The organism is Brevibacillus choshinensis (assembly GCF_001420695.1).
In the GTDB taxonomy this organism is placed as follows: Bacteria; Bacillota; Bacilli; order Brevibacillales; family Brevibacillaceae; genus Brevibacillus; species Brevibacillus choshinensis.
The window spans coordinates 1,514,829-1,572,499 of record NZ_LJJB01000013.1; the positions used below are offsets into that span (position 1 = coordinate 1,514,829).

Consider the following 57,671-nt stretch of genomic DNA (forward strand, 5'->3'; position numbering starts at 1 on the left):
CTAGGTGACAACGAATCAGGTGAGTTGCACCCGTTGCGTAAAACGAAGGTGCCATACTTTCACAAATGTTCATTCGCTTGGGACAGCGTGAGTAAAATGGACATCCTGTATGCTTTTCATATGGGCTTGGTGGATCCCCTTCTAACGCTATTTTTTCCCGTTTCCCTTGGTCAACATCGAACCGAGGAACTGCAGAGAGCAATGCTTGCGTATACGGATGAACAGGGTTTTCAAAGATTTCATTAGAGTTTCCGATTTCCACAATACGTCCAAGGTACATTACCGCGACACGGTCCGAGATGTACTTTACTACAGACAAGTCATGAGAGATAAAAATCAAGGAAAGTTGAAACTCTTTTTTCAAATCCTCCAGGAGGTTCAAAATGTGTGCTTGGACTGAGACGTCAAGCGCACTTACCGGCTCATCGGCAATCAGCAGCTTTGGTTTCACTGAAATCGCGCGGGCGATACAGAGCCTTTGCCTTTGGCCACCGCTAAACGCTTTCGGATACCTGCTTGCATCGTTTGCATTTAATCCGACGCGCACTAGCAAATAGTCTATATATTCGTTCAATTCCTTGTCATTTTGGCAAATCTGATGGAAACGGATTGTCTCAGCAAGCATTTCCTTGACAGTCATTCGCGGATTCAGGGAGGAGTATGGATCTTGAAACACCATTTGCATATTCTTTCGCATATGCCGCATTTTTCTTTGCTCATACGAGGTAATGTCTTCGCCTAGAAACCGAATCGTTCCTCCAGTCGGCTCATACAGTCTCATAATTGCACGACTTAAGGTGCTTTTCCCACAGCCGCTCTCTCCAACCAATCCCAACGTTTCTCCCTCTTGTAAAGAAAAAGATACATCGTCAACTGCATATAGGGATGAACCTTTCCGCTTAAATAAACGGTCAATCCAGGTTCTTTGCTTGTGATATTCCTTGTGCAGTCCGTTCACTTCCAAGATTGTCGTCATTATTGTCTGCACACCCTTTCATGATGAAAGCAAGCCGACCAATGGCCTGGTACAACTTCCCTCAACAGTGTATGTTCATTGCTGCTGCATTCATCTGTCGCAAACGAACAGCGTTCCCTGAATGGGCAGCCCTGCAGAGGTTCTTTCAGCATCGGTAGTGATCCTGGGATTCCCTCAAGCTTCTCTTCCGATTCGATACGGGGTACAGAATGAATCAAACCGAGGGTATATGCATGGCGTGGTGAGCGAAATAAATCCGCCGTCGTTGCCGTCTCCATAACTTTTCCTGCGTAGAGTACAACAACTCGATCACAGAACTCAGCTACAACACCGAGATTGTGTGTGACGATGAGGATACCCATACCCCATTTATTTTGTATTTCCTTCATTAACTTTAATACCTGATCCTGAACCGTTACATCCAGCGCTGTCGTTGGCTCGTCAGCTAACAAGAGTTTGGGATTGCAGGAAATCGCGAGAGCAATCATTACCCGCTGACGCATGCCACCGCTCATCTGATGCGGATATTCGTTGACACGCATCTCAGGCGACGGAATCCCTACTATCCGCAGTAGTTCGATAGCGCGCTCCCAGGCCTCTCGTTTCGAAATCTTTTGGTGGGTTTGCAACGTCTCCACGATTTGATCTCCAACGCGATACACCGGATCTAGGGAGCTCATTGGGTCCTGCATCACCATTCCAATTTCTTTACCGCGAATCCGTTGCATCTGTTTTGGTGAAAGATCCAGCAAATTTTGGGATTCAAAACGAATGGCCCCTTTTACAACCTTTCCCTGTGGTGAAGGTAGAAGATTTAACACAGAACGACATGTAACGCTTTTTCCACTACCGCTCTCCCCCACTAATCCTACTGTTTCCCCGTGATTCACATGGAAGGTAACGTTATTAACGGCATAAACCTTCTTCTGCTTGGTTTCGAGAACGACCTCCAACTGGTCTACTTCGAGTAATGGATTCATCGTTGATCGCCTCCTGTCTTTGTCGTGTGATCCTAGCTGGCGGAAAGGAGTAACATGGCAAGGACAACAGGCATGACCTGAGTCATTTCATGCGCTTGATAGCGGATGGTACGTCCATCGAGCAACTCCACATTGGGCATATAGCTGACCATCTGTGCAGACATGGTCGTTTTAAACTCAACTTCAAGCGTATACGAGGTCTCTATTGGCAGTGGTTTGATGTTCTTTGAATGCTGCAAAGCTTCTTTTGCCTTCTCTTTGATCATTTTTCGGGTCACGCTGGGGTGGAGGCAGCGCCCTGTGTTTGTTCCTTTGCCTTCTTTCACCGCTACAGTAAAAACACCAGGGATGTCCACCTCAACTTCAGCTGCTGTTTGTGTATCTCCGGTGACGAGTACAACGGGAACACCAAACGCTGCGGCAAGGCTTGCATTTAAACCCGCTTCGCCAACCTCTTTCCCATTCAAAAATAACCGTTGGATCTTTCCGCTTAACGTATGATTTAAGATACCGTTTGTTGTTCCAGCCTTTCCATGGTAGCCGATAAAGAAGGCTGCATCGAAGTTTTCGTCGATGCCTTCCATCATTAAAAAGGGTTTCTTAAATCCACTGATCAATTGAGCTTGCGGGTTCAATTCATCCAGAATTACGTTTTTCATCGTATCGTGTGAGTCGTTTACAAGAATTTCAGTAGCCCCTGCCTCCAACGCCCCCTCAATTGCCGCGTTTACATCTTGGGTTAGTAGTCTTCGGCAATACTCATAATTCTTTTTCCCCACATCCACGTCTGTATCGTCAATGACTCCTGATATTCCTTCCATATCTACTGATATAAATACTTTCATGAAAGTAAGCCTCCTCTTTTGTTTAATGATTTTCAATTTTTTCTGCTAAACCATCCCCCAACAAACTAAAACCAATACCAGTAAGTACGATCCCGACCCCTGGGAAAGCTGATATCCACCACGCATTAATAATGTAGTTGCGTCCTTCGGCAATCATTGATCCCCATTCGGCTGCAGGAGGTTGAACACCCAGCCCCATAAAACTGAGGGAAGCACCAAGCAGGATACACAGGACGACGTCAGACATCGCGTAGACTAACGCTGCGGATACAACGTTAGGCAAAATATGGCGCAGGATAATCCGGCCATGACCATAGCCGATACTGCGCGCTGCCAAAATATATTCCTGCTGTTTCACAACCAATACCTCGGCGCGGACAATACGCGCGTACGCGCTCCAGCCGACGATGAAAATAGCGATATACATATTCATGAGTCCTGGACCAAGAATCGAGATAATCGCAATGATCAAAACCATAAAAGGAAAACTGATAACGATATCTACAAGACGCATCATAAGCGTATTCAACCAACCTCCGAAATAGCCGGAGAGCAATCCGACTGCAGTTCCGAAAATGAGCGGAACAATGACGGCAATTAAACCAATTTGCAAATCGACGCGACCCGCGTATAACATCCTTGTAAATATGTCTCTGCCGAAGTTGTCCGTACCAAATATATGAGCGGTACTAGGTTTCTGGAGAACTCTGGTCAAATCATTCGTATTGGGATCGTATGGCGTGATCCACGGGGCGAATACAGAAAACAGAACGACGATGAGTACAAGAGTTAGCCCCCAATAGATTTTGCCGTTCATCGATAGACGATTGAAGAATCGTGGACGGATTGCCCGGACAAGGTGTTTCGTATGCTGCAACTGTGCCATTTTCTGTCCTCCTATTCCAAGTCGACTCTCGGATCAAGTAAGCTGTAGCACAAGTCGGTCAGCAAATTGACCACAATAACGAGAACCGCGAATACTAGCACCAATCCTTGAATAACCGGGTAATCTCGCGCCAGGATAGAATTAATCAACAACTGCCCCATTCCAGGTACTGAGAAAACCGTTTCGATAACGACGCTTCCTCCGAGCAGCCAACCAATATTTACGCCAATTATGGTAATCGTGCCGTTAATGGCATTTCGTAGAACGTGCCTAATCATGATTCGGCTTTCACGCAAACCTCTGGCTCGGGCTGCTTCAATGTATTCGGAGGTGAGCACGCTAATCATTTTGCTTCGTAGTGGCCGAATTAGGACCGGTGCAAGCGAAAGAGAGATAGTCAGTGCCGGTAAGAACAGATGGTACATATGACCGAAAAAGTTTTTCCCATATCCGGAAACGGGGAACAGCTTCAGATTAATACTAAAAAACAACATCAACAGTATGCCGATCCAGAAGGAGGGCAAGGCTAAACCAACAATTGATACCGTTCGAAAACCATTGTCAACGAGTGAGTCTTTCTTGACTGATGACCATAACGCAACCGGAATGCTGATCACCAAACTGAGAACCGTAGCGTAAATGATAAGAAAAAAACTTACGCCTAAACGCTCTCCAATGAGCGTGTTCACGGATGCTTTCATCAATATAGATGAACCCAAATCACCATGAAACAGGTTCTTGAGAAAAATCCAGTATTGGTCAAGGAGCGGTTTATCCAGACCCATTTGTGCTGTTAGCTGTTTCACGTTTTCCGGAGTTGCTCGGGGTCCCAGCATGATGGTCGCTGGGTCCCCGGGAATAAGATGAATAATCAGAAACGACACGATCGAAATTCCTAATAGGACAGGAAGAAGTTGGATAGCACGCTGTAGAACGAAACTTGTGTGTCTGATGCCAATCACCCTCTTTATTTATTCAACCAGACATCTTCAAGACGATAGTTCCCAGTTGTCATTACCTTAAAGCCCTTTACATTTTTAGATGTCGCATAAGAGCTAGGCTGTTCGAACAAGAAGATAAAAGGTGCATCGTCTTTGACTATCTTTTGGATTTCAGCATACATTTCCTTCCGTTTGCCTTCGTCCAGTTCACCCCTTGCTTTCACAGCCAACTCATCCACTTTGGGGTTTTTGTATCCAGTGAAGAACGATTTCGTCCCGCTGTCTGAAACTACTTCATAGGTAGTCAGTTCATCTGGGTCAATAACGTCACTTGTGACATATCCAGCAGCGATCTCATATTTCATTGCATTCAAATTTTCTTCTTTCGTACCCGGTTCAAGCTGGGCAATCTCAATATCTATACCGATTGCCATCAGTTCCTGTTTGAGAATCACGGCCAGCTGTCGATAAATTTCATTACCAGAGTTAATCGTCAATGTTGTCTTAAACCCATTTGGTTTCGATGATTCTGCCATCAATTGTTTTGCCTTCTCCAAATTGTATTCGTAGCTTGGCAGCTTGTCGTCGTAGTAGAGAACTCGCGGTAAGTAAGAGGTAGCTGATTTTCCGTTCCCCATTAGAACTGTTTGAATAATAGCATTGCGGTCAACAGCATAATTCATTGCCTGGCGAATTTTCGGATCGTTAAATGGCTCAATGGTGTTATTGATATGGATCAGGTTAATCCCAGCCAGAGGATCTTGCTGTACATTAACATTCGGACTAGCTTTTAATGTTGCGATTGAGCTATAAGGCACATCAGAGGCAACATCGATTTCGTCCGCGCTTAGCTTGAGCAAGCGAGTGGTGTCCTCAGCTTCTTGTACAAATTCGACACCATCAAGATACGGCTTCCCTTTTTGCCAATAGTCCGGATTTTTTTTAAAGCTCATCTTTTGTCCACGTTGCCATTGTTCGAAAACAAAAGGACCTGATCCAATTGGATTATTCGCCAAATAATCATTCCCTTTTTCTTTCACAACCTTCTCTGGGACGATCGCTGCAGCAAATAGCGCCAAGTTAGAAAGCATTGGAGCGTACGGCTCATTCGTTTTGATTGTCACTTGGTTTTCCCCAGTGATATCAACAGACGTAATAGTGGTATACAGCCAGTTCCAATTGGAGTCTTTGCTGCGAGCACGGTCCAAAGAGAATTTCACATCCTCAGCGGTTACCGGCATTCCGTTGTGAAACTTCACGTCCTTACGTAAATTAAAGACAAACTTTTTCCCATCGGGAGAAATCGTCCAGTCTGTAGCTAATCCTGGTTCATAGCCATTACCATCTGGCGCTGTTCGAACCAAAGTATCGTAAATGAGTACGACCGTCCAAATTGAAAGATTCTCCAGCGGCTTGATGGGATCCAGATTAACCGCATCTTGTGTGCGGGAAAAACGCAATATTCCTCCAGATTTCGGCGTTTCTTGCCCCTGGGCTGATTGTCCTTCAGCCGATTGACCACTTGCTGCGGGAGGTGAACTGGTTTCTTCACTTGAACAAGCAGCTGTTCCAACAACGAGCAATAGTGACAGCAACGAAACAATTCCGTTTTGGATACATTTCCTAATTTTTCTCATAACATTACCCCCTCGATATCTGTATTATTTTTTAAGCGCTTTCAGTTGTAATAAAATAGAGAGACACCCCCACAACCTTTTGCAAAGAAAAGGTTACAGGGGTGTCTCTTCTACTCTACCCAGTCTACATATACTATTTTTTTAATAGTATTATTATTCTGATGTTCTTGTCAATTGGAGATTTTTCCACAAGTCGGTATTCCCTACCGATACAGCATGAGCACCTGCCGCCATAACACCCTGTACCTCGCTGAGTTGATCGACAAGTCCACCGGTTATGATTTTAATTCCAATGGGCTCCAATTGCTCGTGGAGACGTGCAATCACCTTGGGGACAATGCCCGGCAACACTTCTACGCAATCAGGTCTTACCTCCTGAGCCGTCCTCACAATATTGCGCAGCGATACGGAATCGATAGCAAAGAAACGGAGAATTGTACGTAGCGAATAAGCTCGAGCTATGGGAATCAACGATTTTCTAGTTGTAATAATCCCTGTTGGTTTGATCTCACGTGCAAGATATTCCATCGCGGCCTCTTCCTCTTTTAATCCTTTGACCAAATCGATGTGGAGATACCATTCTTTCTGATTCTCATGCATCATTTTCGTTATATTTTTCAACTGAGATAATGTGCACTCAAGAATGAAAAAAGTTCCTACATTCGCACGTAACCCCTTATCGATCTCCTTCAAAGAACGAACAGCCGCGATGAGTTCATCCATAATGACCTTTTGCCCCTTCATGCTTAGAAATGATGTACTGTATTAGAATATTATAACATTTGAGACAAGTAAAGGTAGCCTCTACTCATTTCGAATTGCTAGTAAACAGCGCTTCCGAGTATAACTGCATCATCCGTTTTTGTTCTTCCCCTTTTTCCTGTTCAGTCCAATGCTGTTTTTCCGCCAAAAACTGTATGGTTTGATGCAAATAGGCAATAAACAACTCAGGGTAAAAAAAGAGCAATCCGGTACGACGAATCAGAAAATCGTCGCTGCGACAGATCATTTCTCTTTCCCATGCGTATTTCAACTCCGCTCCGATAAGCTCCTGTTCTGTGGGTGAACTGTTTTTACTTCGACCTTCTACCTGCAAATTTGTGAAAATCTCGTTAGTTGAACAGCCATAGGTAAATAACCAACGCTTCGTTTGTGTTTGCGGAACGCCTAACTCTGACGCTTTTTGCTGAAGGGTGTTGATCTGGATCCTAAACCCATCCGGGCCATGTCCACCACTACCTAGAATTGGAGAATTATCCGTAATACATGGGCCGAAGTTTAATTGTTCTTCCTTTCGTAACTGTTTGCAAACCAAATTAACAACCTTTTCTGCCATTTTGCGAAAACCGGTCAGCTTGCCACCCGCTATCGTAATCAGCCCAGAGGGGGAGAGAAATATTTCGTCTTTTCGAGACAACTCTGACGGCCCTTTTCCTTCTTGATAAATGAGTGGACGTAGGCCAACCCAACTAGATTTCACGTCTTCTCTTGTTAATTTCAAGGTAGGGCACAGCTTGTTTACAGCATCCAGCAGATAATCCCGATCCCCTGTTGAGGCTATTGGATGTTCAATATTATCTTGGTACGCCGTATCCGTCGTACCTACATAGACAATCTCACCGCGCGGAATCGCAAACACCATTCGACCGTCACTTGTGTCAAAATAAAGAGATTGTTTGATTGGCATACGCTCATAGGGAATGACAATATGTACACCTTTGGTCAAATGCAGTCGTTTGCCTCGCTTGGATTTATCGAGTTCCCGCAAATTGTCTACCCATGGCCCAGTGGCATTGACTATTTTTTTCGCTTTCAGCAAGTACTCTTTACCGCTACAGCAGTCAGTCACGTATGCCCCTTCAATACGACCCTCCACATAATAAAACCGGGTCACTTCGGTATAGTTGCAGGCCAATGCGCCTTCAATGAGGGCCGATCGCATTATTTCAAGCGTAAGACGAGCATCATCAGTCATGTATTCATAGTACATTCCTCCGCCAAGCATCCCATCCTTTGACAACAGCGGCTCATGGGTAGCAGTAATGGACGTAGACAGCATCGTACGCCGCTCATGTTTCGTGACCCCAGCTAACCAGTCGTACAACCAGAGACCTATGGATGTACTAACTGGACCTAGCGATCCGCCTTTATACATGGGGAGGAGCATTTTCAGTGGATGGACGAGATGGGGAGCCAAATGGTAGAGTAACGCGCGTTCTTTCCCCACCTCTTTAACTAGACTAATTTCCCCCTGTTTTAAATAGCGCAGTCCGCCGTGAATTAATTTCGTCGAACGACTACTTGTTCCCCAACCAAAGTCCTTTTTCTCCACTAACCCAACATTCAAACCCCTAAGTGATGCGTCCCAAGCAATCCCTGCTCCAGTAATACCTCCCCCCACAATGAGTAAATCTAATTGTTGTTCCGCCATCTTCTTTAGACAAGGCTCCCGATCTGTGGCGGAAAACGAATTCCTGACACCCACAATACCACCTCCAATATTTGTAAACATTTACATAACCCGAATTTAACTTGCGAAAAACACAAAAAAGACGCACACCATTTCAAAACAAACTACGTCTTGAAATACTGTGGTCTTCTCGATATCTCTGACCATAAAAGAATTTTATTATTTGTAGACTATTCTGTTTCTTCTTATTCGTCAACCTTTTTTTGTGTTTCTTATAAAACAGACTGAATTAGATAGATGAAAACAATTTCCGAAATTGCTTGACTAAAAATGAACGATCAGCTCTATTCCCACCTTACATAGTACATACTTTTATGTTAAGCGTACAACTTCTCTGCATGATACCTGCTTGAAGACGTTAAAGTCGTAGGTGACCACACCTGTGACCCTCTCGTAGGTCGTCCCGATCGCCAAAGGCAGGGATGCACCTGGCCGAGAAACAAATGTCCCGCTCTCATCCCTCAGCGTATAGTTGCCATTTTCCCGGAGAGCGAAACAGCTTGTCCCGTCGGATTGTACAGTTCAATATAGTCATTTTTGTAGAAAGCCCCGCTGTTTCCCCCGCCTCCGTAAACTTCGCTGATGACCAGATGATCGGCGATATTCGCCTTAGCCTGCGGCAGCCAACCTGCCGGAGTGATTGCTCCGATCAATACGGTGATCGTCAGCCCCAGCGTTCGAAAGCGACTGTAGTTGCTCCTCTGTTTCACCATTTTCTTTCTGCCTCCTCTATCTCGATTTGGATCTGTTTCCTCCAATCGTAAACAAGCTGTCTAATTTTTACGTAAACAAAATGTAAAGAATACAGCATTATTTCCAATATCTATAAAAAAAAACACCGAAAGGCATAGGCCCTCTCGGCGGTTTGTAGGTCTTTTTTCATTCTGTTATGGCTAATCATTCAGGGCTCTCTATTGGGAAGAAACCAATTTCTCGACCTTAGCCTTTGTAAAAACTCCAATTTATAGTATTCTTCGTACACATGAGATCTTGGATACCAGCACCTTCTCTCTGTAACGCTAACAACACCAAAGTAGTAAAGTAATAGATCCGCTTGCACGACTTTCTTTCTCGTATACTTTTCCGTTATTCTATTCATCAAAATATCAGCCGTTAAACTTACTCCTTAAACCTAGTCGATTATTGCGTATCTCATCTAAAGAACTGCAATTCAGATCAAAATAATCATATGTTCTTGCGTGTAATGCAGAGTCATTTTAGGTTTCTTGTAAGGGAATTATTCTTGTTTACTGTCGTTATTTTCATAGATAAAATGCAATATCAAGCATTGAGTGAATTGTTACAATCAACATACCGTCTTATTGTTATATATCACGTAATATCACTATCTTGTTTTTGAAGTCACTGTTGATATATTCTCTTGAGAAAATTCATACCACGTTACATCCCTTTTAGCATCTTCTTCTTTAACAAAAGCTTTATATGAATCTTTAGTAACTAGTTTATTATTGATGTAGTATGCTATGGCGAATGTGGTGGATGATTCATCAGTAGCACTTGATTCATGATAAGCTAATTTGTCAGTTTCACAGGAATTGGTTTGGAATCTTAATTTTCCATATCCGTTGTAAGTTAACCCGCCGCTTAACCATCTAAATGTTCCGTCAGTTTTAAGACCACTTAACTGGTCGTTTCCAAAAAAGTAGCCATAGACTTCACCGTTCATATAATGCAGGACTTCAACAAAATTTGGATTTTCATCTACTGTTAATCCAAGAACAACTTCAGGTATTTTGTCACCATCCATATCAAGCACGGCAAAGTGATTTATTTTAGATGTAGTTCCATAAATCTCGTTATTAGTTAAAAAATCATTCAAATATACCTTTTTCTTAGTTTCTATGCTGTAAAATTCAATCTTATTTTGCAATACTATCTTATATGCTTCCATTGCTAAACTCTTATTGTTCTCAGGTTTACTTTCAGAAGGAGTAATATGGGCAGAAGAAGTAATTGTTGGAACACTGGTGTCAGAAATTTTATTACTACTTGAGCTACTGTCATTATTTGGGTTTAAACTGCTTTTATTGGTGGAACACGCAGTTATTGAAATACTTAACAGAAACATAAGAAGCACACACTTAATTTGTGATTTCATTTAATCTCTCCTCAACTATTTGCTTCTGTCGCACTTCATATTACAATCCGTCATACTTAAAGGAGTAACTTCATTACGCTCAGAATAACCAACCAGTATCGAACAAGAGTTTCTTAATCTCCAAGAACACTCAATGTTCAAACTGCCGTTGCTGATCCTAATATAAGCTAGTTCACGTCTCATTGAGACAACCTCTTCTACTATTTGTCCTTTGAAGGTAGAGAAATCTATGTCACTTTGTTTGAAACCGATTTTCACGGCACTACTCCTCTTCAATCAAATTGGCTTCTCTTATATTTGCAACATACTTTTCTAGTATGCTTTGGCTCCAAACCATAACGATAGAACCTTTCATCATCAACGACTTCCATAATACTTCTCGCTCCATCTATCTAACCCCCAAACAACTTTCATCAGAACAATGACCTAAGCCTATTATACCATATATTGGTATTTAACCTTTCGTATCGTTAAAATTTTTACGTCTGGTTGCTGAGAAGATGTGTACTGCCCGATATTGATAACAGAGACATTCATTTAGCTGTAATCCACCCCCGAGTGTCCTATGGCATCCAACTCCCGCTCCCTTGTGAAGACAAAAAAATACCCTCTCAATGAAGAGAGGGCAATCCCACATTAACTTCTCATTCGTTATTTCCGTTCCAAACTAATAGTGAACAGCACTCCACATGTCCCGTATGCGGGAACATATCCACCGGCTGCACTTCACACACCTCATACGCCTCTGCCAGCACCTTCAAATCCCTCGCCAGCGTAGACGGATTACAGGACACGTACACAACCTTCTGCGGCCGCATCTCCAAAATGGTCGCAAGCAGCGCCTCGTCACAGCCTTTTCTTGGCGGGTCGACCACGATTACATCAGGTCGAATCCCTTGCTCTTTCCACGCAGGAATCACTACTTCAGCCGGGCCAGTCTCAAACGTAGCATTCTCCACGCCGTTCAACTCGGCATTGCGATTCGCATCCGCGATGGCTTCCGGCACGATTTCCACGCCGTACACATGCTTGGACTTCTGTGCCAAAAATAGCGAAATGGTCCCGATGCCGCAGTATGCATCAATAACGGTCTCGGTTCCCGTGGCACCTACGTACTCCAGCGTCTTGTTGTACAAGACTTCGGTTTGCGCCGGGTTTACCTGATAGAATGAGCGTGCCGAGATGGCGAATTTAATAGGGCCGATATAATCGTAGATGACATCGCTTCCCCAGAGGGTGACGGTTTTTTTGCCAAAAATGACGTTGGTCTTGTCCGGATTGACGTTCTGCACGATGCTGGTCACGCCTGACACTTGGGTGCGGATCGCCTCTACCAGCTCTTCCAGTCGAGGGATCGTCTCTTCGGTCGTGACCAAAACAACCATGACTTCCCCAGTCTGCACACCGATCTTGGCCACGACATGACGCAGCAGTCCGGTGTGACGTACTTCATCGTAGGGCTGAATGTTCAGTCCAGCTGCGATCTTCTTCACAGCAGCCACGGCTTCGTCATTCGCCTTATGCTGGATCAGGCACTCGTCCATGTCGATGATAGAGTGAGATTTCTCCGCGTAAAAGCCACCCACCAAAGCGCCGTTCTCTTCCCCGATAGGGACCTGTGCCTTGTTGCGATAGCGCCATGGATCGGTCATGCCGAGCGTCGGGTGAACGGTGATCGCGCCTTCTCCCTCAACAGGAAAGCCACCGATCCGACGGAGGTTGTCCCGGACGATCTGCTGCTTGTGGCGCAGCTGTTCCTCGTAAACGAGGTGCTGCAAAGAGCAGCCACCGCAACGGTCGTAGACGGGACAGGGTGGCATCGAGCGATAGGTACTCGCCTCCACGACACTCGTCATCTTGGCAAAGCCGAAATTTTTCTTCACATGGTCGACGCGCGCATGCACTTTCTCTCCAGCTAGTGCACCCTCGACAAATAGCGTATATCCTTCAACCCGGCCCACGCCGGCTCCTTCGTGATTCAGTCCGGTGATCTCCACTTCCACGGTTTGTCCGACACGAACGGGGACATTCAGCTCCGCCTTCGCTGTCGGCTGCGGTCCGCGCCGCTTCTTTGTTGTCTTCGCCACAGTTTCTTTGCTCCTTTATAACACAGACTCATTCCTGCCTAATCCTCTTTCAGACAAACGTTAGGGATGCTTCATCGGCATCCCCTCAGTAGTTGCTATTCATTTTACTATCTTCCTACGGCACGAACAACTCGATATGACCTGGTAATGCTTCCACGACGCAGGGTAACTGGCCGCCGAGCTCGCCGTCCAGATTGAGCTGTACTATTTCGGCTCCTGGAGAGGTCGCCTTGATGTAGTCAGATTGGAAATATAAAATGTTCGGGTCCTTCAAGTGCTCACCGCGCACAGCCGACGTCGCCAAGCGAATAAATTCCGCGATGTTCAACTTTTTTACCACGATGACATCCAGCTTGCCGTCGGATAGATCGGCATCTGGTGCCAGCTTGTCGAAGCCCCCGACAGAATGGCTGTTGGCAATGAGAAAGATCATGATTTCCTCGTCCAGCAGCACCTCTTTGCGACTTTCCAGACGGACGCGGATCGGGTGCAAAGATGGGAGCTTCTCCAATCCTTTGACGTAATACGCCAGCTGTCCGATCATCGTTTTCAGCTTGCTCGGCACCTCGTAGGTGAGATTCGTCAACGATCCCCCACCCGCGATATTGATAAAGTAACGGTTGTTGATCTTGCCCAAGTCAATTTTCTTTTTCTTCCCTTTGGTGATGATCTCGCAGGCGCGGCTGATCGATTTGGGAATGCCGACTGCACGGGCGAAGTCATTGCTCGTTCCGCATGGGATTATTCCTAAGGATGGGCGCGACCTTTGCTCCGCCATCCCGTTTACCACTTCATAGATCGTACCATCCCCACCAGCGGCGATAATGAGGTCGTAACCGCGGGCCACAGCACGTGCTGCTTCCTCGGTTGCATCATCTTCTCCTCTGGTCGCATGGCACGAAGTCTCATATCCGGCCGACTCCATCAAATCAAGGATATCCGGCAATCTCCGACGCACTATCTCCCGGCCGGAGCTCGGATTGTAGATTAATCTGGCTCGTTTCAAGGCAGATCCCTTCTTCCTTCCCTCGCTCACGGGTTTTACTCTGTTCTCTACTCATCATATCCTGTATAGCCATTTTTGGGAATCGCTATGCTGTCTTGGGCGTGATAAGATAGAAAAAGATGGTACAAAAAGGATGGGAGGGACAGTCGTGGAGCAAATCATTGTAGGTGTGGACGTCGGAGGAACGGCAATCAAGATGGCCCTGATTACCCCAGCAGGTGAGCTTGTGACAAAAGTACAGGAGCCCACACCCGTCACGCAGGGCGAAGACGGTATCTTGCAAAAAGTGGCGCAAATGGCAGAAGAGCTCCTTCACAAACACGGCTATACCAAGGAACAGACTCTTGGAATCGGTGTCGGCGTCCCTGGTCCGATTGATGCCAAGAACGGTGTCGTCCTACAAGCCGTCAATCTGCATTGGCGAATACCTGTCCCTCTCCGAGATAAACTGAAAGCGCTGACAGGCCTGAGCGTCGCCGTGGAAAATGATGCGAACATGGCAGCACTTGGCGAAATGTGGCAGGGTGCCGGTCAAGGTGCCGAAGATCTGGTCGCCATCACGCTGGGCACGGGAGTCGGTGGCGGTATCATTGTCCACGGGAATGTCGTCCATGGCATCAATGGCGTAGGCGGAGAAATCGGCCACATCACGATGACGCCAGATGGTGGTTCTATATGCAACTGCGGCAAAACCGGTTGCCTGGAGACCTATACCTCCGCGACCGCCATCATCCGCGAGGGTCAACTAGCGGCGACAAACGGAACAAGTCCCGCGCTAGCTACTGTACTAGCCGAGCAAGGGGTAATCAAGGCAAAGGACGTCCTCGATGCGGCCAAGGCTGGTGACAGCGCGTCTCTCGCGATTGTCAATCAGGTTGCGCTCTATCTCGGACTCGCTCTGTCCCATCTGGCGATCCTGCTGAACCCTGCCAAGGTCGTCATCGGCGGTGGCGTGGCAGCAGCCGGGGAGTTTCTCTTTTCCCGTGTCCGCGAGTCATTTGCTCGCTTTGTCCCGTTTACGTACGTCGTGGAGTCCACGCAGATTGTGGCAGCGAGCCTGGGAAATGACGCAGGTGTGTATGGTGCCGGCTGGATGATCCGCTCGCAAATGAACGATTAACACCTTTCAATCACATGCAAAAGGCGTTCCTGTCACGAGTCTTTCTCGTGGGAGCGCCTTTTCTTATGCGCAGGAATTGAGAGATTCCTTTCTACGAAACCGAGGTACGGGCAGACTCTGCTTGTCCCGCGGCTTCTTCCTTACCTGAAACGATGAGGACAGCCCCACTCAGCACCGCGGCTCCTCCCAGCAGCTGCAGCCAGTTAAATGATTCCCCCAACAGCAAGGCAGAACAGGCAAACGTCACCACCGGCTCCAGTGTGCTGAGGACGGACGCTTTTGTCGAGCCGATCAATTGCAATCCCCGGAAAAACGTGCTGATCGCAACCACTGTGGAAAAGATGACGATTCCACCCAATGCCCACCAGCCTTGGACGCCAAAGGACAGATCCACTCCTCCGTCTTTTTGTGCGACCAAGAACGTGGACATGCTCGCAAACAGGGAAATGTACGCAGAGGTGACAAAGGGAGAGAGTCCTTTTACCACTCGATTGCCCGTGACGATATAGACGGAATAAAAAAGGGCAGCTAACAGCGCCAGTCCGACTCCGAGTGGCTGAATCCCCCCAAAGGAAAGACCGAGTACCATCCCGAGTCCTACGAGCGAGATCAGCATCGCAATAATGGTTTTCTTGCGCAGCTTCTCTTTATCCACAAAGTAGCTCAAGATGGCGACAAACACAGGAAACGTATACAGCAGCAAGGCAGCCATCGAAGTAGGAATATACTGAACCGCTGAAAAAAAGCTAAGCGACTGCAGCGTATACATGATTCCACCCAGGCAAAACAGACTCAGCGCCTGTTTCCGATTGATCCGAAACGATTCCTTTCGCCAAGCAAGCCACCCAAAGAAAAGCACAGAGGCAAAAAGAAACCGCAAAAACAACAACGTCGAAACAGATACGCCTGCACCGTAGGCATAGACCGCAAAGATGGACATGACGCCGAAGCCAGCTGCAGACACAAATACGTATAAGACCCCCAAATAAAGTGGACTCACTCAAACTCACCAGCTTTCCATTCTTGGCAGCGACGCCTTCCCACACCAAAACTATCTTTAATTTTTGACGACAGCCCCTTCTCTGCGAAACAATCGGGACGTCACGGCAATGATCACCACGACATACAATAAAGATGTCCCCAGGCCGATTAGCCCATGGACCAGATCGACTTTTCCGTAAAAGACTTCCTTGCATAGCGCCACACCGTTAAAAACGGGCAAGACATAATAAAAAGTGGGGATATCGACCGGATTGAGTGGCATCAGCATGTAAGACGGAACCATAGCCGCAAAGATGACGCCGCTCATGTACGTCTGCCCTTCCTTAAACGACTTCGCAATGGTGCTCAACACGAGCTCCAAGCCAGCAAACGTGGCAGCGAGCAACAGAATCGTCAGCACCAGAACGAGCAAAGTGGCAGGCGAAAAAAAGCCTAGAGAAAACCCTGGTCCCTCGGAACCCAATGGTCCAAAGCTCAACACCAACGACACAGACACGAGTGAAGCCGCAGCACTCATACTGCTCATCACCATGACAGCCATGAGCTTGGCGGTCAAAATGTGATTGGCAGCAATCGGTGCGGTCATCAACGACTCCAATGTCCCCCGTTCTTTTTCCCCTGCGACCAGATCGTTGGCAGAAGCCACTCCTCCAGAAGCTAAGGATACGACAAGCATCAAGGGAATAATTCCTGCCAGCATCCCTCCGGACAACCGTTCCTCCGTAGCAACGTTTTCATAGGTAGGAGCGATTGGCGATATAGCCTTCTCAGACAAACCCGCATGCTTCAGACGCTTGGCTACGATCTCCTGGCTGTACGATTTGACAGTCTGATCAATTACGTCTCGCGCATACACAGACTTCTGATTCGTGGAGTCGTAAGCAACAGTCAGCTCAGCCGTTCCTCCCGCAGATATCCGCTCTTCGAAATTCGAAGGAATCGTAATAATCGCGCGAAGGGTTCCAGCCTGCAGTGCTTGTTCTGCATTTTCTGGCTTCAGGATACGAGCGCCGGGGATTTTTTCGAGGGCGGTGACCAGCCCGGACGTTCCAGTGACCGCGATCGGCACATAAGCGCGAGCTTCCTTCTCCACATTGCTGTAGGACATCCCCAGCAAAAAGAATACGAACGGAATAATGACCAGTGGCACCAAAAACGTTCCCAGCAATGTCTTGCGATCGCGAAACAGATCGAGCAGTTCCTTTTGAAATACCGTCCAGATGACACTCCTGCCCATCAGTTCTCGCTCCCTTCGACCACGGCCATGAAAATGTCGTCCAAATCTACGATCCCAAATTTCTCGCGCAAGCTTTCCAGCGTCCCGGCAAAGCGTAGACGTCCCTTGTGAATCAGTGCGATCCGCTTGCATAGCTTGTTGATCTCGCCCATGTTGTGACTAGAAAACAGGATCGTCTTTCCTTCTTCCTGCATCCGGCTGACCATTCTCCGGAAAATATTGGCGGCCGTTACATCCAATCCTGTTGAAGGTTCATCTAGCAGGATCACATCCGGATCGTGGACGAGCGTGCGTGCGATCGCCACTTTTTGTTTCATCCCCCGGGAAAAAGCGCCTACCCGTCTATCGATAAATTCATCCATATCCAGCATCCGGCTCAGGCTGTCGATCCGCTCCTTCAGCCTCGCTGGTTCCAATCCGTACAAGCTACCAAAATACGCGATGTTCTCCCGTGCCGTCAACCGATTGTACAGACCGACATCTCCCCCAAAGAGGATGCCAATCCGCCTTCGCACTTCGACTGGATCGCGGCGAACCGAATATCCACTGATTTCGATATCTCCCTCGGTAGGCTGTAAAATGGTAGCCATCATCCGCATCGTGGTTGTTTTTCCAGCGCCATTTTCCCCCAGGAGGCCGTATACTTCACCAGCCTCCACCCGAAAGGACACATCCTGCACGGCAGTAAAATCCCCAAATCGTTTGCCAACTTGTTTGACCTCGATCATCCGCACTCCTCCTTCCCGATGCATGCGGACACAGACGTCACTATCATGCTTTCTAATTTAAAACTCTGCTTTCACGTAATAAGCCGCACGCTTTCCGCCCTCACCTGAAAACGTCACCTGGATCGCCCCTGTTCGGCCAATGAGCAGGCGCGGAACCACAGCAGCTACTTGAAACTCTCGCTGCTCGGCATCGACTCGAGCTATTTTGACTGTCCCAGGCGGCGTGAAGACCTGATCACCATCCATTGTATAAAACGTCAACGAGACTTCCCCAGGCAGACCATTGGTGTGTCCCGTGAACGTGATCGTCTGAAACGACGTAGGTCCCGCTGATACTTTGGTCAGGCTAAACAAGGGATGGTTCAGCTGAAGCTTTTGTCCTTTTTGCCAATGGTGCACGTATGCATCAAATTCCTGCGTGGCAAGCTCGCGGGATATGCGGAGCATCTGGTGGATTGGCGAGACCGAGACAGTCGAATCCAAAGAAATCGTCAAACTAAGAGCCAATAATAGAGGAAGCATGCTGATCAACTCCAAATAATGGATGTCCTTAGCATGCCCCGCTTGTACTACGTCCTATGTGCCGACTGACTAAGCCACAGTCCCGGATAGCGCTCCATACACGCTGCCAGCGAAAAATCTTTAAACAACGCCAAAAACGATTCGGTATTGTTGATGTAGTGACGTTTTTCCGGAAGATTTGGATTCTTTTCAGCAAACAAGAGAGCAACCAGATGATGAACAGGCACGCCCCCTGCCTCTTGATCGTAAATACCCTGTTCAGCCAAGACCTTCCCAAAGTAACGGACATACGTAACGGTCAGCGTCTTTTGCTGGCCATTTTCTTCCCACGTCGCAATCGAGCGGTCAAACGTCTCTGCTGGAGATCCTCCTTTGCTCGGTGGTACACTTTCACCCGTGACGGAAATCAGTTTCATAACCTGTCCTTCCCCCTTTTCAATCCATCGTGTATGTTTCATTATAGGGGAGAGTGGAAATGGTTACAAATAATCCCTTTCCCGTTTGATCCTCAAAAAAAATTTTTAAGACTTTGTCAGAAATCCCGCTCGAATAAAGTCTATGTTTCAAGTCAACAAACTAGCGAGGAGTTTTTCGATGGATGCTATGATCTTGAATCGACATGAGGAACAGGAAGACGACGATATTGCCGATGACATTTTGGTGGAACGGGCCAAAGCTGGTGATCGTGAGGCGTTTGGCGAGCTGGTCAGGCGTCATCGTGCCAAAGTATACGGCTACGCGCGCTCATATACCCAAGAGCCGTTTATGGCAGAAGACATCGTGCAGGATGCGCTCATCCGTGCCTTTTTGCACCTCGGGACGTTAATGGACAGTCGCCGCTTCTTGCCATGGCTGCACCGGATCGTTCGCAACCAGGCCTACACGCGGATGCAAAAGGGACCACAGAAACGAGAGCAGGTCTTCTCAGGACTGCGCCCCAACTATAGGGATCAAGAACCTACTGACTGGGAGGATCTGGACAGCATCTTGCACCGCTTGAGCAGCAAATGGTCACAACCAGCTGATCCAAACACCAATCCTGAGGATGTCATGGTGCGCAGAGAGCTGCTCCAGACGATTACGGGGATGCTCCACTGCCTCAATCCACGAGAGCGGCGCATCGTAGAATCTCACTTCTTTGATCATCTCTCGCCGATGGAAATCGCCCGACTGTTCCAGATCTCCCAAGCCAATGTGTATCAGATTCTGTCGCGTTCTCGTAAAAAACTGATCCAGGAAAAAACTCGTGTCGTTGTTGACCAATACGTGCAATCTCGAAAGGAAGCGGGAATGATGAAAACAGTTGTCTTGAATACACCAGAAGCCTTATCTCTGAGAACGTGGGTTACATGCGTGATGTCCCTTCACGGTATGCTGGCAGCAACGGATCGCAAAATGTCTTTCCCCATGGTGATGGGCCTAAGCGGCCATGCGTTCCGATTGACTGTCGTGCCTGAACAGATTCACATTTCTGGACCTACCATGTTTGAATTTGACCAAGTGCTGCAACAAGGACTGCGCAACCTAGGCTTTGAATCCCGTTCCGTGAGTGAATTCAAGCATTGTACGGACATCAGTATCAACGCGAACCACGTAGATCCCGCTCTGCTCGATGCCAATGCCCGTGAAAAAAGACAACTATCTCAGCTACTGCCTCAAGCGCTAGAATTAATCCATCGTTCGATCGATCGGGGATACCCAGTCTTAGCGTGGGATTTGTTCATCCCTGAGTTCGGACTGATTTACGGATATGATGATGAGAAAAAACTGCTGCATGCTGGCGATAACTGCGGCCATAGCACGACGGTTCCCTACGATCATTTAGGTCGCGGACTCGTAGAGGATTTGTTTGTCCTCGCCCTCGATGAGCCGCTCGAAATCGATCAGCGCCAGAGTCTGATTGGTGCTCTTCAAATGGCGATCGCACATTATCGGGGAGAAGGCTCCTTCTTTGGGGCAATCAATGGTTTAGACGCGTATTCCAAATGGGTAGATGCTTTTGAAAAGCGAACCATCGAGCCAAACGGTAACGCGTACACATTGGCGATTGCTCAGGATGCTCGCCACAATGCCTCCGCCTTTTTGAAAGAGATTGCAGAGACGTGGACAGACTCTGTTTTCGAAGGTATTCGTTCTTCCTCACTTCAAGCATCTGACCTGTATGCAAAGATCGCCGACGGATACGCCCAGCTATGCCGACTCTTTCCGTTTCCGGCTGGCGGCGAACCGAATGATCCTGAACAATGCCAACAGGCAATCGCGCTGTTCACCACGATCGAAAGCCAAGAACAGCAAGCTGTGGCCTTGTTGGAGAATATGCTCGAAACTCTGACCGCATGAGGTCCTGAATCTTTTTATCACAGCTGCTCAAGCCTGTCTCCTTTCCTGAGAGACAGGCTTTTTTCTTGTGTCATCAACCAACTGAAAAAAGCGCCCTCCCGTTCGAATCGGGAGAGCGCCTTTGTGTCATCGTTTATAGGTCTTTCAGTACTTCCGCAATCAGCTTGTTGACCATCGGCGGGTTGGCCTTGCCTTTGGTTTGCTTCATCACTTGGCCGACGAAGAAAGCAGCCGCCTTTTCGTTTCCAGCCTTGTAGTCCGCAACAGCCTGCGGGTTGGAGTTGACCGCATCGACGACGATCTGACGCAGAGCGCCCTCGTCGCTGATTTGTACCAAGCCTTTTTCTTCTACGATCTTCTTCGGCTCTTTTCCGGTTTCCACCATTTCTTTGAAGACGGTCTTGGCGATTTTGGAAGAAATCGTGCCGTCTGCGATCAGCTTGATCATCTCGCCTAGCCCGTGTGGCGTCATTTTCACGTCAGCAAAGACCAGATTGTTGGCATTCAAGTGAGCCAGCAGGTCTACCATCAGCCAGTTGGCAACTGCTTTCGGCTCTGCCCCTGTCTTGACGGTTTCATCGAAGAAATCAGCCGTTTCCTTGGACATCGTGATGACCGCAGCATCGTCCTTGGACAGGCCAAAGTCATTTACATAGCGAGCTTGACGAGCATCCGGGAGCTCAGGAATCGTCGCGCGTACGGCTTCGATCCACTCTTCGGAGATTTGCATGCGAACCAGATCCGGATCTGGGAAGTAGCGATAATCATGCGCTTCTTCCTTGGAACGCATCGTCAATGTCTTCTTGTTGGCTTCATCCCAACGGCGTGTTTCCTGAACGACCTTGCCACCACTGGATACCACCTCGGTCTGACGCAGTACTTCATACTCCAAGCCCATTTGTACATTGCGGAAGGAGTTCATGTTTTTCAATTCTGCCTTTGTCCCGAATTCTTCTTGACCATAAGGACGGATGGAAACGTTGGCATCGCAACGCAGGGACCCTTGCTCCATGCGAACATCGGATACCTCGGTGTATTGGATGATCGCTTTCAGCTTTTCCAAATAAGCACGCGCCTCTTCTGGCGTGCGGATGTCTGGCTCAGAAACGATCTCAACCAGTGGAACACCTACGCGGTTGAAGTCTACTAAAGATTCTCCACCGAAGTCGCTGTGCGTCAGCTTACCCGCATCTTCTTCCAGATGCAGACGGGTGATACCGATGCGTTTTGTCTCTCCATTTACTTCAATGTCGATCCAGCCATTGTAGCCGATCGGCTGGTCGAACTGGGAGATTTGGTACGCTTTCGGGGAATCCGGGTAAAAGTAGTTCTTCCGGTCAAACTTGGTCTCACGGGAGATTTCGCAGTTGAGAGCGAGTGCCGCTTTCATGGCGAACTCTACTGCTTGCTTGTTCGTTACAGGCAGCACGCCCGGATGCCCCAAGCAAATCGGGCATGTATGGGTATTTGGCTCCGCACCGAACTCGGTTTTGCAGCCGCAGAAAATTTTACTGTTGGTGGATAGCTCGGCATGGACCTCCAAGCCGATGACGGTTTCGTACTTGCTCATGCTCTTACCCCCTCACCCATTCCGGCTTGCGCTGGTGATAGCCAACTGACTGCTCATAGGCATGAGCCACGCGCAATACGGTGGATTCATCAAACGCTTTCCCGATGATCTGCAGACCGATTGGCAGACCTTTTTGGGAGAAGCCGCACGGCACGCTGATCGCTGGCAGGCCAGCCAGGTTTACCGGCACGGTGCAGATGTCTTCCAAATACATTTTGACCGGATCGTCCACGTTCTCTCCAATTTTGAACGCCGTGGAAGGCGTCGTCGGATGGAGAATCACATCGAAGTCGGCAAAAATGTTGTTGTAGTCCTGAATGATCAAGGTACGCACTTGTTGAGCCTTTTTGTAGTAAGCATCGTAATAACCAGACGACAGGGCATAGGTACCGAGCATGATCCGGCGTTTTACTTCTGGACCGAAGCCTTGGCTGCGGGATTCTTTGTACAGCTCAATCAGGTTGGATGCATTGTCAGCACGCACGCCGTAGCGCACGCCGTCAAAGCGAGCCAGGTTGGAGGAAGCCTCCGACGAAGAGAGCAGGTAGTACGCAGGTACAGCATATTCGGTATGCGGCATGGAAACCTCGCTCCATGTCGCTCCCATGCTCTCCAGCTGTTTCAGCGCGGCCAGTACGGCATCGCGTACCTCTGGATCGATGCCTTCCCCGATCAATTCTTTCGGCACACCAATCCGAAGCCCTTTGACATCTCCAGTCAGTGCAGACAGGAAGTCAGGGACTTCTACATTTGCGGAAGTCGAGTCATACGGATCATGACCTGCGATTGCTTGTAGCACGTAAGCAGAGTCTTCCACGTTTTTCGTCACAGGACCGATCTGGTCGAGGGAGGAAGCAAAAGCTACCAGACCAAAACGGGATACGCGTCCATAAGTCGGTTTCAAACCTACCACGCCGCAGAAAGCAGCTGGCTGACGGATCGAGCCGCCTGTGTCAGAGCCGAGGGTAAAGTAAAAATGACGTGCAGCCATCGCTGCCGCCGAACCACCGCTGGAGCCACCTGGTACGTACTCGGTATTCCACGGGTTTTTTGTTGGGTAGAAGCCGGAGTTTTCGTTGGAACCGCCCATGGCAAACTCGTCCATGTTCAGCTTGGCTACGATAACCGCATCGGCATCCTTCACCTTTTTGGAGACGGTTCCGTCATGCGCAGGGTCAAAGTTGGCCAAAAACTTACTGGCGCAAGTGGTGCGTACGTCCTTCGTGATGAGGTTGTCCTTGAGGCCTGCTGGAAGGCCGTATAGCAGTCCTGGCTCCTCGCCTCCTTTGGCGAGACGCTCGTCCAATTGGCGGGCATGAGCAAGGGCTCCTTCTTCATCTACGTGCAGAACGGACTTGATTTCACTGTCGTGTTCCTTGATGCTGGCGATGGAAGCCTGCACCAGATCCGTCACGGACAATTCCTTTTTGCGCAGAGCGCTATGTATTTCGGACAATCGCTTGTCAAACAGCGACACAGTGGGTTCCTCCCTTCTCTTCTCCTGGGGTTATCATTCAAAAACAGCCGGTACTTTGAACTGTCCTTCTTCGTGGTCCGGTGCGTTTTTCAGCACTTCCTCACGTGGCAGGGACGGGCGATTGACGTCTTCGCGCATCACGTTTTTCACATCAGTCGCATGGCTGGTAGGCGCTACGTTGGATGTATCCAGTTCATTCAGCTTGGCAGCAAATTCCAAGATCGCATTGAGATCTTTGGTGTAACGCTCTGCTTCTTCCTCTGTCAATTGCAAGCGGGCAAGATTGGCTACGTGCTCCACTTCTTTGCGTGTAATGGCACTCATGTTTCCACCTCCGAATCGTATCACATAACTTTGATCTTACTTGAAAAGAGCGGGTTCAGTCAATTTTCACCGGGTTTCGCTTATAGTAAAAAAAGATTTACCGAAGTGCGTCTTTGTTCGGGCTGTCGTGGAAAGGAGGAAAAAGCAGAAAGTACGCTCCATATCAATGAAAAAAAGCCCAAGGCTGATTTGCTCAGCAGCCTTGGAGCTTTCTATGACGCTACTACGCGTAGCCTTTACTCGGTCTTCTCCGCCAGCAGTTGGCCCATGAGCAGGCTTTTGCCCATCTCGATGCCTTCCGCCCATTTGAGGTGGTTGGATTCGAGCAGCAAGATGACTGTGGAGCCAAACTCGAACCAGCCAAGCTCTTCCCCTTTTTGATAGTGAGGGGTGTCTACGATTAATTCGCTGGTCTGGCGGCCATGCTTGATGTTGGTCGTAGCCGTATTGTACGAGACCTTCACACTACCTACGAACAAGGCACCTACTTTGACCAGTGCCAGATCACCCATATCCTTGGTCTGGATGTACGTGACGAGGCGCTCATTGCGAGCAAATAGTCTGTCCACATTTTCAATACCCAGCTTGTTCACCGGGTAGAGGCGTCCTGGCAAATAGCAGTAACGGATCAGATCCCCTTCGACTGGCATGTGGATCCGGTGGTAATCTCTCGGGCTCAAATAGATGGTGATGAATTTGCCTCCGTAGTAGCGCTTTGCCTCTTCTACGGAACCGCCGAGCAGCTCAACGACATCAAATTGCTTTCCCTTGGCCTGAATCAAGGTACCCTCGCAAATATCTCCCAATTGGGACACCGTTCCGTCCACTGGGCTGACGATGACATGGTCACCGGGAGCAATCGGTCTCGCCTCTGGCTTGAGTCGGCGACAGAAAAATTCTTTCAGGGTACGATATTGGTTTACTGGCTTCTCAATCACGGTAGAATCAATGTGATAATGACGTATATAACGCTGAATCGCTAATCGACTAAATCTTGATGCGGTTATTTTCCCCATCGTTCGTGACATCGCATTTTGTGGCAAGCGATGAATTAGGACAGGTAGTATCTTTTTACGCATAGGACAACTCCTTGTTTTTCCCGATAAACATGCTTCTATAGAATCTCCAACTAAGAAGCTGAAAAAAGGATAACCTTACTTTACCACTTCAGCCAATACCCAGTAAACCCCGCACTCCTACCATCGGCTCATCATTTTCTTTGCTCCGCTTGCTATACTATAATAAGGTGGACAAGCCTACATTCAGGAGAACACAGATATGTCAAAGCTCGACATTGAAACATTAATCAGTCAATACGGGGATATCCTGACTAGCTTTTTTCATCATATGTCAGATATGTTCTTTCTTATGTCTGTTGAAGAGTCTACGAGCCTCGATCTGCATTTTCGCTACGTCTTGATGAATCCTGCTGCGATGCAAGTGGCCGGTCTCACGGAGAAAGTGTACGGTAAGCGATTAGAGGACGTGTACCCCGAGGCCAAAGCTGCCGAATTGACCAGCATGTACAAAAAAGCCGTTCAAAGCGGAGTACCCATTCACTTCACGAGTGAAGGCGATGTGATCGGCGAATCGATCCTCTCCCCTGTTTTCAACAAAGATGGAGTATGCACGCATGTATTTTCTGTGACCCGCGACATTACGGAGCGCAAACACCTGGAGTCCAGGCTAGAGTATTTGGCGTATCACGACGTATTGACTGGCTTGCCAAATCGGCGCCTGCTCTACATCCATTTGCAAAATGCCTTGGCTACAGCGAAAGCAAACGACGAGCTTGTCGCCGTCCTTTTCCTCGACTGCGACCACTTCAAGCAAATCAACGATACCTGGGGACACAATACAGGTGATCTCTTCTTGCAAATGCTCGCAAAGCGACTGACTTCTTGCGTTCGCGAAGGGGATACCGTAGCACGCCTAGGTGGCGATGAATTCATCGTCACCCTCACAGGAATCCAGTCGCAGCAGCAGGTGGAAAAAGTATCGAGGCGAATTTTGCTTGCCTTACAAGAACCATGGGCTATCGAAGAGAGTACCTTTCTTTGCACGACCAGCATCGGAATCTCTCTCTATCCTTTCACCGCCCTCGACGCGGACCAGCTCCTAATGAATGCCGACAAAGCCCTCTACTCAGCAAAAGCTGCGGGTCGCAACCAGTTTCATTTCTATTCCCCATAAAGAGGTGTACTGTCAAATTTTTTGAAAGTAAAACAGGAATAACGACAGTGCCGAAAACAGAAAGCTGACCAAGTACAGAACAACAACCGTCTGTTTAGCGGTCAAGCCATGCGACATCAACCGATGATGCACATGACGACGATCCGCTTGATACATGGGAGATCCCGCGAGTAATCTGCTGATCATCACTTGTACGGTATCCACGACTGGCAGCCCCAGTGCGAGTACCGTGACCACGAGTGAAATGAGCGTAGCCCCTTTCATCGTTCCCTCCAAGGAAATAATCGCAAGGGCAAAGCCCAAAAACATCGAGCCCGCATCTCCCATAAAAATTTTTGCCGGATAAAAGTTAAAGCGCAAAAAAGCAAGCGCAGCCCCCGTCAATGCAACTGCCAAAAGCGCTGTCAAATCCTGCCCCTTTACCATCGAGAGAAAAAACAGGGTGACCGCTGAAAAAACCGTAGCTCCTGCCGCCAAACCATCTACTCCATCCAAAAAGTTCACCATATTGATCAAGCCGACAATCCAAACCACAGTTGCCAGAAACGATACCCAGACAGGGAACGTGATGAATGCTCCATCTTCCCCTCCCAGCCAGGAAAGACTGACACCTCGAAATCGGATATCGAAGAAAAATACCATCATACCTACCAACAACTGTACCAATAATTTGGGTAACGCCGGAAAATCTTTTTGCATGCCTTTGAACGCATCATCTGCCCACCCAATTGCCATCAAAACAGCTCCGCCAACCGCCAAAACTGCAACGATTTTTTGCACCCCTGCAAAAAAAGCTGACACCACTATCATCCCGACGAACATCGCCACTCCACCAGATAATGGCATGGGATGACTATGCCCTTTTCGTCCTCTCGGTATATCCAGCAGCTTCGTTTTCCACGCCAGCCAATGAGCAGCCGGCATCAATAAATAGACCAGAAAAAAAGAAGATAGGCCTGAAACCACATAAGTAAACAGCTCCCTCACCTGCCCGCACTTTATTCTTGTCTCTAGTGTGGACAAAATGAACAAAAAAAAGCCGCCTCCGTGAAGAGGCAGCTCGTTTGAAAGAGAGTCTTACAGTTTTTCGGAAACCAGTTTTGCTTGCGTGAACAGCAAGAGGTAGTCAGGGCCACCTGCTTTGGAGTCCGTACCAGACATGTTGAAGCCCCCAAATGGATGCACACCTACCAACGCACCTGTGCACTTACGGTTGAAGTACAGGTTACCTGCATGGAACTCTTCACGAGCGCGCTCCAGGTTGGCACGGTTGCGGCTGATTACAGCGCCAGTCAAGCCGTACTCGGTGTTGTTCGCGATTTCCATTGCATGGTCAAAGTCGTTAGCTTTGCAGAATGCTACTACAGGTCCAAAGATTTCTTCCTGCATGATGCGAGCTGTCGGAGCTACGTCAGCAAATACAGTTGGCATAATGAAGTAGCCAGAGTCTGGGCCTTTTTCGCCACCTGCTACCAGTTTCCCTTCTGTTTTACCGATCTCGATGTATTCCAAAATTTTGTTGTACGCTTTATCGTCAACCACTGGACCTGTGTAGAAATCGTTGCTGCGGATATCGCCTACAGTCAGGTTTTTGGTCAGTTCTACTACACGATTCAGCACTTGATCGTAAACATCTTGGTGTACGATCGCACGGGAGCAAGCGGAACATTTTTGACCGGAGAAACCAAATGCAGAAGCAACGATCGATTGAGCAGCCAATTCCAGATCGGCATCGTTGTCTACTACGATGGAGTCTTTACCGCCCATTTCAGCAATCAGACGCTTCATCCATTTTTGTCCTGGACGATGTTTTGCAGCCAGCTCATTAATGCGCAGACCTACGTCGCGGGAACCTGTAAAGCTGATGAAACGAGTTTGTGTGTGCTCGACGAGGTAGTCACCGATTTCGCTGCCGGAACCAGGAACGAAGTTCACTACACCTGCTGGTACGCCAGCATCTTCGAGGATTTCCATGAATTTCGCAGCGATGACAGGAGTCGTAGATGCAGGCTTCAGTACTACGGTGTTACCGGAAACCAGCGCTGCCGTCGTCATACCTACCATGATCGCGAGCGGGAAGTTCCAAGGTGGGATTACGATACCTACACCCAGTGGAACGTAGTACAGCTCGTTATCTTCATCCGGGATGCGAGGAAGATCATGGCGCTGGGACAGCTTATCCATTTGACGAGCATAGTACTCCATGAAGTCGATTGCTTCTGCCGTATCCGCATCTGCCTCTGGCCAGCTTTTTCCTGCTTCTTTTACGAGCCAAGCAGAGAATTCATGCTTGCGGCGACGCAGGATCGCTGCTGCTTTTGTCAGGTAACGGGAACGGGAAGTACCAGGTACTTTTTTCCACGTTTCAAAAGTGCTTGCTGCGACTTGAATCGCTTTTTCAGCCAGAGCTTGGTCAGCCTGGGATACCACACCTACTACTTGTTCTTTATTGGAAGGGTTGATGGAGCGGGATTTCTTTTCGGTTTTGATGCGCTCTCCGCCGATGATCAGGTCATATTCCCGGCCCAGCTCGCTTTCTACTTTCGCGAGTGCTTCTTCAAACGCCTTTTTATTTTCCGGTAAGCTAAAATTGGTAAACGCCTCGTTTTTGAATTCTACTTGCATTGTGACGCCTCCTTATCGATTTCTTCCATGTTTGGGTTCACTCTTTATTCATATGCAAGGATCATACCAACAAAACCGCCTTCCCACACACTTCGTTAGTCTTTGCATTTTACTCGAAAAACAACAAGGAAGATGACACGACAGAAATGAACACATTTGTCTTGCTCGTGCACACAATTGCACATAAGTGTTTTGCTTTCTAAAAAAACGCAGGAAATACACCCGCTTCCTTTTTCCACTCGATCAAACTGTAGTGGAGGAGAGGAAAAAAGAGAAAACGCTCCAGCTTCATAGGAACACCTACTGGGGGTCATCCCTGTCCGGCTCCATATAAAAAACGAAACCGCGTCCAAAGCAGCCGTCTCAGGGAGCTTATCAGAGGTGGACGCTTAAAACCGTGTTTCGTTTTTTCCATTGTGCCTTAGTAGGTTTTCCTAAGATCTTCCGCTTATTTCTTCTTTTTCCTCGACCAGCTTTGGCTCTTCCACTCCCTGTATTCCGGAGGCTTTCCAAGGAGTTTCTTTGAGAAAAAACCCTTCGTGGGACAATGCCTAAGAAGAACGAAACTTAGTTCTCCTTATTCAATCGCTCCCGTGACACTTCGAACTGGCATTTTTGCCGACTTCATTCTTCTCTTGCTTCACCAACGCCCTTCGAAGCGGCTACTACTTTACCGCGTCCCCGTGAATCGTTGTGGAGCGGACTGTCTATACTCCCTTGCAGGGCCGCCGAACCTGTTCGGCGGGGATGGCCGGAGCGCAGATCGGAAACCCGCTTCTCCCCACCACCACAGCACGTATGAGCCACCAAAAAACTTATAAATTCCTATCTGTATAGCAAAAAAAAGCTCCCTCACGATTCGACGTAAAGGAGCCTTCTTTTTTACTACTGCCTGTATATATGCATATACGGTTCGCCACTGGTTGGTCGGATGTAGATCGCCAACGGCTTATTCATCGATTGTACGTACAGGTTGATGTGTACGCTCTTGTCAAAGAGCTGATTGATGCTTCCCGCCGCAAATTGCGTGAACTGCAGAACCTCTGTGCGGGAATCATACTCTGCCGTAGCAGTGATGGTCAGCTCCGTCAGCCTGCCACCCATGAAACGTCCTACGCCCGTCATCCCGATATACTCGCCAAAGTACGATTGGGACTGACGCATCAGCTTGTCAAACTGCAACGACTGCTGAGCGTACTTCTTCTCCACATCGGTGCTCGGGAACAAGTAGAACTCCTCGTCGATCGGTTGCCATTTGGAAATAGCTGCTTCATTGGCATTGACAGTACCAGACATGATGAAATGTCCCGGCACGAATGACGAATTCGCTTCTGGCACCTGGTACAGAAGGACTAGCATAGGGACTGTCGGGGTGTTCACTCGAATCGACTGGATAATACGTGATGCCAGCTGCTGACCTTTTGCCTGCAATTCCTGCGTCGTGTACTTTTTATCCTGACCCGTCGCATCCTGATATTCAGGAGTAAGCGACAGCCCTATCACCATACCTTCCAATTGCCCCAGACGATCCTTATCTTTGCTGACGTAATCGTGCTCCAGTACATGGACCAGAATCCCTTTTTTCTTTTGTCCGTTGGCCGCGCCCGTTTTCTCTTGAGCAATCCATTCGGTTACCTGTTCTTTTTTGATCTGCTGACCTTCTTGGAACAGATACTCGGATGTTGGGAACGTGTCTCGGGCAAATTCCATCAATCCCAGCTCCAAATGGCTGAAATCAATGCGGTACTTCGTGTCACTCAGCATGCCGCGAGTCTGGTTCGGTTTATAGGGAGGAATACTGCCGTAGTAATCTTCCGAAACTTCCACTACCGGAGACAAGGATGGCGTTGCGGGCTCTGGTCCTGTTTCCTGACCACGTGGCAGAAGCGAGCATCCTGTTGTTGCGATCACCAGAAGTATAGTTGTTATCAGCTTGCATCCTGTCAAAAACTTCGCTTTCATACGCTACTCCTTAATTCCATTTGACCCATCTGCTGTCGGATAGCTTGTAGATCAGAGCAGATTCTCCTACCCCAACCCATTTCGTATCTCCTTCACCAGAAGAAATCATGATCAGCTTTTCAGGCGAACGTGCATCTAGCAATCGCCACTCACCTTTTACTTTTTCAAACACGCCTTGTTCCGTTGCAACTGCCAATACACCCGTGCGTCGGTCGACAGAAAGAGAGTAGATCTGTTGGGCCCCAGGGAGAACCTCCGTCTTCCATTCCCCGTCCTCATTATAGAGCAAGCTGAATTGCGCCGCTACATAGAGACGATTTTCTTCAGGATTGAAATCCATCGCAAATACTTCCTGGTCCATCGGTTGCCAGAGACTCCATTTTTGGCCACTGTCCACGGACTGATAGATCCCTTCTCCAGATACGAAGGCGAACAGACGAATCTGCTCCCCCTCACGAATCCCTGCAAAGCTGCGAATATCAGCAGGGTGGGGCAATCCTGATCCGATCGGATTCCATTGCTTGCCACCGTCTGAAGAATGAAGTACGCCCTCACTTCCTGCTGCGTAAATCTGATGAGGGTCTTTTGGATCGACAAACCAGCCTGCGATATCATGCTGTTCCAACTGGGTAGATAAGAGGCTCCATAATCCTCCCGGGTTCGAACTGTACACCCCCGAATGAGTGCCCACCCATATCCGCTCCGAATCTGCAGTCATCGCCAGATTGTGCACGGTTTCTCCTTTTTCCAACACATCCTGATAGGTTAGGTCACCCTTTAGAGCCGCTGCCGTCACGGAGGGTGGTGGAGCCGGTTTGTTCTGCTCGCTGTCATTGCAGCCTGCCAAGAATACCAAAACCATTGCTCCGCATCCCCATCGTAGGAAGCCCTTCATGCTCTTCACGTCCCTTTCCATACTCATCCAGTCCGTCGCCGCTACGCTCTGGTGTTAGCCGTTGCTTTCCAAGACTTGCAGGAAGCCTGCCTCGTCCATTACAGCCACACCCAGTTTTTCGGCTTTCTCCAGCTTGGAGCCTGCCTTTTCACCCGCAATGACCAGATCTGTTTTTTTACTGACGCTGCCTGTCACTTTTCCGCCCAGACGCGCGATTGCTTCTTCTGCTTCCTGACGCGACATTTGCGCCAGTGTACCTGTGAGCACGATTGTCTTGCCCGCGAACGGCAGATCAGCTCCACTTTCGATACGCAAGCCCTTGTACTCCATATTTACTCCAGCCAATTTCAACCGTTCGATGACGGCTTTTGCCTGTGACTGATCAAAGTAATTGACCATACTGGCAGCCATCTTCGGACCGATCTCATCGATCTGGGTCAAATCCTCTTCACTCGCTTGCATGATCACATCCATCGTACCGAAATGCTCGGCGATCACCCGAGCTGCTTTTGCTCCCACCAGTCGAATCCCCAAGCCGAACAAGACACGCTCCAGTGAGTTTTCCTTGCTCGCCTCAATCGCCGCGAGCAGATTGTCGACGGACTTTTCTCCCATCCGCTCCATGCCCAGCAAAACATCACGCTGTTGATGCAAATAGTAGAGATCTGCCACGCTGTGGATGATACCGTCGTTGAACAGCTGTGCCACTACTTTTTCGCCCAGGCCATCGATGTTCATCGCCGTTCGGGAAACGAAGTGAATCATCCCTTCCCGAATGAGGGCCGGACACATCGGATTAATACAGCGCAGTGCTACTTCTTCCTCTAGACGCACGAGGTCACTGCCGCACTCTGGACAATGGGTCGGCATAGCGAAAGGCAGTTCGTCCCCAGTCCGGCGCTCTGGAAGCACCGCGATGATTTCCGGAATGATGTCGCCCGCTTTTTTCACGACCACATGATCGCCAATGAGCAAGCCTTTCTCCCGAATGATATCCTCATTGTGCAACGAGGCGCGTTTGACCGTCGTTCCTGCCAGACTCACAGGCTTGAGCAGAGCCGTTGGCGTAACAGCGCCCGTACGCCCTACGGATACTTCGATGCCCTCAAGCACCGTCACAGCTTCTTCAGCCGGGAACTTGTAGGCGATCGCCCAACGCGGGCTTTTTGCAGTGAAACCAAGCTCCTGCTGCTGCGCATAGCTGTCCACCTTGATTACCATACCGTCGATCTCGTATGGCAGACCTGGTCGCTTTTCCGTCCAGCCTGCGATAAAAGTGATCAAGTCCTCGATGTCGTCGAACACACGGCGCTCCGGATTGACGGCAAAGCCCAACGTTTCCAACAAATTGAGCCCTTCACTGTGTGACTCGACTGTCTCACCCTGCAATTCGCCGATGCCGTAGATGAACGTGTCAAGCTGACGAGCAGCGGCAATCTTGGGATCGAGCTGTCTGAGCGAGCCAGCTGCTGAGTTGCGCGGATTGGCGAAAAGAGCTTCGCCCCGTTCCTCACGCTCCTTGTTTAGTCGCTCAAAGGCACCTTTGGACATATACGCCTCGCCACGAACTTCCAGTGTCAACGGCCTCGTCAGTCGGAGCGGAATGGAACGGATCGTTCTGAGATTTTGCGTAATGTCTTCACCGGTCGTTCCGTCCCCACGAGTAGCCCCACGTACGAACACTCCATTTTCATAATGAAGCGAGACGGCCAATCCATCGATCTTGAGCTCGCCTACATAACGCACCGCTTGATTGCCGACTGCCTGGCGAACACGACGGTCAAAATCCCGCAGGTCCTCTTCATTAAAGGCATTGCCTAGGCTGAGCATCGGTGTTTTATGTACCACCTTTTCAAAGAAAGGGAGAGGCTCCCCGCCCACTCGCTGGGTCGGGGAATCTGCTGCGATTAGTTCAGGAAAGCTGTTTTCCAGCTCTCGCAAGTCCCGCATCAATTGATCGTACTCCTGATCTGAGATCTCAGGTCGATCCTCTTCATGGTAAAGACGATTATGCCGCTCAATTAGTTTCGTTAATTCCGCAATTTTTGTTTCCGCCGTCAATCGATCCATCTCGTCCACCCTTTACTTTACCGATTCCGATGCTTTATCCCCGTTCAATCGGAGCAAATTTTGCCAACAGCTTTTTAATTCCGGTTGGGCTCGGGAAAGCAATGTCCAGTTCCATGTCGTCACCGGTTCCTTTTACTTTGACGACCGTACCTGTGCCCCACTTGCCATGCTTTACTTTGTCTCCCACTTTCCAATCCAATCCTGCTGCTGCGCCGTGGCCTGGCAGTTTGTCTCCTGCCTGTGCTGCTGCTGGGCGAGAGAATGGCGATCCGGATGCCGCTGCCGTACGCCCCGCCATGCCCACACGAGTAGCACCTGCTTGATAGCCTCCGCCACCAAATGGAGAACGTGCCGCTTCACGCTGGCCGAATCCTCCGCCACCGCCTCCACCATAGGCTCGTTCCGCAACAGGGCTGCCGTCGAGCAAGTCAGCCGGTATTTCCTGTAAGAATCGGGAAGGCGCATTGACGTTTGTCCGCCCAAATAGAGTACGCATCCGCGCGCAGGTCATAAACAGGCGTTCTTCCGCACGAGTGATCCCCACATACGCAAGACGACGTTCTTCTTCCATCTCGGTCTCGTCAAAGAGCGAGCGGCTGTGAGGAAAGACCCCTTCCTCCAAGCCAACGAGATAGACGACTGGGAACTCCAGACCTTTGGCGCTGTGCAAGGTCATCAATACAACCTGACCTTCTGCGGAAACTTCCTCCTGCGCTCCATTCTCGCCCAACGAATCGATGTCCGCCACCAATGCCAGATCGGTCAAAAACGCGAGCAAGCTCTTGTCCTCGTTTTTGCGTTCAAACTCTTGAGTAACGGAAAGAAACTCTTCGATGTTCTCCAGGCGAGCCTGTGCTTCCAAGGTTTTATCTTCTTTTAATGACTCCCGATAACCCGAGCGCTTGAGTACTTCCTCCACCAGTTCGGTGACGCTCAAGTAGTCCGTCATCTGGATCAAGCTCGTAATGAGATCGTTAAAGGATAAGATCGCATTGGTCGTACGCGCTGGCAGTCCCATATACCCGGTCTCCTGAATGGCGTTGAAGAGCGACTGCCCCCCGTTTGCATTGGCGTACGCCTGCAGCTTGTCTACTGTCGTGTCCCCGATGTTTCGCTTAGGGACATTGATGATGCGCGTCAAGCTGATGTCATCGTCTGGGTTGGAAATCAAGCGCAAGTAAGCGAGAATGTCCTTGATCTCTTTTCTGTCGTAGAACTTGGTACCGCCCACGATCGTGTACGGGATGTTCGACTTGATGAACACTTCCTCCACCACACGGGACTGGGCGTTGGTCCGATACAGCACTGCGAACTTGTCATAGCGTTTGTATTGGGCCATCTGTCTGCGGATCGAATCGACGATAAAGTACGCCTCGTCGTGCTCCGAATCTCCCTGGAAGCAGCTGATTTTCTCGCCGCCCACATTTTCCGTCCACAGCTTCTTTTCCTTGCGCAGCTTGTTATTGGCGATTACCTGGTTGGCTGCTTGCAAGATCGTTTTTGTGGAACGGTAGTTTTGCTCCAGTTTAATCATTTTCGCTTCGGGATAGTCTTTTTCAAAGTTTAAAATGATGGAAATATCTGCACCGCGCCATTTGTAAATGCTCTGATCGGCATCCCCCACGCAGCAAACGTTGCGAGACTTGTCTGCCAGCATGGAGATCAACAGGTACTGGGCACGGTTGGTATCCTGATACTCGTCGACGTGGATGTAGCGGAATTTTTTCTGGTAGAACTCCAGCACCTCTGGCACTTCTTTAAACAGACGAACCGTCGTCATGATCAGATCGTCAAAGTCCAGCGACTGATTGTTTTTCAGCTTTTTCTGATAGGCCTCGTACACCTTGGCTGCTACCTGAGAGAATGGATCTCCTGCCAACCGGGCAAAGGTCACAGGGTCCGTCAGTTCGTTTTTCGCAGAGCTGATCGCTGCCAAGACAGACCGGGGCTCATATTGCTTTGGATCGATATTCAAATCCTTCAGACATTGTTTTACTACTGACAGCTGGTCTCCCGCATCTAGAATGGAAAAGCTGCGGCTGATTCCCAGACGGTCAATATCACGACGCAAAATACGTACACACAAAGAGTGGAAGGTCGATAGCCAGGCATCCTGTGCCGCCGCTCCACCGATGATGTTGGCCACGCGATTTTGCATCTCTCGCGCAGCTTTATTCGTAAACGTAATCGCCAAAATACTCCAAGGCGCTACTTGCTTCACACTGATGAGATAAGCGATGCGCTGGGTGAGCACCTTGGTCTTGCCACTGCCCGCCCCGGCCAGAATCAATACGGGCCCTTCTGTGGTTAGAACAGCTTCCCGCTGCTCCGGATTTAAGCCTGATGTAATACGATCTACAGAAGACATATGTATAAGTCCACCTTTCCACGTTCCTAGACGAAAGCATATGTTCCTATTTTCGCACAGATCGGAGTCGAGTTCCAGTTTGTATACGGAATAGGAAACATCATCCTCTCAAATTTTGTCCGTTCGCTCTGGACCGCGCTTCTGGCAACAGGGGCTCATACATCATCATCGCTCGATTTTCCGTCACCCATTCCTCGTGCAGCCACTCTCCTTCTAACGAATACACGTTGCGGTACAACTGATTGGACCGCTCGTAGCCTCCCCACAAGAACGGCTGCACAGCGTGTTCTTTTTCTACCATCTCATATTTTCGTGTCGGTGGCATGTCCGCCCGCCATTCTCCAACCAAATGAGTATCGGTCACGTACGCATGAAGCTGGTAGAGATGGCTGGTCAGATTTGCGATCTGCAAATCGAGGTAGTTGTAAAAGCAGGTGGCACCGCTCCCGAATGGCTGCGTGCGTCTCGAATCGGGAAAAACGTCGTAGCTGTGCCGATGACGTTCGGTTACCGTCAATGGCGTGTGCAAGGTCATCCAATACAGCAGATTGGACAACTGACACAGCCCGCCGCCAACCCCCGCAGTCACTCGGCCGTGCGAAAGCAGCATCCCGTCGAGATAGCCTTTTTTTCGTGTAGGCTTCCCAATCGTACGCCAATAGGAAAAAGTCTCCCCAGGCCGAATCGTGAGACCGTTCAGACAGCGCACGGCGAGTCGAAGATTGGTCACCTTATTGTGCTGCATCCACATTTCCACGTCTTGCAATTGGCGCAGCAGGATCGTCTGATGGCGAAAGTGAATATGGGGCAGAAGCTCAGCGTTTCTACTACGCGCATACTTCTTTTGTCCAAAGATCCATTGTGCTTTCCTCTTCCACCTATAGTAGCAAACGCCAGCAGCGATTCTCCATCTGCTGCGAGTGATTGGCTTCATCATGTCCCTCCATATTTGCTTCTCATACAGCTTAAGACGGAAAATCATTCCAATTTGTTTCGTTTTCCCCTGCCTTTGGTTCCGGTGCTTTATCCCTTTCTTATTCAAGAAAATACCAGAAAACCAGTTCCTTGGAAATAGAGTGTTCCTCGACCACACAGGCCTTCTGAACGAAATTGGTACAAGCCGCTTCTTCTTTACATCACCTTCACTCACGCTTTACATTGCTCCTTTATCTTCAAGAGGAAGTTCAATCCAAGGAGGAGATTTCCATATGATCCGAATGAGCAAAACGTTACTGGCGGCCACTCTTTTGACAGGGCTGATGCAACCGCTCGCAGTCTCTGCCGCACCGAGCGAAAAGGCAGACCGAGTGGACACGATCGCCCACCGAGGAGCATCGGGGTACGCTCCTGAAAACACCATGGCCGCTTTCCGCAAAGCCGTGAAGATGAAAGCCGACTACATCGAGATCGATGTACAGGTAACCAAGGATGGCCACCTCGTCGTGATTCATGACAACACGGTTGATCGTACAACGGACGGAACCGGAAAAGTGGGAAGCCTTACTCTGGATGAAATTCGCAAATTGGATGCAGGCAGTTTCTTCGGGCCGGATTTTGAAGGGGAACGCATTCCTACCTTTGAAGAAGTACTCGATGAATTCCGGGGAAAAACAGGCATCCTCATCGAATTGAAGTCACCTGAGCTTTATCCGGGTGTTGAAAAACAAGTGGCTTCAGCCCTGTCTGAACGGAACATGGACAAGCCTAAAAGTGAAAAAATCATCGTACAATCCTTCAACTTTGACTCCATGAAGACATTCCATCAGCTGTTGCCGGATGTTCCGGTTGGTGTGCTGACTAGCAATAAGGACCATCTGACAGACGAGAACTTGGCGGCATTTGCTGCCTATGCGGATTATGTGAATCCTACACAGAAACTGGTTACAGAAGAACTGGTCAATCGCATCCACGACCTCGGCATGCAAATATCGGTTTGGACCGTACGCAAACCGGAAGAGGTAAAACCATTGCTGGAGGCTGGCGTTGACGACATCATCACAGATTATCCCGATTATGTACCTCGCAACAAGTAAAAATAGGTTTAGCCTTATTGAAAGGAGCTGTCTCGATACAGCTCCTTTTATGCTGAATGGAAAGCAATAACCCCCGATTTCGCCTTTTTCTGGGCTGATCGGGGGTTTCTAACATGTGTGGAGAGTTATTTCTTCGCCAAATACTTGCGGATGTCAAACGCGACTGCCGCGACGATGATCAATCCTTTGATGATCAGCTGCCAGTACGGATTGACCCCGATAAAGGTCAGACCATAGTTGATGACGCCAAAGATCAGAACACCCGCTAAGACGCCAGGAACGGTACCGATTCCGCCAGAAGTCGATACACCCCCGACGACACACGCAGCGATGGCGTCCAGTTCGTACATATTTCCATAGTTATTCGTCGCTCCGCCTGTTCGCGCAGATTCCAGTACGCCGCCCAAACCGTAGAGTCCTCCGGCAATGGCATAGATGATCATGAGATTCCACGCGACATTTATGCCGGAAACCGTAGCTGCCTGAATGTTTCCTCCGATCGCATACATATTTTTCCCGAGCCTCGTCTTATTGAAAACCACCCAGACAAGGAACGCCACCGCAATGGCGATGATCACGATGTACGGTACAGAATAGGGGCCGCTGGGGCCAATAAATCCGGTCCCTAAATGACCGAAATCTTGTCGAAGCCCCCCAATCGGTTGAGACTGGTTTGGTTCCATATCAAAGTAAATCGAGTTGACGCCGTAGACGATGACCATTGTCCCCAACGTTGCGATAAACGGAGGGACGCTGAAACGGGACACGATAATGCCGTTGATGAGTCCCACGAGCACCCCTGCTGCGATAGCGATCAGGATCGGTACCAGCAGCGGAAGATCGGGCAAATCCGGGAAAAACCTGCGCGGATAATCTTGTGCTTGCAGCATAGATGCCGAGATGACGGCAGTCAAGCCAACGACACGCCCTGCCGAAAGGTCCGTTCCTCCTGTAATCAATACGAATGCGGCACCCAACGCAATGATCGCCCGCGTCGAGGACTGCAGCAAAATATCCCGCAAGGTCGTGATCGAGAGAAAATGGGTATCGTAGAGGGCAATGCCGATGATGAGAACGACCAGGACGATATAGATGGCATTTTGCGTCACGAAGCCTTGTATTTGCTTTTGAGTAGTACTGCTCATGTGAGTCCTCCCTCCCTGGTCATCCCAAGTGCTTGGTCGCCAGTCGCATGATTTCTTCCTCGGTCGCATCAGCACCTGCCATGACACCTGAGAGCCTTCCATCGCACATCACCATGATGCGGTCTGACATCCCTAACAATTCGGGCATTTCAGAAGAAATCATGATAATGGATTTTCCTTGCTTGGCGAGATCCGCAATGATGGAATAGATTTCGTACTTGGCTCCGACGTCCACACCACGAGTCGGTTCGTCGAGTAATAAAATATCCGGTTCTGTCAGCAGCCATCTAGCCAGCAAGACCTTTTGCTGGTTGCCGCCCGACAAATTCTTGATCAAGGTTTTCATCGAAGGAGTCTTCACCCGGAGCATATCGATGCTTTGGCTGACGTCCTCTCGACGCTTGCGATCATTAAGGAGCAGATAGGGCGTCTGATAGCTGGCTAGATTGGCAATCACCGTATTTTCCAGCACTGGCAATACGGGTATGATCCCCGTCACCCTGCGCTCCTCCGTCAAGAGCGCCATCTTGTGCTTTTTGGCATCCTTGGGTGACTTGATCCGCACTTCTTTGCCATGCAACAGCACTCTTCCCGATCTGATCGAACGCATCCCGAACAGCGCCTCAATCAATTCCGTCCGCTGAGCACCCACCAATCCGCCGACGCCCAAGATCTCCCCTTTGTGCAGATCAAACGTAACGTTTTGAAAAGACTCTGCAAAAGTTGATGTCAAACCTTCTACCTTTAGTACGACATCCCCAGGCGTATTGCTCCTCTGCGGATAACGCTGCGTAAGATCGCGCCCGACCATTTTCGAGATGATCAGATCCGTCGTCAGTTCAGATGCGAGCCAGGTCCCAATCAGCTTGCCGTCGCGCATGATGGTCACGTCATCGGAAATTCGTAATATTTCCTCCATTTTGTGTGAAATGTAGATGATCGCAACTCCCCTGCTTTTCAGTTCGTGGATGATGGTGAAAAGCTGTTCTACCTCATTCCCTGTCAGCGATGATGTAGGTTCGTCCATCACAATGACCTTGGAATGATAAGAGACTGCCTTGGCAATTTCGAGCGACTGTACCTTCGAAACGGAGAGATTGCGCACGATTTCATGCGGATTCATGTCCATTCCTAGATCAGCAAACAGCTTTTCGGTATCTCTCACCATTTTTTTCTCATCCACAAACGGAAAAGGACCAATCCTTTTGACGGGAAAACGCCCTAGCCAGATGTTCTCCATCACATTTCGAAAAGGGACCGGGTGCAGCTCCTGATGGATCATGGAAATTCCGCGCAGCAGGGCATCCTTTGAGCTATTCAACGTCACATTTTCGCCATTCAGCAAAATTTCGCCGGCGTCCGGCTTGTAAATGCCAAACAAGCATTTCATCAAGGTAGACTTGCCTGCTCCGTTTTCTCCCATCAAGGCGTGCACCGTACCTGGCCGTACTTTCAGCGTGACATCGTCGAGTGCCTTCACGCCGGGAAACTCCTTGGATATCCTGTTCATCTCGAGCAAATAATCACTTTGAACCATGCCGATGCCTCCTCGCACGTGAAAGTCTATGTCCTGATTCCTCCCCAAAGCAGGTTAGAAAACTTGGTTTTGCCAAGCCTTGGCGCCGACAAAGCCTTAGCTGCACTTATACTATCAACCTTTGAATTTTTTATTTCCCGATAGTAAAAAAGGCAAGAGAGACAGATCGATTTGCCCATCAACCGACTCTCTCGCCTTTTTCCTTCACTCTTGTTGACTCCCTGCCAGCAAGAGGTTTTATTTCGCGTCTGCCATGTTTTCTTTCGTGATTTTTTTGTAAGGTACCCAGACGTATTTGCCATCTGTGATGTCAAAGCCGGTCGTTTCCTTGTTCGGCGTTTCTCCTTTGGCCAGAGCTGCCGCGATGTTCAGCGTAGCCTTCCCTTGGTTGTTCGCGTCGTTGAGCACAGTACCGAGCAGCGTGCCGGACTCCAGTTCTTTGAGAGCTGGCGCTGTTGCGTCTACCCCGACGACTGGCATATATTTGCCGTTCGTAAAGTAACCAGCAGCCTTCAATGCCTCGATTGCGCCGAGGGCCATATCGTCGTTGTTAGCCAGCACAGCTTCGATCTTTTCACCCGAAGCAGCCAGGAATGCCGCCATCTTCTCCTGACCTTTTACGCGATCCCACATGGCTGTATCTTCGGCCACTTTTTCCACCTTGATGCCTGCGTCTTCAATGGCTTTGACGGAGAATTTCGTGCGTAGCTCTGCGTCCTGATGTCCAGGCTCGCCTTTGAGCATGACGTACTGCAACACACCGTCCTTATTTTTGTCCGCTTCGGGATGGGCTTTCCAGTAGTCGACGAGCAGCTGTCCGGAAATCGTGCCGGACTCTTCCGCTTTTGCTCCCACGTAGTACACCTTATCCCACTTCTGCATATCCTCTGGCATCGGCTCGCGGTTGAAGAAGACGACCGGGATATTGGCTTGCTTGGCTTTGTCGATAAGGACGCCAGCTGCTGTCCGGTCCACCGGGTTGATAGCGAGAGCGTTTACTTTTTTGTTGATGAACAAGTCTACCTTGTCATTTTGCGTGGGTTGTGCGTTTTGGCTGTCGACGATGTCCACTTCAGCCTTGCCATCTGCGGCTTTAGAAATGGCATTACGCACACCCGTCATAAAGGTATCGTCAAACTTGTAAATCGCAACACCGATCTTGGGATTGCCTGCCGGTGCTGCTGGTGCTGGTGCTGGTGCTGGAGTAGCTGGCGCTGGTGCCGCCGTACTTCCGCCACTTCCACCTGAGGCTGCCGGCTGCGAACCGCCTGAAGATTGGGAACATCCGACTACTGAGAGAGTTACCGCTGCAACCAGCGTAGTAGCAATGAGCTTTCTCATGAAAACTTCCCCCTTTATCCCCTATGTGTACATCTGATATATACAAAATGTAAGCGTTTTCCAATTCCGATACCATCGAAAATCCTGCGCTTTTTTATTAAAATCCTCATCAGTTTTTCCTCTTTATTTCACAAAGGGAAACAGTAGCTTTTGATTTTCCGACCAAAACATGTTCTCGCGGTCGATCACTTTGGTTCCTGTATCCACACGCCCTGGCACCTGTTTGCCTTCACTGGCATCCAGCGCGTATTTGACTCCGAGGTACCCCATCGAAAATGGCTTCTGGATGATCGTCGCCGAGATTCCCCCTTCCTGCAAATACTCCAGTACCTCAGGCGGACTGTCGATCGCCACGATTTTAATACTCGACTGCAAGCCCATTTTCTCCACTTCTTCCGCCACGCCAATAGAAGTGCTCGCATCCAGTGCAATGATTCCTTTTACTCCCGGATTATGGCGAATCAATTCGCGCGTCAGCTCGCCGATTAGCTTTTTGTCCAGCTGGACGTAGTCGACCGGCACCAACTCCACCTGCTTGTCTTGTGCGATGACATCACGCACGCCCTTTTCCCGGCTCATGGCATTCGCCGAACTCCTGCCTGTACCGACCAAAGCAATGTGGCCCTTTTTTCCGATCAGCTGGATCATTTTTTCACACGCTTTTTTGCCCATGTCGTAATTGTCCGTACCAATGTAGCTGTTCACCTCTGGCAGCTGCCCTTCCGCATCCAGCGTGATGATCGGCACACGAGACTTGGTCAGACCGATCGCCTCTTGCAGCACCCGATCGTCGCTCGGAGCCACAACCAGAGCATCATAGCCATCGAGCGTAGCCTGCCGTACCAGCTCCATCTGGCTCTGGGAGTCCTCCTCGTAATCAGGGGCGTAAAAATTGAGATTGAGGTCGTATTCCTTGGCCGCCATTTCTGCCCCTAGCTTTACCGTCCGCCAGTAGTCGCCATGCTTCATGCGCACGATCAGCGCCACCGTTTTCTTCTTGTCCGGGTGGGGCTCGTCCATCCGTGATTCACAGGAATAAAACGTCGTTACCGCTACCATTACCAACAACGTGTACAGTGCATATTGATTGATTGTCCCCATACGGTCAGCCCTCTTGTCCTTCGTCGTGCTGGCAGGGTATCCACACTTTGACCACAGTCCCTACCTCCAGCTCGCTCTCAATATTGAGTCCATACCCTTCTCCAAAGGACAACCGGATTCGCTCGTGAACGTTATGAATGCCCACTCCCGATCCGCCCTCGCTTTTATAGGAGCCTTCCAGCACCTGCTCACGCACATGAGGTGACATCCCCAGTCCATTGTCTCTTACCTGAAAGAGAACCTTCCCCTCGCACATGGATGCGGAAATACGAATGAATCCTGGGTCTGCCATGTGCTCGATCCCGTGATAGATCGCGTTCTCCACAATCGGCTGCAGCAGCAGCTTCAACGTTTTGCAGGTAAGCACTTCGTCCTGCGCCTCGATCTCGTATTCAAACTTTTGCTTGTACCTCATTTTTTGAATGATCAGATAATGGCGGACGTGCTCCAGCTCTTCTTGCACGGTGATGATGCTCTTTCCTCTGCTCAGACTGATCCGAAAAAGCTTGGACAGAGACGTAATCGTCGTAATCACATCCTCATTCTTCCCGATGCCGACCATACGTACGACAGAGTTTAAGGTATTGTAGAGAAAATGCGGGTGGATCTGCGCCTGCAGGACTTCCAGCTCGCTCTTTCGCTTGGCCTCCTGCTCCAGGATGATCTGGTTCATCAGCTCCCTGACCTTTTCCATCATCAGCTGAAAGCGCAAGGACAGCTGCTCCACTTCTTGGCTCCCCCGAATTGGCTCGTTGACGGTGAAATCTCCTTGCTCTACCCGTTCCATCGACCTCTCCAGCATTTTGATCGGCCTGGAGATTTTCGCTGAGATGTAGGAGAGAACGAACAACACGATGACAATCACAAAGATCAGCAGCCAGAAAATAAAGCGACTGATTTCGTTTTTGGTCGTGACGATCTCATCCATGTAGGAGACACCGATAATCTTCCAGCCCAGCTGATCGACGGTCTTGATCGTGATCAGACGTTTATCTCCTTCTGCATCATCCACGTAGCTGCCGTACGAATATTTCAATGGCAAGGAACGATTCTCGTTTTTTAGCCCGACGAAAATGAGCTGCTGCTGTGGATGGTAGACGATATTTCCTACCAGGTCGATGATGTAGACGTATCCCTTTTTCCCGAGTCCGACTCTCTGGCACAGGTCGTCGATCTCCTTGAAATTCACATCCACCAAAAGAACTGCCGGAATGTCTTCTTCTGCTCCCTTGATCGTGATTCCCCGACTCATGGACACGACCCAGGTGTACTCGCCTTTGAACAGATTTTGAATATGTGGCAAAGAGAAGGACAGGTTGTTCGGGTCATCAATCGCCGATTGAAACCAGCTTTGCTCCGTCAGCTTGCTGTTTTTACGCATCGGTTTGGCAGGAGTGCCCATCAGTAGCTCTCCTTTTCTGCTAAAAACGGCAATCGAGACAATGTCCTTTCTCGTCTCCACGATCGCTTCCAGCTGTTCGTTCAGCTTCTCCGAAGAAACACCCTGGCTTCGCCTGATCTTGTCGTCCACCAGTTCAAAAATTTGCGTCGTCCCGTTCAGGTAGCTGTCCAGATTGTATTTGACCTGTTCGAGAATTTGCTGCGTATTCAGGTAAGCATTTTGTTCGGCCGTCTCGGAAAATTTGCTGTACAGCATCACCCCAACGAACAGCACGACGAGTACGGTAACGAGAGTAAATGACGTTGTGATGATAAACTGAATGCTCTTGGCCTTGATCGCGTCCACAACGCCAAACAGGAGCTTTTTCATCGGTACTCCTCTTTGCCGCTGTTGTTGCGGTACTCTTTTGCTGACTGTCCTACGTGCTTGCGAAAGCAAAAGCTGAAGTAGTTGGCGTCTGTATAGCCTACCTGCTCGGCGATCTCGAAGGTTTTTAGATCCGTAGTTCGCAGGAGCTCTTTCGCCTTTTCCATGCGCAGCTGCAAGAGGTAGGTCACAAAGGTCGTCTTGGTTTCTCTTTTAAAAATACTGCTGAAATAGCCGGGACTGATGTGCAGGTCGGCGCACACCTTGTGAATAGAGATGTCTGGTGACTGGTAATGACGGTGGGTGTATTCAATCGCCTGGTCGACGAGTCGTTTGTAGGTATGGTGGCGCCCGCTCGCGATACTACTCATGATCTTCTCGCAAATGCCGTTGACCCGATTTTTGGCCTCCTGCACACTGTTGAAGGAAGTGATCTCTGCGAGCAAACGGGACTGCGCGCCAAACATCTGATCCATGTCCAGCTCGGCTCGCTGGGCGGTCTTCAAGATCGTCGTCATGATCTCCAGCAAATAGATGCGGTAATCGTGGATGGAGACATTCCCTTCGGCCACGTCGGAAAACAGCTCGTCGACTACTGCGTGCAGCTCGGGCAGTGTCCCCATTTTGATGCAGCGGACAAGCTCGTGCTCTTTTCGCTCGTCAAATCGTACGCTCTCCCGCGGCTGTTTCTCGACGTCATCGATGAAAATGAGCCGGTTGTTCCCGAGGATTCCTTTGTAATCGAGTGCCAATCCCGCATCTTCATAGGAATAGGGCAGCTGTGTCACATCACGGATTACGGTGCCGACACCCACCGTCACAGTCACACTCAAATACTTTTCGACGGTGCGCCGTATTTCCTCAGCGATCATCTGCATCTGATGCTCCAGCCTCTCCTGATCGTCCGCTTCCTTTCGCAGCAGCAGTACGACCAGATCGTTGTGCAAAAAAACAATCCCTGCATAGTTGCCGAGCTGTACCTGTTCCTCCGCGATGTTTTTCACCGCGAATAAGAGAATCTGCTGTTCGTCCTTTTTCTTTTGATCCAGGCACATGACGGAAACGAGATATTCGCTTCCGAGAAGCTGGACACCGTACTCAGTCGCTTTGGCCAGGATATCCTCTCTCCGCAGCTGACGGGTCAAAAGGGAGGACAAAAAAACTTCCCGTAATACCGGCAAGCTTTTTCGATAGCTCTCTCGAAGCAATTGATTATTTTCCCGATGGGCAGCTTCTTCGTCCATCCGGTTCTTCACCTTGATCAGCACGTCGATCAGCTCGACGGCGGAAAACGGTTTGAGCACGTATTCATCAATGTGGAGCTTGACTGCCTTTTGCGCATATTCAAACTCATCAAAGCCCGTGAGAATGATGATCCGGGTCGCGGGAAACTGTCTGCGGACCGCTTCTGCCAGCTGCAGGCCATCCATGAACGGCATCTTGATATCAGTGACGACCACATCCGGTCGCAGGCGTTCCACCAGATCCAATGCCTCTTTGCCGTTCTCGGCCTTTGCCAGCACCTCAAAGCCATATCCGTGCCAGTCGATCTCCTGACTGACCCCTTCTCTCACGTCTTCTTCGTCATCTACCAAGATTAATTTGTACATAGGCACCCCCCGCTGATGTACATGTACAACGGGGGTGGTTTGAACTCCTGCTTACCACGTCTTGTCGAGATCGTTTGCGTAAAACAAAATGGCTTTTTGGTAAGCCGAAATACTCGGATCGCTGCTCGTCTCCACTAGATTTTGCAGCAACAGCGTCATGGCCTCGTGATGTTTGCCGAGGTTGTAGTAGGCCATCGAAAGGAAAACGGGGAAGGATCGGTCTCCGGGAAACTGCTGCATGCCTTTGACGAAGGTATCCGCTGCCTGCTCGTATTGTCCCAGCGTGCGGTACGTGCTCCCCAGCCCCAGCAAAGCCCCAGACAGATCGTTCTCTGGCTTGAGCCCTAGCTGGATCGCTTTTTCGTAGTAAGAAACGGCCTCCCTCTCCAGTCCTGCGGAATCATGGCACCAGGCGCATTGATAGTGGGCGATGGGGTCAGAAGGTTCTTGGGCGACGAGTTCCAGAGCAAGCTGAATGGCTTCGTCCAGTTTTCCTTCTTTTCGTAGCCCGATGATTTGATCGATCGTAGCGTTCATGGGTGGGCTCCTTTTGGGGTAGTGGTTCGCGATTTTCTACTTTCATCTTACCAGCTGGCCACGTTTTCTCCTGTAAAATTCGCAAAAAAAGAGACCACATGAGATGGTCTCTTTCCTTTACCCTTTCACAGCCTTTACCGTGCTCAAGGCTGCTTGCAAATCATCGTAGATGACATTGCCCACGACGACCGTATCAGCAATGTCCGCCATTTCAGCTGCCTGCTCTGGTGTTCGGATGCCGCCACCGTAAAAGAGGTGTGCCCCCTCTGCGCCTGCTCGGCAAGCCCGAACAATCTCGGGATCACCGTAAGCTCCGCTGTACTCCATGTAAACGATAGGGAGTCGACAGATTTTGGTCGCCACCTGCGCGTAGGCTTTGGCTTCTGCAGCATTCTCGATAGCATGTGCCTTGGTCAACTGAGCGACACCCGCATCTGGATTGGCGATCAGGTAGCCTTCTGTTAGAATATCGTCCCAATGAATGTAGGAGCCGTACTCTTTGAGGCCCGATACATGCGGGGAAAAGATCCACGCCGGATCTCCTGCATTGATGACGAGTGGAATCAAATACGAATCAAAGCCCGGTACGACCGCATCCAGCGAAGAAATTTCCAGTACAGCTGGTACGGCGTAACGGCGAATGCGCGACATCAGATCAAGCGTATTGTCAAAGGTGACACCGTACGTGCCCCCGACGATAATACCGTCTGTCCCTGATTCGCAGATCGCTTCCAGTTCTTCATCGTCAATGGATTTGTCCGGATCAAGTTTAAAGGTATGGCGCCAGCCACGATAGTCAATCAACGTTGCCTGCCTCCTACTCTATTTGCCGATCCGCTCCAGCGCCATTTGATAACCGTCATTGCCGTAGTTCAAGCAGCGCTTCACACGGGAAATCGTAGCCGTACTAGCTCCCGTCTCGGCCTCAATCTGGTTGTAGGTAAACCCTTTTCGCAGCATGCGCGCTACTTCCAGACGCTGCGCGAGCGACTGCATCTCGTTTACCGTGCAAAGATCGTCAAAAAATTGATAGCATTCTTCCATGGTTTCCAAGGAAAGAACCGCTTCGAACAGTTGCTCAATTCCCTTGCCCTTTAGTTTTTCCAGTTGCATATTTATTCACCCCGTTATCGGATCCAGTTCCGGTTTCTCACTGTACAATTTTTAAGCGTTAAAGCCTTCATGAATTATCTTAGAAGAAACCGTCGTGGTCTGCAACCTTTTCTTCCTACTGAAACTTCAGCTCCTGTGCCAAACCGGGGGAGGTAGGGAGGATCTCTATCCACGTATTTCCTAGCAAGAGCGGCATCTCTTCTGTAAGTGCTGCATCCGAATAAGCGCGAATGACGCCGTTACTGCGCTTCCACTTGATTTTGCGGGCTTTTCCTTGCTGAAACAAATAGCCATCGCCAGGACCGACGACATCCACTTGACGTCGCCCTTCGCTATCCAGCACGCGATGTTTGGTAGCAATCACCAGCAGATTCGTCGTAGAGAGCTGCTTGTTGTCACTGAGATCCACGTGAGGTTTGCCAGCCGTAAAACGCATGTATTTCTTTTCCTTTTCATCATAGACAAAGCCAGCTTTGTTCAGCGAGTGGAAAGTGAGGTCGACCTTGGTCGCAGGTTCTCCTTCTGTGATGACGGCATCTTCTGGGAGGAATGTAAAATGTGGAACCTCCGAAGTCGTCCTCATATTTTTATCCTGCATGGCTTGTTTTAGGAGCTCTGGCTTGGTGTACAGGTTATGTGGCGCTTTGCGGAAGTTCTCCCGCCAGAAATAGCGGCCATTGGGAATTTCATCGAGGTGGCTGTAATCAGAGCGGGCTAAAGTCGTAAGTGCCTCCTGACTTCCGCCTGCATGCACGAGGACCGCGTCGAATCCGATCCCAATTTGGATAAAATAGGGACGTATGCTCCGTACGGGACCGATAATGTCGGGCTCCTGGCTTTGGAAAATGGAGAGCAAGCGGGTCATCTCCCCTTCCGCCAGCACTTCATAAATCATATCCGCTTTGCTGATCCCTGATTGCGGTCGAGCAGGCGGAGCATTGTTGATCATCACCATAATGGGGCGTTTGCTGTCCAGTCGTTCCTGGCTTCCGAGACCAGTCAAAGGTGCCTTATACGGATACTTCGTTGGCTCTACAGGCGAAGGCGTTTGTACGATCGGAGCGGGCGGCTCCGGGGCTGGCTTGGGCTGTGTCTCGACAGGTTGGCCGGTACAAGCCGTTAGTAGCAGCAAGGATAGCAGCATGAGAGACGATTGAATGCGTCGTTGCATGGGATCGCTCCTTTCCAATTTTCTGGGATGGTTTCCCTAACTCTTTTCGTGAGGCTCACAGGGAATCCTGCTTCCACATGTTTTCCACGATTCTCTTACGGGACTGCCACACATGCCCATTTTTCCTATGCTACAATAAAAATAGTTATACATGACAGATGCAAAGCGAGGGCCAAATGATGAATACCCCTTACCTCGTCTATCTGGTGGACGATGAAACGAACCTTTTAGATTTGTTGCAATCATACCTGCAAAGCGCAGGCTTACAGGTGAAGGCATTTTCCAGTGGAAATGACGTACTGCCCTACCTCGACGAGGAGCAGCAGCCTCATCTCTGGATTCTGGACATCATGATGCCAGACATTGACGGCTACGAGCTGTTGCGGCTCATCCGCGAGAAGTCCAATGTGCCGATCATCTTCATCTCGGCACGCGATCAGGACGTGGATAAAATCATCGGGCTCGAACTGGGCAGCGACGATTATTTGGCGAAGCCATTTCTCCCGCGAGAATTGGTCATCCGCGCAAAAAAACTACTTCAGCGCACCTATGAAAAACCAGGTACAGCACCCGTCCAGGCTCAAACCTTTCAGGATTGGGTAAATGTGGGTCCTTATATGATCTCAGAAAAAGGGCGACAAGTAAAAGAAGGAGACGAGCTGATCGATCTGACTACCAAGGAATTCGAGCTGATTGTCTACCTCATGCACAATCAGGGACTGGCATTAAATCGGGAGCAAATCCTTACCTCCATCTGGGGAGAGGATTATATCGGCTCGGACAGGGCAGTAGATGATCTCGTCAAACGAATTCGCAAAAAAATGCCGAAATTTCCGTTGGAGACAGTCTACGGATTTGGCTACCGGATGACGCGTATGTCAACTACTCACCAATAAATGGGTGAGCTTGTAACTACTCAGTCGTACGAATTTTATTCTCCGACCTCTTTTCGCGAAAGCGTAGTGTTACTTCGCGGGAAGGTTGACAGCTCCCCAACAACAACGGTTATACCGAAGTTGTCACTTCAACGATGTACTCCATTCCTATTCGTTGAAGATTCATGGCGCCAATGCGATCATCGTTCGACTGGTACTGACAGGCACAACAACAGAATGTATGTGTCCTCTTGTTACGATTCGCTTTCTCGGTATGTCCACACTTCGGACACGCCTGAGAAGTGTAGCGCGGATCCACCGCCATCACTTTTGCACCATGTAAAACTGCTTTGTACGCAAGCATTTGACGCAATTGATGGAACGACCAGGAGACGGTTTCATACCGATCTTTTACTCTTACTCGTTCGGTAGCAACACGAACGCCCTTCAGATCTTCGATAACAAAAAGAGTACGTGGTCCATATCGATTAACGAGTGCCTTTGATACTTGATGGTTTACATCAGACATCCAACGGTTTTCTCGTTGTCCGATTCTCTTTATTCTTCTGCGAGCAGAAGCAGTACCTTTTTGTTGAAGTTGCTTGCGAAGATATTTGTAATGAGAGCGTTTGTTCTTAATCGTTTTGCCAGTAAAGAATAGCGATTTGCCTTGAGAGTCATAACTAACCGCAACAAAGTTGATGCCAACATCAATTCCGACAACTTGATTGATGTGCTCTTCGCAAGCAGGTTCGATCTCTTTGGTCATCGGAATGTGCAAAAAGAATTTGCCGTACTTATAGACCAGTTTGGCTGTTCCGTAGACCCAAGAACCATCAAAATATGGCTCCATTCCTTTTGTCTCGAACGGTACTTTAACACGACCTTCCAATGTGTTGATCGAGAATAAGCCTTTTGTAAGCGAGTAGTCCCGATTCCAAACAAGGTCATATTCTGGCTTCTTGAAGCGCACTTTCGTCCAATCGTGGCTATTGCTTTTTAAAGACCGGTAACGGGCAATCACCGTTTTCAAAACAGACTGGGCCATTTGAGATCGTAACCGGAATTGCCCTCTCAACGATTTGTAGGTCAATCTATGTAACGTAGTTTGTACCAACTGTCTTGTTTCAAAAACGAGAGCAGAGGCAAAGTTACAGCCGTGTCGGTAAGCGTACAGGGTATCTTGTAACAGGGTTGCTTGTTCGGTTGTTGGTTTGATTTTCACTTTTGCTGTAATGGTCACTTGCATTCCTTATCACCTCACTTTCACTACCATCAGTATAGAACGTTTGTTCGTAAAAATCCAGAACGAAAGGGGAGGAGGCGCATTCCTCTCTGCCACTAAAGTGGCGAGTCTCCTGCGCCGTTATTCATGAACAAATTCCTGTTAAAAAACTTGCCGCTCTCCCGGCAGATTCTCATTTTGTTCATGATCCTGACCAGCGTACTGGGCATCGGTCTCGGAGTGGGATACCCGCTCGCCGTCAAGCAATACCTGGTCTCCAACACCTACTCACTCCTCGAGGATGAGTTTTACACGCTGTCGGAGCACATTACTTTTAATGAAAACAACGAGCTGCTTCCGGTACCTGCTGCGGCTCCCTACTTTTTGCAATTGCTCTTATCCCGCTATGAATATTCGTTTGATATGATCGTCTACGCAGAAAATGGGAAAGAATTGGGCAGCAGAAGCACCGAACGAATTCCTTTTAGCGATAGCAGGGAACTATTCGCCAGAGCTACTGCTCATCCAAATAACCAGCTTCAGCACGGAACGCTAGACCGCGGAGACGAAAGCTATTTGTTTGTCAGTAAACGGATGGACTATCACGGCTTTCCTTACTATATGGTCCTGTTTTCTAAGGAACAGGAGCTCAATCAGATCAATTCCATTTTGACCCGGCAGTTCTTGTTGGTCTTTAGCCTCCTGCTTTTAGTAAGCTGGCTTTTAGCGATCTGGTTCAGTGGATATTTGAGCAAGCCGTTGCGCAGTCTGGACGAGCTGTGCAAAAAAATCGCGCGCCGTCAATTTGATATTCCGCTCACGATGGACCGCGGGGATGAGATTGGTCAGCTGGCACGTTCGTTTGATACGATGAAAAATCAATTGAAGGAATACGACGAGTCCCAGCGTCATTTCGTGCAAAACATCTCTCATGAATTGAAGACACCGATCATGGCGATCCAAGGCTACACACAGGGTCTTCTGGAGGGAGTATTTCAAGGACCACAGGCGGAAAAGGGACTGACGATTATCATGGAAGAGAGCAAGCGGCTGGAGAAGGTCGTGGGCCAGCTCTTGTATTTAACCAAGATCGAGTCGGTCTCCCAGATGATGCAGATGGGACGCGTCGATCTGGCAGAGATGATGCATCTCCTCAAGCAGCGTCTCTCGGTACTAAATCCGAATGTCGAATGGGAGCTGAACCTGCCTCCTGAGCTGATTGTCGAGGCGGATGGTGAGCAGTTGAGTACGGCCTTTGTCAACATCATGGAGAACCAGCTACGCTACGCCAAGAGCCATCTCATGATCACCGGAAGAATGATCGGCAAAAACGCTGTGATCAGCATCGCCAACGACGGTCCGCAGATCGAGGAAGCTCTACTTCCCCACCTGTTCCAGCGGTTCCGGAAAGGCAAATCCGGCAAGCATGGGCTGGGACTGGCGATTGCACGGGCGGTTTTCGAGGCACATACAGGCACCATCGTTGCCCGCAACGATCCGGATGGCCCCTGCTTTACCATGACCATTCCAGCGGAGCACAAAGTATAGGCTGCAAAAAAGAAATCCCCTTTTCAATTGGTAATATCCCCTCATGGTTGACTGTGTTTAAAACCCCACTGTTACAATTGGGTAAGACACAATTGACCAGAGGGGATTTTTTATGGCTAAAAAGGGACAGACATATAAGGTCTATACGGAAGAGGAAAAAATGGAAGCGGTACGTCTTTACGAGTCCGGAGTATCGTCTAGAGAAGTCGCCAGAAGATTAGGTATTCCAGAAAAAAGACAGGTGTTGAACTGGGTTAATAAGGTTCGTATTGGGGAGACACTGACAGCTTCTCGATCTAATCAAACCTGGCGAAAAGGGCGTCCAAAAACCAAATTCACAAGCATTGAGGAAGAGCTAGCTTACATAAAAGCGGAGAATGAATATCTAAAAAAGCGATATCCAAATCTAAACGGGGAGTGACTTCGAAGAAAGCAAGGTTCTCAATCATTGAACAAATGCGAACCAGATATCGATTATCATGGTTACTCAGTTTTGCAAAAGTATCCCGTGCGGGATATTACAAATGGAGAAAGTCCAAAGAGTCAGCTGTTCGACGCTGCGAAAAGGAAGTCAATCTAAAGGAACATATCTTAAGTATCCATCGCGTGCATCCTTATTACGGTTACTTACGAATAACAGTTGCCCTACGCAAAGAAGGATTACAAATCAATCACAAGCGTGTCTATCGATTGATGAAGGAATTAGGCATTCGCTCAGTAATTCGCAAAAAAAGGCGATTCTTTGGCAGACAGGCATCAGTTGTGAACCCGGATCGTCTGGAGAGACAGTTCAAAGCTGAAGCACCTCTCAAGAAGCTTGTAACCGACATCACCTATCTACGAGTCGGAGAACGTTTTTTTTACCTATCTGCTGTGCAGGATCTGTTTAATAACGAAATCGTTGCTTGGCAGGTCTCTTCCCAAAACGATTTGTCACTTGTGATGAGCACAGTAGATAGTCTTTGTAAGGGAAGAGAAATGAACGGTTCCATCCTACACTCGGACCAAGGTTTTCAATACACTTCCAGACACTACAATAAACGTTTGGATGAGTACGGAGTACTAGGAAGTCATTCGAGACGGGGAAATTGCCTAGATAATGCCTGTATCGAATCATTCTTTTCACATCTAAAGACAGAAATGATGTATCGATGCTCGCCAAAAACACATGTGGAATTAAATCAAGCTGTTGAAAAATACATTGCCTTCTATAATCAGAATCGTTTTCAGAAAAAACTTGGCGACCGTTCCCCGATTGAGTATCGGAAAGCGATCGCCGCGTAACTATGGGTTTTTAGACAGTCTACTTGACAGGGTTATGACCACAATGGAAGGGGATTTCTTTTTTGCTGTCTGCGTGATTTTCTCTATTAAGCTTTCTCGGTATGAGGAAGAATCAACTGTTTTCCAATCACGTTGGCCGATACCGGCTTTTTGCCCACTTCACGTGCCCAGACTGATAATTGACCCATATGATGAATTTGATGTGCAATCACGTGGCGAACTACCTCTCCCCATGCGTCTGTAGCAATGCTTCCATCCGGCTGAGGGTCGTAAAAGGGCCTTCTCTCCATACTGTCATCCCAAGAAAAAACGAACTCCTCCACTTCTGGACGATATGTTGCGTCCAGCATTCGGACTAGCTCCAGACTCCGGTAGTGATCAAAGCTCTCCTGGATATCCGGTTTCCCCTGCAAGAGGCGGAACCAGCTCCACTCGACATCGACGATATGAAAGAGTGTATGCAAGATCCCTCCTACTCCACCGGTTCTCACACGGAGCAGCTCCTCTGCCGGTACATCCTCACACCATCGATACCATTCTTCCCGAACCTTCCAATTGTATTGAAAAAAGGTTTGCATAAAATCGCTCCTGTACCTCTTTTATCGTGTATCTACCACTGAAAAGTAACAAACGTATATCGCTCTACCGTGACGAAACCCAGCTTCTCGTAGACGCGGATCGCCGCCTCATTATCGGCAAACACGCACAAGTACACATTCGGGGATTTTTGCAGAGCGATCCGGCAGATGTCCGAAGTGATCTGCATGCCTAAACCCTTTTTCCGGTGCCCTGCTGCCGTTCCGACATTTCCAATTTCTACAAAGTCCTCCTCGTACACATGAAAGCCAGCCATCGCAATCGTGTCACCCTCTTCGGAATTGAGGGCGATGTGCGGCATTTCATTCACCTCTTCGGCCCGAAAGCTGAGCATCCCGATCGTTGCCGCCAGCTGTTCCGCGTCTTTTCCTTTCGAGCCTTCGATGAAGTAAGACTCTCCGCGCGGTACTAGACCCTCCCGATTCGTCAGCTTCATCAGGAGCAAGGTTCTTCGCTCGAATTCATGGGGAATCTCCAAACGCTCCACACACGATTCTGCTGCCGTGATTACGCCCTGCCTGACAGACCGATCCTCCATTCCGAGCTTTGCCCGAAAAGCTTCCAGCATCCCTTCCACGGAATATGTTCCTTCTTCCTCCATTACATGAAAGGTGAACGCATGAAAAGGCATTCCCTGCAAGTAAGATCCAGCTGCCTTCCAGCCTTTTTCGCCAGTCTCTACAAGCGTGAGGCTCCGATCTGCTCGCAGTCGTAAATTGCCATAGAAAATATACGCTTTTTCCAGTTCCATTTGTTCAAGCAATTGAATTTGTTCATAAAGATTGAGAGATTTTAGCAAGAAATCACTCCGCCTTTCGATTTCCTATTGACGTTATTACGTTTTCACGGTTACCATGAGTAAAATTCTCTAATAAAAAGATTTCATAGGAGGAGAGAGTAGTGGCTTTTTATTACACAGAACCATCTCGGACGTTCAATGAGTTTTTGTTGCTTCCTAACCTCACCACAAAGGAATGCACTCCACAAAATGTTGACCTTTCCACCCCAATCACCAAATTTAAAAAGGGCGAAAAACCTGCGATTTCACTAAACATACCGTTCTCATCTGCAGTCATGCAAGCTGTATCCGACCATCATATGGCGGTGGCTTTGGCTCAATGTGGCGGTATTTCATTTATCTTCGGCTCCCAGTCCATCGAGAGCCAAGCGACCATGGTCCGTAAAGCAAAAGCTTACAAGGCAGGCTTCGTCGTCAGTCGCTCCAATTTGACCCCTAGCCACACCCTGAAAGATATTTTGGATCTGAAAGAACAAACTGGGCACTCTACAGTCGCGATTACAGAAGATGGTTCTGCAAAAGGCAAACTGCTGGGCATCGTCACTGGCCGTGATTACCGGATCAGTCGTGATTCGCTGGATAAGCCAGTCAGCGAAATCATGACACCTTTCTCCTCCCTGATCTACGGCAAGTCTGGTCTCTCCCTCTCCGAAGCGAATGACTTGATCTGGGAGCACAAGCTAAACTGTCTGCCAATCGTTGACGAGAATCAGAACCTGGACTTCCTCGTATTCCGCAAAGACTACGATTCTCGCAAAAACAATCCACTTTCGCTACTGGATGCCAACAAGAGCTACATCGTCGGTGCAGGGATCAACACGAAGGACTACAGAGAACGGGTACCTGCTTTGGTGGAAGCAGGCGTGGATGTTCTCGTGATTGACTCCTCTGATGGCTTTAGCGAATGGCAAGCGGAAACCGTCAAATATGTAAAAGAAAACTTCAACAACGTATACATCGGTGCAGGTAACGTAGTCGATAAAGAAGGCTTCCGTTATCTGGTCGAGTCCGGAGCTGACTTTATTAAGGTCGGTATCGGTGGCGGTTCCATTTGTATCACACGTGAACAAAAAGGGATCGGCCGCGGTCAAGCATCCGCAGTGATTGAAGTAGCAGCTGCGCGTGACGAATACTTTAAAGAGACCGGCATTTACGTTCCAATCTGCTCCGATGGCGGGATCGTCCATGATTACCATGTGACACTCGCCCTGGCGATGGGTGCTGATTTCGTCATGCTGGGTCGTTACTTCGCCCGCTTCGACGAGAGCCCGACCAAAAAAGTGAAAATCGGGAACAACTTCGTAAAAGAGTATTGGGGAGAAGGTTCCAACCGCGCCCGCAACTGGCAGCGTTATGACACAGGCGGCAAACAAAGCCTGGTGTTCGAGGAAGGCGTAGACTCCTACGTTCCATATGCAGGAAGCCTGCGCGAAAACATGGACCGCACCCTCCACAAAATCAAATCGACGATGTGCAACTGCGGTTCACTCTCTATTGAAGAATTGCAGCAAAAAGCTCGCATCACGCTCGTATCCGCAACTTCCCTCGTGGAAGGCGGCGCGCATGACGTCATCCTAAAAGAAAGCAGCATGGCTGCGGAATAATCA

Annotated in this window: 50 protein-coding genes (1 of these 50 only partly in view); 8 read left to right on the forward strand and 42 right to left on the reverse strand. The window is 49.1% G+C overall.

Annotated elements, in window-relative coordinates:
* The 13 genes from AN963_RS27635 to AN963_RS27695 form a co-directional block, all read right to left on the reverse strand.
* On the reverse strand, nucleotides 1-976 hold the 5' portion of the coding sequence (locus tag AN963_RS27635; protein ID WP_055747686.1) for an ABC transporter ATP-binding protein. 23 nt of this gene lie to the left of the window's left edge; 976 of the gene's 999 nt are visible here — the first part of the coding sequence; it begins with the start codon at nucleotides 974-976; its stop codon lies beyond the left edge, outside the window.
* Complete coding sequence (locus AN963_RS27640) at nucleotides 976-1,956, reverse strand: ABC transporter ATP-binding protein (protein WP_055747687.1); 981 nt, start codon at nucleotides 1,954-1,956, stop codon at nucleotides 976-978. Before AN963_RS27640 ends, AN963_RS27635 begins: the two co-directional genes overlap by 1 nt.
* 32 nt (nucleotides 1,957-1,988) lie before the next feature.
* Entirely contained in the window at nucleotides 1,989-2,801 is an 813-nt protein-coding gene (locus tag AN963_RS27645; protein ID WP_055747688.1) for a M55 family metallopeptidase, read from the reverse strand.
* Between the two features lie 22 nt (nucleotides 2,802-2,823).
* The gene (locus AN963_RS27650; protein WP_083497078.1) at nucleotides 2,824-3,687 is read right to left on the reverse strand and encodes an ABC transporter permease; all 864 of its coding nucleotides are present in this window, start codon (nucleotides 3,685-3,687) and stop codon (nucleotides 2,824-2,826) included.
* Between the two features lie 11 nt (nucleotides 3,688-3,698).
* Nucleotides 3,699-4,649 carry an ABC transporter permease gene (locus AN963_RS27655; protein ID WP_269084415.1) on the reverse strand — a complete coding sequence of 317 codons (951 nt, stop codon included), beginning with the start codon at nucleotides 4,647-4,649 and terminating at the stop codon, nucleotides 3,699-3,701.
* Nucleotides 4,650-4,654: 5 nt separating this feature from the next.
* Complete coding sequence (locus AN963_RS27660) at nucleotides 4,655-6,265, reverse strand: ABC transporter substrate-binding protein (protein ID WP_055747689.1); 1,611 nt, start codon at nucleotides 6,263-6,265, stop codon at nucleotides 4,655-4,657.
* A gap of 153 nt (nucleotides 6,266-6,418) precedes the next feature.
* Complete coding sequence (locus AN963_RS27665) at nucleotides 6,419-6,988, reverse strand: glycerol-3-phosphate responsive antiterminator (protein WP_055747690.1); 570 nt, start codon at nucleotides 6,986-6,988, stop codon at nucleotides 6,419-6,421.
* Nucleotides 6,989-7,073: 85 nt separating this feature from the next.
* Nucleotides 7,074-8,750, reverse strand: coding sequence for a glycerol-3-phosphate dehydrogenase/oxidase (locus AN963_RS27670; RefSeq protein ID WP_236708112.1), 1,677 nt, complete (start codon nucleotides 8,748-8,750; stop codon nucleotides 7,074-7,076).
* A 446-nt stretch (nucleotides 8,751-9,196) separates the two neighbouring features.
* Entirely contained in the window at nucleotides 9,197-9,448 is a 252-nt protein-coding gene (locus AN963_RS27675; RefSeq protein WP_055747692.1) for a lamin tail domain-containing protein, read from the reverse strand.
* A 632-nt stretch (nucleotides 9,449-10,080) separates the two neighbouring features.
* On the reverse strand, nucleotides 10,081-10,854 hold the full coding sequence (locus AN963_RS27680; RefSeq protein ID WP_055747693.1) for a hypothetical protein: 774 nt from the start codon (nucleotides 10,852-10,854) through the stop codon (nucleotides 10,081-10,083).
* A 262-nt stretch (nucleotides 10,855-11,116) separates the two neighbouring features.
* Complete coding sequence (locus AN963_RS27685) at nucleotides 11,117-11,242, reverse strand: hypothetical protein (protein WP_055747694.1); 126 nt, start codon at nucleotides 11,240-11,242, stop codon at nucleotides 11,117-11,119.
* A gap of 256 nt (nucleotides 11,243-11,498) precedes the next feature.
* The gene (gene rlmD, locus AN963_RS27690; RefSeq protein WP_055747695.1) at nucleotides 11,499-12,941 is read right to left on the reverse strand and encodes a 23S rRNA (uracil(1939)-C(5))-methyltransferase RlmD; all 1,443 of its coding nucleotides are present in this window, start codon (nucleotides 12,939-12,941) and stop codon (nucleotides 11,499-11,501) included.
* A 115-nt stretch (nucleotides 12,942-13,056) separates the two neighbouring features.
* Complete coding sequence (locus tag AN963_RS27695; RefSeq protein ID WP_055747696.1) at nucleotides 13,057-13,947, reverse strand: diacylglycerol kinase; 891 nt, start codon at nucleotides 13,945-13,947, stop codon at nucleotides 13,057-13,059.
* A 148-nt stretch (nucleotides 13,948-14,095) separates the two neighbouring features.
* On the opposite strand from AN963_RS27695, the gene AN963_RS27700 reads away from it, so the two are divergent.
* Entirely contained in the window at nucleotides 14,096-15,067 is a 972-nt protein-coding gene (locus AN963_RS27700; RefSeq protein ID WP_055747697.1) for an ROK family glucokinase, read from the forward strand.
* 91 nt (nucleotides 15,068-15,158) lie between these two features.
* On the opposite strand, the gene AN963_RS27705 is transcribed toward AN963_RS27700, so the two are convergent.
* From AN963_RS27705 to AN963_RS27725, 5 genes are read right to left on the reverse strand one after another with little or no spacing between them, the layout of a single operon-like run.
* The gene (locus AN963_RS27705) at nucleotides 15,159-16,067 is read right to left on the reverse strand and encodes a DMT family transporter (protein ID WP_055747698.1); all 909 of its coding nucleotides are present in this window, start codon (nucleotides 16,065-16,067) and stop codon (nucleotides 15,159-15,161) included.
* Nucleotides 16,068-16,124: 57 nt separating this feature from the next.
* On the reverse strand, nucleotides 16,125-17,306 hold the full coding sequence (locus AN963_RS27710) for an ABC transporter permease (protein ID WP_055747699.1): 1,182 nt from the start codon (nucleotides 17,304-17,306) through the stop codon (nucleotides 16,125-16,127).
* The gene (locus AN963_RS27715) at nucleotides 17,306-18,034 is read right to left on the reverse strand and encodes an ABC transporter ATP-binding protein (protein WP_055747700.1); all 729 of its coding nucleotides are present in this window, start codon (nucleotides 18,032-18,034) and stop codon (nucleotides 17,306-17,308) included. The genes AN963_RS27710 and AN963_RS27715 overlap by 1 nt, the downstream gene beginning before the upstream one ends.
* 57 nt (nucleotides 18,035-18,091) lie before the next feature.
* A complete protein-coding gene (locus AN963_RS27720) occupies nucleotides 18,092-18,556 on the reverse strand; it encodes a hypothetical protein (protein WP_055747701.1) in 465 nt (154 codons plus the stop codon).
* A 47-nt stretch (nucleotides 18,557-18,603) separates the two neighbouring features.
* Entirely contained in the window at nucleotides 18,604-18,972 is a 369-nt protein-coding gene (locus AN963_RS27725) for a hypothetical protein (protein WP_055747702.1), read from the reverse strand.
* A 178-nt stretch (nucleotides 18,973-19,150) separates the two neighbouring features.
* Between AN963_RS27725 and AN963_RS27730 the strand changes: the two genes are divergently transcribed.
* Entirely contained in the window at nucleotides 19,151-20,896 is a 1,746-nt protein-coding gene (locus AN963_RS27730; RefSeq protein ID WP_055747703.1) for an RNA polymerase sigma factor, read from the forward strand.
* Nucleotides 20,897-21,029: 133 nt separating this feature from the next.
* Here AN963_RS27730 and gatB read toward each other — a convergent pair whose 3' ends face one another.
* The 4 genes from gatB to asd all read right to left on the reverse strand — a co-directional run bounded on the left by gatB (nucleotide 21,030) and on the right by asd (nucleotide 25,346).
* Nucleotides 21,030-22,466 carry an Asp-tRNA(Asn)/Glu-tRNA(Gln) amidotransferase subunit GatB gene (gatB, locus tag AN963_RS27735; protein WP_055747704.1) on the reverse strand — a complete coding sequence of 479 codons (1,437 nt, stop codon included), beginning with the start codon at nucleotides 22,464-22,466 and terminating at the stop codon, nucleotides 21,030-21,032.
* Nucleotides 22,467-22,470: 4 nt separating this feature from the next.
* Nucleotides 22,471-23,943 (reverse strand): Asp-tRNA(Asn)/Glu-tRNA(Gln) amidotransferase subunit GatA, encoded by a 1,473-nt coding sequence (gatA, locus tag AN963_RS27740; RefSeq protein ID WP_055747705.1) that lies wholly within the window; start codon nucleotides 23,941-23,943, stop codon nucleotides 22,471-22,473.
* 33 nt (nucleotides 23,944-23,976) lie between these two features.
* The gene (gene gatC, locus AN963_RS27745) at nucleotides 23,977-24,267 is read right to left on the reverse strand and encodes an Asp-tRNA(Asn)/Glu-tRNA(Gln) amidotransferase subunit GatC (protein WP_055747706.1); all 291 of its coding nucleotides are present in this window, start codon (nucleotides 24,265-24,267) and stop codon (nucleotides 23,977-23,979) included.
* 236 nt (nucleotides 24,268-24,503) lie between these two features.
* Nucleotides 24,504-25,346, reverse strand: coding sequence for an archaetidylserine decarboxylase (gene asd / locus AN963_RS27750; RefSeq protein WP_055747707.1), 843 nt, complete (start codon nucleotides 25,344-25,346; stop codon nucleotides 24,504-24,506).
* Nucleotides 25,347-25,545: 199 nt separating this feature from the next.
* On the opposite strand from asd, the gene AN963_RS27755 reads away from it, so the two are divergent.
* Nucleotides 25,546-26,460, forward strand: a complete 915-nt coding sequence (locus AN963_RS27755; protein WP_055747708.1) for a diguanylate cyclase domain-containing protein — start codon at nucleotides 25,546-25,548, stop codon at nucleotides 26,458-26,460.
* Between the two features lie 12 nt (nucleotides 26,461-26,472).
* Here the strand turns inward: AN963_RS27755 and AN963_RS27760 are convergent, their stop codons facing one another.
* From AN963_RS27760 to AN963_RS27790, 7 genes are all read right to left on the reverse strand, one after another.
* Nucleotides 26,473-27,492, reverse strand: coding sequence for an MraY family glycosyltransferase (locus tag AN963_RS27760; protein WP_236708113.1), 1,020 nt, complete (start codon nucleotides 27,490-27,492; stop codon nucleotides 26,473-26,475).
* A gap of 45 nt (nucleotides 27,493-27,537) precedes the next feature.
* Nucleotides 27,538-29,085, reverse strand: a complete 1,548-nt coding sequence (gene pruA, locus AN963_RS27765) for an L-glutamate gamma-semialdehyde dehydrogenase (protein ID WP_055747709.1) — start codon at nucleotides 29,083-29,085, stop codon at nucleotides 27,538-27,540.
* 885 nt (nucleotides 29,086-29,970) lie between these two features.
* On the reverse strand, nucleotides 29,971-31,047 hold the full coding sequence (locus tag AN963_RS27770) for a CamS family sex pheromone protein (RefSeq protein WP_055747710.1): 1,077 nt from the start codon (nucleotides 31,045-31,047) through the stop codon (nucleotides 29,971-29,973).
* Nucleotides 31,048-31,057: 10 nt separating this feature from the next.
* A complete protein-coding gene (locus AN963_RS27775; RefSeq protein WP_236708114.1) occupies nucleotides 31,058-31,909 on the reverse strand; it encodes a WD40/YVTN/BNR-like repeat-containing protein in 852 nt (283 codons plus the stop codon).
* Between the two features lie 87 nt (nucleotides 31,910-31,996).
* Nucleotides 31,997-34,012, reverse strand: a complete 2,016-nt coding sequence (gene ligA / locus AN963_RS27780) for an NAD-dependent DNA ligase LigA (protein WP_055747712.1) — start codon at nucleotides 34,010-34,012, stop codon at nucleotides 31,997-31,999.
* A gap of 34 nt (nucleotides 34,013-34,046) precedes the next feature.
* Nucleotides 34,047-36,380 carry a DNA helicase PcrA gene (pcrA, locus tag AN963_RS27785; RefSeq protein ID WP_055747713.1) on the reverse strand — a complete coding sequence of 778 codons (2,334 nt, stop codon included), beginning with the start codon at nucleotides 36,378-36,380 and terminating at the stop codon, nucleotides 34,047-34,049.
* A 100-nt stretch (nucleotides 36,381-36,480) separates the two neighbouring features.
* Nucleotides 36,481-37,314, reverse strand: coding sequence for a VanW family protein (locus AN963_RS27790; RefSeq protein WP_055747714.1), 834 nt, complete (start codon nucleotides 37,312-37,314; stop codon nucleotides 36,481-36,483).
* A 283-nt stretch (nucleotides 37,315-37,597) separates the two neighbouring features.
* Between AN963_RS27790 and AN963_RS27795 the strand changes: the two genes are divergently transcribed.
* Complete coding sequence (locus AN963_RS27795) at nucleotides 37,598-38,413, forward strand: glycerophosphodiester phosphodiesterase (protein ID WP_055747911.1); 816 nt, start codon at nucleotides 37,598-37,600, stop codon at nucleotides 38,411-38,413.
* Nucleotides 38,414-38,538: 125 nt separating this feature from the next.
* On the opposite strand, the gene mglC is transcribed toward AN963_RS27795, so the two are convergent.
* From mglC to AN963_RS27845, 10 genes are all read right to left on the reverse strand, one after another.
* Complete coding sequence (gene mglC / locus AN963_RS27800) at nucleotides 38,539-39,558, reverse strand: galactose/methyl galactoside ABC transporter permease MglC (RefSeq protein WP_055747715.1); 1,020 nt, start codon at nucleotides 39,556-39,558, stop codon at nucleotides 38,539-38,541.
* A gap of 19 nt (nucleotides 39,559-39,577) precedes the next feature.
* Nucleotides 39,578-41,095 (reverse strand): sugar ABC transporter ATP-binding protein, encoded by a 1,518-nt coding sequence (locus tag AN963_RS27805; RefSeq protein ID WP_055747716.1) that lies wholly within the window; start codon nucleotides 41,093-41,095, stop codon nucleotides 39,578-39,580.
* 237 nt (nucleotides 41,096-41,332) lie between these two features.
* Nucleotides 41,333-42,436, reverse strand: a complete 1,104-nt coding sequence (locus AN963_RS27810; protein WP_055747717.1) for a galactose ABC transporter substrate-binding protein — start codon at nucleotides 42,434-42,436, stop codon at nucleotides 41,333-41,335.
* A 123-nt stretch (nucleotides 42,437-42,559) separates the two neighbouring features.
* Nucleotides 42,560-43,537: a substrate-binding domain-containing protein gene (locus AN963_RS27815; protein ID WP_055747718.1), complete on the reverse strand. Its 978-nt coding sequence runs from the start codon at nucleotides 43,535-43,537 to the stop codon at nucleotides 42,560-42,562.
* Between the two features lie 4 nt (nucleotides 43,538-43,541).
* On the reverse strand, nucleotides 43,542-45,308 hold the full coding sequence (locus AN963_RS27820; protein WP_055747719.1) for a cache domain-containing sensor histidine kinase: 1,767 nt from the start codon (nucleotides 45,306-45,308) through the stop codon (nucleotides 43,542-43,544).
* A complete protein-coding gene (locus tag AN963_RS27825) occupies nucleotides 45,305-46,915 on the reverse strand; it encodes a response regulator (protein WP_055747720.1) in 1,611 nt (536 codons plus the stop codon). The genes AN963_RS27820 and AN963_RS27825 overlap by 4 nt, the downstream gene beginning before the upstream one ends.
* Nucleotides 46,916-46,966: 51 nt before the next feature.
* Nucleotides 46,967-47,452, reverse strand: coding sequence for a tetratricopeptide repeat protein (locus AN963_RS27830; protein WP_055747721.1), 486 nt, complete (start codon nucleotides 47,450-47,452; stop codon nucleotides 46,967-46,969).
* Nucleotides 47,453-47,569: 117 nt separating this feature from the next.
* Entirely contained in the window at nucleotides 47,570-48,256 is a 687-nt protein-coding gene (gene pcrB, locus AN963_RS27835; protein ID WP_055747722.1) for a heptaprenylglyceryl phosphate synthase, read from the reverse strand.
* 18 nt (nucleotides 48,257-48,274) lie between these two features.
* The gene (locus tag AN963_RS27840; protein ID WP_055747723.1) at nucleotides 48,275-48,565 is read right to left on the reverse strand and encodes a YerC/YecD family TrpR-related protein; all 291 of its coding nucleotides are present in this window, start codon (nucleotides 48,563-48,565) and stop codon (nucleotides 48,275-48,277) included.
* Nucleotides 48,566-48,680: 115 nt separating this feature from the next.
* Nucleotides 48,681-49,736, reverse strand: a complete 1,056-nt coding sequence (locus AN963_RS27845) for a DUF3048 domain-containing protein (RefSeq protein WP_055747724.1) — start codon at nucleotides 49,734-49,736, stop codon at nucleotides 48,681-48,683.
* A gap of 179 nt (nucleotides 49,737-49,915) precedes the next feature.
* On the opposite strand from AN963_RS27845, the gene AN963_RS27850 reads away from it, so the two are divergent.
* Nucleotides 49,916-50,632 (forward strand): response regulator transcription factor, encoded by a 717-nt coding sequence (locus AN963_RS27850; protein ID WP_055747725.1) that lies wholly within the window; start codon nucleotides 49,916-49,918, stop codon nucleotides 50,630-50,632.
* 109 nt (nucleotides 50,633-50,741) lie between these two features.
* On the opposite strand, the gene AN963_RS27855 is transcribed toward AN963_RS27850, so the two are convergent.
* Nucleotides 50,742-51,860: an RNA-guided endonuclease InsQ/TnpB family protein gene (locus tag AN963_RS27855; protein WP_055747726.1), complete on the reverse strand. Its 1,119-nt coding sequence runs from the start codon at nucleotides 51,858-51,860 to the stop codon at nucleotides 50,742-50,744.
* A 123-nt stretch (nucleotides 51,861-51,983) separates the two neighbouring features.
* On the opposite strand from AN963_RS27855, the gene AN963_RS27860 reads away from it, so the two are divergent.
* Together AN963_RS27860 and AN963_RS27870 are read left to right on the forward strand one after the other, a co-directional pair.
* Nucleotides 51,984-53,384 carry a sensor histidine kinase gene (locus tag AN963_RS27860; protein WP_055747727.1) on the forward strand — a complete coding sequence of 467 codons (1,401 nt, stop codon included), beginning with the start codon at nucleotides 51,984-51,986 and terminating at the stop codon, nucleotides 53,382-53,384.
* 112 nt (nucleotides 53,385-53,496) lie between these two features.
* Nucleotides 53,497-54,668 (forward strand): IS3 family transposase gene (locus tag AN963_RS27870; RefSeq protein ID WP_407922562.1). Its coding sequence is split into 2 segments (ribosomal slippage): nucleotides 53,497-53,770 and nucleotides 53,770-54,668, totalling 1,173 coding nucleotides; the frame shifts between segments, so codons are not numbered across the junction.
* Nucleotides 54,669-54,754: 86 nt separating this feature from the next.
* Here AN963_RS27870 and AN963_RS27875 read toward each other — a convergent pair.
* Nucleotides 54,755-55,246, reverse strand: coding sequence for a DinB family protein (locus tag AN963_RS27875; RefSeq protein WP_055747728.1), 492 nt, complete (start codon nucleotides 55,244-55,246; stop codon nucleotides 54,755-54,757).
* A 32-nt stretch (nucleotides 55,247-55,278) separates the two neighbouring features.
* Nucleotides 55,279-56,064 (reverse strand): GNAT family N-acetyltransferase, encoded by a 786-nt coding sequence (locus tag AN963_RS27880; protein WP_055747729.1) that lies wholly within the window; start codon nucleotides 56,062-56,064, stop codon nucleotides 55,279-55,281.
* 101 nt (nucleotides 56,065-56,165) lie between these two features.
* On the opposite strand from AN963_RS27880, the gene AN963_RS27885 reads away from it, so the two are divergent.
* Nucleotides 56,166-57,668 carry an IMP dehydrogenase gene (locus AN963_RS27885; protein WP_055747730.1) on the forward strand — a complete coding sequence of 501 codons (1,503 nt, stop codon included), beginning with the start codon at nucleotides 56,166-56,168 and terminating at the stop codon, nucleotides 57,666-57,668.
* The last annotated feature ends 3 nt before the right edge of the window (nucleotides 57,669-57,671 follow it).

Bases quoted from the DNA above. Each gene is read 5' to 3' on its own strand.
- AN963_RS27715 (WP_055747700.1), bottom strand. From the start codon at position 18,034: ATGATCGAGGTCAAACAAGTTGGCAAACGATTTGGGGATTTTACTGCC.
- AN963_RS27840 (WP_055747723.1), bottom strand. From the start codon at position 48,565: ATGCAACTGGAAAAACTAAAGGGCAAGGGAATTGAGCAACTGTTCGAA.
- AN963_RS27790 (WP_055747714.1), bottom strand. From the start codon at position 37,314: ATGAAGCCAATCACTCGCAGCAGATGGAGAATCGCTGCTGGCGTTTGC.
- AN963_RS27665 (WP_055747690.1), bottom strand. From the start codon at position 6,988: ATGGATGAACTCATCGCGGCTGTTCGTTCTTTGAAGGAGATCGATAAG.
- AN963_RS27815 (WP_055747718.1), bottom strand. From the start codon at position 43,537: ATGGGGACAATCAATCAATATGCACTGTACACGTTGTTGGTAATGGTA.
- AN963_RS27845 (WP_055747724.1), bottom strand. From the start codon at position 49,736: ATGCAACGACGCATTCAATCGTCTCTCATGCTGCTATCCTTGCTGCTA.
- AN963_RS27680 (WP_055747693.1), bottom strand. From the start codon at position 10,854: ATGAAATCACAAATTAAGTGTGTGCTTCTTATGTTTCTGTTAAGTATT.
- AN963_RS27795 (WP_055747911.1), top strand. From the start codon at position 37,598: ATGAGCAAAACGTTACTGGCGGCCACTCTTTTGACAGGGCTGATGCAA.
- AN963_RS27730 (WP_055747703.1), top strand. From the start codon at position 19,151: ATGGATGCTATGATCTTGAATCGACATGAGGAACAGGAAGACGACGAT.
- AN963_RS27860 (WP_055747727.1), top strand. From the start codon at position 51,984: ATGAACAAATTCCTGTTAAAAAACTTGCCGCTCTCCCGGCAGATTCTC.
- AN963_RS27775 (WP_236708114.1), bottom strand. From the start codon at position 31,909: ATGGTTTTGGTATTCTTGGCAGGCTGCAATGACAGCGAGCAGAACAAA.
- AN963_RS27825 (WP_055747720.1), bottom strand. From the start codon at position 46,915: ATGTACAAATTAATCTTGGTAGATGACGAAGAAGACGTGAGAGAAGGG.
- AN963_RS27755 (WP_055747708.1), top strand. From the start codon at position 25,546: ATGTCAAAGCTCGACATTGAAACATTAATCAGTCAATACGGGGATATC.
- AN963_RS27725 (WP_055747702.1), bottom strand. From the start codon at position 18,972: ATGAAACTGATTTCCGTCACGGGTGAAAGTGTACCACCGAGCAAAGGA.
- AN963_RS27710 (WP_055747699.1), bottom strand. From the start codon at position 17,306: ATGGGCAGGAGTGTCATCTGGACGGTATTTCAAAAGGAACTGCTCGAT.
- mglC (WP_055747715.1), bottom strand. From the start codon at position 39,558: ATGAGCAGTACTACTCAAAAGCAAATACAAGGCTTCGTGACGCAAAAT.
- gatC (WP_055747706.1), bottom strand. From the start codon at position 24,267: ATGAGTGCCATTACACGCAAAGAAGTGGAGCACGTAGCCAATCTTGCC.
- AN963_RS27720 (WP_055747701.1), bottom strand. From the start codon at position 18,556: ATGCTTCCTCTATTATTGGCTCTTAGTTTGACGATTTCTTTGGATTCG.
- AN963_RS27675 (WP_055747692.1), bottom strand. From the start codon at position 9,448: ATGGTGAAACAGAGGAGCAACTACAGTCGCTTTCGAACGCTGGGGCTG.
- AN963_RS27640 (WP_055747687.1), bottom strand. From the start codon at position 1,956: ATGAATCCATTACTCGAAGTAGACCAGTTGGAGGTCGTTCTCGAAACC.
- AN963_RS27830 (WP_055747721.1), bottom strand. From the start codon at position 47,452: ATGAACGCTACGATCGATCAAATCATCGGGCTACGAAAAGAAGGAAAA.
- ligA (WP_055747712.1), bottom strand. From the start codon at position 34,012: ATGGATCGATTGACGGCGGAAACAAAAATTGCGGAATTAACGAAACTA.
- AN963_RS27685 (WP_055747694.1), bottom strand. From the start codon at position 11,242: ATGGAGCGAGAAGTATTATGGAAGTCGTTGATGATGAAAGGTTCTATC.
- AN963_RS27850 (WP_055747725.1), top strand. From the start codon at position 49,916: ATGAATACCCCTTACCTCGTCTATCTGGTGGACGATGAAACGAACCTT.
- gatB (WP_055747704.1), bottom strand. From the start codon at position 22,466: ATGAGCAAGTACGAAACCGTCATCGGCTTGGAGGTCCATGCCGAGCTA.
- AN963_RS27855 (WP_055747726.1), bottom strand. From the start codon at position 51,860: ATGCAAGTGACCATTACAGCAAAAGTGAAAATCAAACCAACAACCGAA.
- pcrA (WP_055747713.1), bottom strand. From the start codon at position 36,380: ATGTCTTCTGTAGATCGTATTACATCAGGCTTAAATCCGGAGCAGCGG.
- AN963_RS27820 (WP_055747719.1), bottom strand. From the start codon at position 45,308: ATGAAAAAGCTCCTGTTTGGCGTTGTGGACGCGATCAAGGCCAAGAGC.
- AN963_RS27810 (WP_055747717.1), bottom strand. From the start codon at position 42,436: ATGAGAAAGCTCATTGCTACTACGCTGGTTGCAGCGGTAACTCTCTCA.
- AN963_RS27805 (WP_055747716.1), bottom strand. From the start codon at position 41,095: ATGGTTCAAAGTGATTATTTGCTCGAGATGAACAGGATATCCAAGGAG.
- AN963_RS27645 (WP_055747688.1), bottom strand. From the start codon at position 2,801: ATGAAAGTATTTATATCAGTAGATATGGAAGGAATATCAGGAGTCATT.
- pruA (WP_055747709.1), bottom strand. From the start codon at position 29,085: ATGCAAGTAGAATTCAAAAACGAGGCGTTTACCAATTTTAGCTTACCG.
- asd (WP_055747707.1), bottom strand. From the start codon at position 25,346: ATGCGTAAAAAGATACTACCTGTCCTAATTCATCGCTTGCCACAAAAT.
- AN963_RS27770 (WP_055747710.1), bottom strand. From the start codon at position 31,047: ATGAAAGCGAAGTTTTTGACAGGATGCAAGCTGATAACAACTATACTT.
- AN963_RS27660 (WP_055747689.1), bottom strand. From the start codon at position 6,265: ATGAGAAAAATTAGGAAATGTATCCAAAACGGAATTGTTTCGTTGCTG.
- AN963_RS27875 (WP_055747728.1), bottom strand. From the start codon at position 55,246: ATGCAAACCTTTTTTCAATACAATTGGAAGGTTCGGGAAGAATGGTAT.
- AN963_RS27650 (WP_083497078.1), bottom strand. From the start codon at position 3,687: ATGGCACAGTTGCAGCATACGAAACACCTTGTCCGGGCAATCCGTCCA.